Source organism: Pseudomonas sp. FP818 (assembly GCF_030687335.1).
GTDB classification, from domain to species: Bacteria; Pseudomonadota; Gammaproteobacteria; order Pseudomonadales; family Pseudomonadaceae; genus Aquipseudomonas; species Aquipseudomonas shahriarae.
The window spans coordinates 3,927,796-3,983,621 of the sequence record NZ_CP117427.1 but is presented as its reverse complement, the minus strand read 5'-3'; the positions used below and the strand labels follow the sequence as shown (position 1 = coordinate 3,983,621).

The following is a 55,826-nucleotide window of genomic DNA, read 5'->3' as shown; positions in this document are numbered from 1 at the left end:
CGGCAACGGCACGCAGGAGTGGAATCTTCCCCTCCTCGTTGCAGTAAACGCCCACGCCAAGGTTGACCTTGTCAGTACGGGTATCGGCGTTGAATGCTTCGTTGAGGCCCAGGATAGGATCGCGTGGTGCCATTTCGACAGCGGAGAACAGGCTCATTTTTGCGGCAGCTCTATGGGGGAATGGAGGGACGTGTCGCGCTCCAGCCGAATGCACTAGAGCGGTGCACAAACGGGGAGCTAGTATAGAGGCCAACACCGCTCGCGGCGACAGCCGAAATGGCTTTTCGGCCAAGTTTTTCGGTTTATTTATCGACCGTTAGTCTTATTGCAACATTGATGGCCGCAGGCATGCAGGACGATTGCCTTGAAACCCGTCACATTCGCCTCCACTTCTACAGCTATCATGGTTTTTTCCTACGGCTCGCTCTGATATTTAGCAGGCTGTGGTCTTTTTCGTCCCCGACGGGTTTACAGTCTGGGGTGACTTCAAGAGGTACGTTATGTCGGATTTCCAACTAGTCACCCGCTTTGAACCTGCTGGCGACCAGCCCGAGGCCATCCGCCTGATGGTCGAAGGCATCGAGGCTGGCCTGTCCCACCAGACCTTGCTTGGGGTGACCGGCTCCGGCAAGACCTTCAGCATTGCCAACGTGATCGCGCAGATCAACCGCCCGACCCTGGTGCTGGCACCGAACAAGACCCTCGCCGCGCAGTTGTACGGTGAATTCAAGGCGTTCTTCCCGAACAACGCGGTGGAGTACTTCGTCTCCTACTACGACTACTACCAGCCCGAAGCCTATGTGCCGTCCTCCGATACCTTTATCGAGAAGGATGCGTCGATCAACGACCATATCGAGCAGATGCGGCTGTCGGCGACCAAGGCGCTGCTGGAACGCAAGGACGCGATCATCGTCACCACCGTTTCTTGCATCTACGGCCTGGGCAGCCCGGAAACCTATTTGAAGATGGTGCTGCACGTCGATCGCGGCGACAAACTCGACCAGCGCGCCTTGCTGCGGCGCCTGGCGGATTTGCAATACACCCGCAACGATATGGACTTTGCCCGCGCGACCTTCCGCGTGCGTGGCGACGTGATCGACATCTACCCGGCAGAGTCGGACCTGGAAGCGATCCGGATCGAGCTGTTCGACGATGAAGTCGAGAGTTTGTCGGCCTTCGATCCATTGACTGGCGAAGTGATCCGCAAACTGCCGCGTTTCACGTTCTATCCAAAAAGCCACTATGTGACACCCCGTGAAACCCTTTTGGATGCCATGGAGGGGATCAAGGCCGAGCTGGCCGAGCGCCTCGAATACCTGCGCGCCAACAATAAGCTGGTGGAAGCCCAGCGCCTGGAGCAGCGCACGCGTTTTGACCTGGAGATGATCCTCGAGCTGGGCTACTGCAACGGCATCGAAAACTACTCGCGCTACCTGTCGGGGCGCGAATCCGGCGCGCCACCACCGACCCTCTACGACTACCTGCCGGCAGACGCTTTGCTGGTGATCGACGAATCCCACGTCAGCGTGCCGCAAGTCGGCGCCATGTATAAAGGCGACCGTTCGCGCAAGGAAACCCTGGTGGAGTATGGCTTCCGCCTGCCTTCGGCGCTGGACAACCGGCCGATGCGTTTTGACGAATGGGAAAGCATCAGCCCGCAGACCATCTTTGTGTCGGCCACGCCGGGCAACTACGAGGCCGAGCATGCTGGCCGGGTGATCGAGCAACTGGTGCGTCCCACCGGCCTGGTCGACCCGCAAATCGAGATACGCCCGGCCCTGACCCAGGTCGATGATTTGCTGTCGGAGATCACCAAGCGCGTGGCCCTGGAAGAGCGGGTGCTGGTTACCACGCTGACCAAGCGCATGTCCGAAGACCTTACCGATTACCTCGCCGACCACGGCGTGCGCGTGCGTTACCTGCACTCGGACATCGACACGGTGGAGCGCGTGGAGATCATCCGCGACCTGCGCCTGGGCACGTTCGATGTGCTGGTGGGCATCAACCTGCTGCGTGAAGGCCTGGACATGCCCGAGGTGTCGCTGGTGGCGATCCTGGACGCGGACAAGGAGGGTTTCCTGCGCTCCGAGCGCTCGCTGATCCAGACCATTGGCCGTGCGGCGCGTAACCTCAATGGCCGGGCGATTTTGTATGCCGACCGTATCACCGGCTCCATGGAGCGGGCCATCGGCGAAACCGAGCGCCGCCGCGACAAGCAAATTGCGTTCAACCTGGCCAATGGCATCACCCCCAAGGGCGTGTTCAAGGACGTGGCCGATATTATGGAAGGCGCCACCGTACCGGGCTCGCGCAGCAAGAAGCGCAAAGGCATGGCCAAGGCTGCCGAGGAAAACGCCAAGTACGAAAACGAACTGCGCTCGCCGAGCGAAATCACCAAGCGTATCCGCCAACTGGAAGAGAAGATGTACCAGCTGGCGCGGGACCTGGAGTTTGAAGCGGCGGCGCAGATGCGCGATGAGATTGGCAAGTTGCGCGAGCGGTTGCTGACGGTCTGAAGTTGCGTTGATGGGGCAGGCCTCATCGCAGGCAAGCCAGCTCCCACATGTGCAATGCATTTCAACATGTGGGAGCTGGCTTGCCTGCGATGGCGGCGCAGTGTCGGTTACGAAAGGCAATGGAATATAGCCAGCTAACGATCTGCCAAATAGCTATCTCGCGGTTGCAGCCCCAACCTTGGTTTATATGCCCTTTGTTGATCGGCCCACGCTGGAGCCGGGGGGCTTGGGGCTGTTACCATTCGCCCCTTGTTTTATTTTCAGCTTTATTGCCCATTCGAGACCCGCCATGACCACCGTCCGCACGCGCATCGCGCCATCGCCTACTGGGGATCCCCACGTCGGTACTGCCTACATCGCCTTGTTCAACTACTGCTTTGCCAAGCAGCACGGCGGTGAATTCATCCTGCGGATCGAAGACACGGACCAAGTGCGTTCGACCCGTGAGTCGGAACAGCAGATTTTCGATGCCCTGCGCTGGTTGGGCATCACCTGGGCTGAAGGCCCGGATGTCGGCGGTCCACATGGCCCGTATCGCCAGAGCGAGCGCAGCGACATCTATAAAAAGTACACCCAGCAACTGGTCGACATGGGCCATGCCTTCCCGTGCTTCTGCACCGCCGAAGAACTGGACCAGATGCGCGCCGAGCAACAGGCCCGTGGCGAAACCCCGCGCTACGATGGCCGCGCACTGCTGCTGTCGAAAGAAGAAGTGGCCCAGCGCCTGGCTGCCGGTGAACCTCACGTCATTCGTATGAAAGTGCCGAGCGAAGGCGTGTGCGTGGTGCCAGACATGTTGCGCGGCGATGTGGAGATCCCGTGGGACCGCATGGACATGCAAGTGCTGATGAAGACCGACGGCCTGCCGACGTACTTCCTGGCCAACGTGGTCGATGACCACCTGATGGGCATCACCCACGTACTGCGTGGCGAAGAGTGGCTGCCATCGGCGCCCAAGTTGATCCTGCTTTACGAATACTTCGGCTGGGAACAGCCGCAGCTGTGCTACATGCCGCTGCTGCGTAACCCGGACAAGAGCAAGCTGTCCAAGCGCAAGAACCCGACCTCGGTGACCTTCTACGAGCGCATGGGCTTCATGCCTGAAGCGATGCTCAACTATCTGGGCCGCATGGGCTGGTCGATGCCGGACGAGCGCGAGAAGTTCTCGCTGCAGGAAATGGTCGATAACTTCGACCTGTCCCGCGTCTCCCTGGGCGGGCCGATCTTCGATATCGAGAAGCTGTCGTGGCTCAACGGCCAATGGCTGCGTGACCTGCCGGTGGAAGAGTTCGCCAGCCGTGTGCAGCAGTGGGCGTTGAACCCCGAGTACATGATGAAGATCGCCCCGCTGGTGCAGGGCAGGGTGGAGACGTTCAGCCAGGTCGCCCCACTGGCCAGTTTCTTCTTTGCCGGGGGCGTGAACCCGGATGCCAAGCTGTTCGAGTCGAAGAAGCTCTCGGCCGACCAGGTTCGCCAGTTGATGCAGTTGATCCTGTGGAAACTTGAAAGCCTGCGCCAGTGGGAGAAGGACGCCATCACCGCAACCATCCAGGCGGTGGTCGAGTCCCTGGAGTTGAAACTGCGCGATGCCATGCCGCTGATGTTTGCCGCGATTACCGGGCAGGCCAGTTCGGTGTCGGTACTTGATGCGATGGAAATCCTCGGTCCTGACCTGACCCGCTTCCGTCTGCGCCAAGCCCTTGATTTGCTGGGCGGTGTGTCGAAGAAAGAAAACAAGGAATGGGAAAAGCTGCTGGGTGCTATCGCCTAGTTAAGCGCTGGTAAGGTCAAAACCCCGGCTTTCCGGGGTTTTGACGGTAAGTGATTGTTATCCCGGCAAAAAACTTTGAAAATTGTTGAAAATAAATTTGACAGCCTTTCAAAGCGCCATTAAGATTCGCCCCGTCCTCACCGATGAGGGGCTATAGCTCAGCTGGGAGAGCGCTTGCATGGCATGCAAGAGGTCAACGGTTCGATCCCGTTTAGCTCCACCAATTTACAGGTTCAAGGTCTGGCCACACCGTCCTTGAATTGATCAGGCCCAGCTTGATCAGGTTGTACAGAAGGTTTTGTCCCCTTCGTCTAGTGGCCTAGGACACCGCCCTTTCACGGCGGTAACAGGGGTTCGAGTCCCCTAGGGGACGCCAGTTTCAACAAGCAGCTCGCAAGGTCTGCTGCGCCGCGAGGCGAAAAATCCGGGGCTATAGCTCAGCTGGGAGAGCGCTTGCATGGCATGCAAGAGGTCAACGGTTCGATCCCGTTTAGCTCCACCAATTTACAGGTTCAAGGTCTGGCCACACCGTCCTTGAACTGATCAGTCTCAGCCTGATCATGTTGTATAGAAGGTTTGTGTCCCCTTCGTCTAGTGGCCTAGGACACCGCCCTTTCACGGCGGTAACAGGGGTTCGAGTCCCCTAGGGGACGCCACGATTACCCGCTCTGCGGGATTTATAAGGGTCATTCGATTATTGAATGGCCCTTTTGTTTGTCTGGCGTTTGGGTTTTCTCCCTCCCTCTACAAAAAATATCTTCTGACCAGCGGTCGAATTCAGCGCTTGCTAAAAAGTATTATGAAGATAATATTTTAACCGTAATATTCGGAGGCCGTCATGAGCGATAAAAAAGCGCAAACCCGTGAACGTATTCTGCAAGCCGCCAGCTCCGCGCTGATTCAGCGTGGCCCGGCCGAACCGAGTGTGGGTGAGGTCATGGGGGCCGCGGGCCTGACCGTTGGCGGCTTCTACGCCCACTTTGAAAGCAAGGACGCCTTGATGCTGGAGGCGTTCGAGCAACTGCTGGCGCGGCGCCGGGCGTCTATCGAAGATATGGACCCCAGCCTGACAGGCGAAGAGCGCCGCGCCCTGGTGGCGGCGTTCTACCTGTCGCGCAAGCACCGTGATTCTACCGCCCAGGCCTGCCCGATCCCGGCCACGGTGGGCGAGATGAGCCGCTTGCCGGATGAGTTTCGCGATGTGCTGAGCCAGCACGTCGAGCTGATGGCTGCGCAACTGGCTGCCAGCCCGGAAGACACCGACAAAGCCCTGGCCGACATGGCCTTGATGATTGGCGGCCTGGCATTGGCCCGGGCCCTGGGGCCGGGCGATTTGTCGGATCGTGTATTGCGCGCCTCCAAGTCGGCAGTGCGCTGAACAAGGCTTGTGAGCCTGGGGAGTGAAGGGATGAGCACCTTGAACTGGATTCGCCGTGTCAACGGCACCGTGGGCAGGCTGGCGCCGCAAACCATCGCCAACCAGATGCGTCGCGCCTTCATGACGCCTCGGGATCTGCCGCCCCGTGCGTGGGAATTGCCGCTGCTGGCGCAGGCCGAGCGCATCACCTTGCGTTTTGGCCTGTCGGCGCTGCGTTGGGGTCAGGGCCCGGCGGTGCTGATGATGCACGGCTGGGAAGGGCGCCCAACCCAGTTCGCCAGCTTGATCGACGCATTGGTGGGCGCCGGTTATTCGGTGATTGCCCTCGACGGCCCGGCCCATGGTCGCTCGCCAGGCCGTGAGGCCCACGTGGTGCTGTTTGCCCGGGCGATGCTGGAAGCGGCCGCTGAGTTACCGCCGCTGCACGCGGTGGTCGGTCACTCCATGGGTGGCGCCAGTGCGATGCTGGCCATCCAATTGGGCCTGCGCACCAATGCGTTGGTGAGCATTGCGGCCCCTTCCCGTTTGCTCGATGTATTGCGCGGCTTTGCCTCGGTGGTCGGCATGCCGGAGCGGGCGCGTGCAGCGTTTATCCAGGAGGTCGAGTACGCCCTGGGCATCCCGCTCAAACACCTGGATGTGGCCCACTATCAAATGAATATCCCAGGGCTGATCGTGCATGCCGAAGACGACACCTTCGTCCCGGTCAAGGCCTCACAGATGATCCACGAGGCCTGGTTCGACAGCCGCCTGTTGCGCCTGGAGCAAGGCGGGCATCAGAAGGTCCTGGCCGACCCGCGAGTGGTCGAAGGCGTGCTGGCGCTGCTGGCCGGCTGCCGTGAACCGGCGCGGCAAACCGCTTGAGCCAAGCGATGGGTTACACTGCTGCCCGCCGACATTAATCGACCGGGAGCTGGGCATGGGCTGGGACTTGGCAAAGCCGTTTATCATTGATCTGCAGGTGGCCGCTGAGGACATCGACGGCCTGGGGCATGCCAATAATGCCGTTTACGTCTCCTGGTTGGAGCGTTGCGCCTGGCGCCACTCCCAGCGTCTGGGCCTGGATCTTGCCGAGTACCGGCGCCTGGATCGGGCCATGGCGGTGGTGCGCCATGAAATCGACTATCTGGCAGCCGGCTACGAAGGCGATGAGTTGCAACTGGCGACCTGGATCGTCGATTGGGACCAGCGCCTGAAGATGACCCGGCGCTTCCAACTGATGCGCCCCAGTGATGGCGCCACCTTGTTGCGTGCGCAAACCACCTTTGTCTGTATCGAACTCTCCAGCGGCAAGCCCAAGCGCATGCCGGCGGAGTTTATCGAAGGCTATGGCGTGGCGATCCACATCTGACAAGGGGGTTAACGGTTGCTGTGGGAAACCCAGTAAACTGCGCCACGTTTTTCGTTGAGTGTTTTCCATGCAAATTGCCTTGGCGCCCATGGAGGGGTTGGTCGACAACATCCTGCGGGACGTGCTGACCCAGGTGGGCGGTATTGATTGGTGCGTGACCGAATTTATCCGGGTCAACGACCGCCTGCTGACCCCAGCCTATTTCCACAAGCTTGCTCCTGAACTGCTGCACGGTGCCAAAACCGCTGCGGGCGTGCCTTTGCGTGTGCAGTTGCTGGGCTCTGATCCCGTGTGCCTGGCGGAAAACGCCGCGCTGGCCTGTGAGTTGGGGTCTGAGGTGATCGACCTGAACTTTGGCTGCCCGGCCAAGACGGTCAACAAGTCCCGCGGCGGCGCGGTGCTGCTCAAGGAACCGGAACTGCTCAACCAGATCGTCGAGCACGTACGTCGTGCGGTGCCGGCGCATATCCCGGTGACCGCCAAGATGCGCCTGGGCTTCGACAGTCCGGACGGTGCGCTGGTGTGTGCCACTGCTCTGGCGGAAGGTGGTGCGGCACATATCGTGGTGCATGCGCGGACCAAGGCCGATGGCTACAAGCCGCCAGCCCATTGGGAGTGGATCCCGCGTGTGCAGGACGTGGTCAAGGTGCCGGTGTTCGCCAACGGTGATATCTGGAGTGTCGAAGACTGGCGACGCTGCCGCGAGATCAGCGGTGTCGAGGACATCATGCTCGGTCGCGGCCTGGTGGCGCGTCCCGACCTGGCCCGGCAAATCGCCGCCGCACGTGCCGGTGAAGACGTGGTGGAGATGAGTTGGGAGGAGATGCAGCCCATGCTTCGGGAGTTCTGGACGCAGTCTGTAGCGCAACTGACTGAGCGCCAGGCACCAGGTCGTCTGAAGCAGTGGCTGGCGATGCTGACGCGCAACTACCCGCAAGCTGTAGAGCTGTTTACCGCGCTGCGCCGGGAAACCGACCTTCAGCAGGTCAGCCGTTTGCTCGGAATGCCTCACCCCCAAGGGGTCTGAAAATTTTCTTACGGCCTCTCTTGAAATGTACTTGGCGGTCCTTATCTAGGGATTACACGATGCCGAATTCGGGTCGTGGAGATAAAGAACCTTGCTGATTATTTCAGGAGATTTGACCATGAGTACCGCATTTTCCCTGGCACCGCTGTTCCGCTCTTCCGTGGGTTTCGACCGTTTCAACGACCTGTTCGAAACCGCGCTGCGCAACGAGCCGGGCAGCAGCTACCCACCCTATAACGTCGAGAAACACGCTGAAGACCAATACCGCATCGTGATCGCGGCGGCCGGTTTCCAGGAAGACGATTTGGAGTTGCAGGTAGAGAAAGGCGTCTTGACCGTCAGTGGTGGCAAGCGTGACACCAAGGCCGAGAACGTCACCTATCTACATCAAGGCATTGCCCAGCGCGCCTTCAAGTTGTCGTTCCGCTTGGCGGACCATATTGAGATCAAGGCCGCAGACCTGAGCAATGGATTGTTGAGCATTGACCTGCTGCGAGTAGTGCCGGAAGAGGCAAAGGCCAAGCGCATCCCGATCAATGGGGGGCAGAAGCCGGCCCTGCAACACTGAGTCTATATTTTTAAGTTTTTCATCTCTTCAAGAAAGGGCGCCTCTGGCGCCCTTTTTTTGTTTAAGGCGCTAAGGGCGGGAGTAAGTGATTTAACCAGTAGCGCTACGGTTGTTGTTTAGTTGAAAAGTGCCGATTGGTTTTTTGTACTAGTGAGTGTGTGTAACTTGTTTTTAGTTTTGCCCAAGTTTGGAAGGTGTAAAGCGGATTGTGTTTTTTGGTTTTACTGTGCGTGACCACTGTATTTTTCGCGCGGGAAATATCACGGGCCGTCCTGTGAAAGATTGAGGAATCATGACGTTTTTTTTCATCGAGGCAGTTTATTAACGGGTATGACGTTGTTTTCCCCAGGAAAAGCGCTGGGAAGCTGATTTTCTGCAGAAGTCCATAGGTAAAAGTCTGAAGTTCTCTATTAGTGTCCTTATGTTTTCAGGGATTTCTGGAACCCGAACGCTTTTTGCTCCACGAAATCATGGACTTTGATTCGGTTGCTACCGTTTCAAGTCATCAGTAAATCGTGTTCGTTATGGGTATTTGAATGCCCTGGTGCTTTTCTGAAAAGAGGGATGACTAATGTCTTATCTATCTGTTAATAATCCTCCGAGCGTTAATGTCGGTAATCATCAGCTTGATCGGGCCGCGCCGGTAGCTGCTCAGGTTGGAAGTGTTGACGCAAGTAAGCCGCTGGGGGCTAAGCCGAGTGTTTTGCCAGATTATAACCGTACCGTTGCGAATGGGCGGGAAAGTACAGTCGTCAGTACCGACGCACTTTCAAAATTGCTTGATATGTTTGAACTTCTCTTTAAGGCGATGCGAGATGTGCTGTCTGGCAAAAAACACTCTCCTGACGTTTTGCCGACAATGGACAAGCCGACTGAAGTGAAATCCCAGCATGGGGATAACCCGGCCCTCCCAGGCAAGGAATTGAAAGCACCGATTGACGCGGGTAAGCCGGTAATTTCAGGCGAAGACTTAAAAAACCAGCTCGATAGGGACAAACCGGCCGAGAAGAAGCCGCAAGCCGAGAGCCAGCCGGCGGTTCCGGGCAAGGACACCAAAGTGCCGCTCGAGACGGACAAACCGGTCGAGAAGAAGCCGCAAGCCGAGAGCCAGCCGGCGGTTCCGGGCAAGGACACCAAAGTGCCGCTCGAGACGGACAAACCGGCCGAGAAGAAGCCGCAAGCCGAAAGCCAGCCGGCTGTTCCGGGCAAGGACGCCAAAGTGCTGGTCGAGGCGGACAAGCAGGCCGAGAGCAAGCCCTTAATCCCGGGCAAGCAACCCGCAGTGTCGCCGGATATCAAGGTCTTGCCCCGGGTTCCAGATACAGACTCCAAAGTGTCCTCCGACTCAGTGGTGCGGGTGAACGTTAATATCAACAACTGCCATTGCCCGGCGGACGCTCATTCGGCGATTGACGTTCGTACGAAGCCTGGTTCGGTACCTGCGTCGCTGGTACCCGTGATCACGACGAATGTGACACCCGAGTTGGAGCCCCAGCGGCCCGTGCCCATGATCAGCAGTCGCGTGAAACCCGGCGTGGTCCCCCAACCGGCGCCGCCAGTGGTCGATAGTCGCGTGAAGTCTGGCCCGGAACCCAGAGTGGTAGTACCCCAGACCGACGCCCGTGTAGAACCTGATGCCTTGCCACTGCCAACCCCAGCAGTACAGCCGGACAAGCCGCTGCCAGGGACTGACCTGACCTCCCCGGGCCCAGACTGCGGTCCAGATGAAATGGGTTGGGCTACGGCCTTCTCTCGTCGGCCCTAGTACCTCTTCAGAGCCTGTAAACCTTTAAATTCAACCAGTTGCTTCTCCGGTCAGTGACCGGCCGGAGGGGCACTTAATGGGGGTCAGAATCATGTCCGTGTTAAACGTTAACAGCGCTGTACACCTCATGTGTGATTGTTCGGGACGGCAGGGGGAGGCGTTTCATGGCGCCACCCAGAGGCCCTCGATACAGCGTTTGGGGGGCAGCACGGCTTCCCGTCAGCACTCGGTAAATAACCACTTCAAGCGGGCGACGGGTGAGGTGAAGAAGCCTGCGGCGGACTTGCAGGCCATTATTTCGATGTTCAGCGCTTTCTTGAGCCAGCTTTCAGCATTGCTGTCAGGCCGTAACGAACAAGACATCGTCAAGGTTGTTCCCGAGCCGGTCAGGCCGGAGGTTAAGCCAACACCGGTAGTGCCAGAACCGGAGACGGCACCTACACCTCTTCCTGACCTATCGAGTAAGCGCAATGGGGCCAAGTGTGACGATATCTGGGGCGGTTTCCGCCAAGGGCCCGATGGCAATTGCGTGACTGTTTCGGCGATCAAGGCAGCCATGCATAAGTTTGGGCAAAGCCCTACCGATGTTTATAAACGCGTCCGTAAAACCGCCCAGGGCTATGAGGTCACGATGCGTGATGGCTATTACTTGACCGTGAGCCACCAGGAGTTGAAGCAGGCGGCTGCAGGGGCACGGTTTTTTGGACGAGACAAAGGCGCACTCAAGGATGCTGAGTTTATGTTTGCTTGCAGTGTCAAGCGTGCGCATTTGGATAATAACGATGGCAGGGCTGCGAGAAGTTTTAGCGCGGCAATACGCAGTCTCAATAATGGCGAAGATGAAAATGGTCCCGGTGAAGGTTTTCAGCGGCTGGGCTTAATACATTATATGAAACGTGTCCCTGTAAGCGCCCTGGCCCGGGGGCAGGTAGGGATGGTCAATCGGGCCATGCATTCGGTTGCAGTGATTGATGGTCGGGAGGAGTTGTGGGGCCGAAAAGGCAGGGCGCCAACGTACGGGGATGCAGTGGCTTTAATCGGTTGAGTAAAGTTGTAGAGGGTCTGTTGAGTAAGCTTTAAAAATAAGAGTCGCTGTAGTTATCCTGCGCAGGTTTTTGTTGTTCATTTTTCTGGCTTTTCAATGTCTGGCATTTGTTGTTTTTTAACAATGCGTTTTTGTCGTGTCTTTAATATTGTTGTGGGTAGGGGGTGTCATGAATGTAAGTATGTTTAATCCGTTAATTGCTGATGGTTATAAGGCGGCTCTTGAGCCGGCCAATAGTTTTTCCTCAGGTGAGTTGTCGATAAAACATGGCAAGAAACCCGATGATATCTTGAATGCTTTTACCGCCACCCCGCGCGGTTTTGGTGAGTGCTTTGATAGCAGCACCCATGCGGCGGTTATTAAAATGATGATGATGACGTTTGGTCAAAGCCCACAAGATATGTTTGAAGAAGTAAAAGTGGCGGGGGATGGTTATGATATTACGATGAAAGATGAATTTAAGGTGCATATTTCCAAAGAGGAACTAAAACTGACGGCGAAGGCATCGCGATTTGCTGGCAATGACAGTTCGGCCATTGCCGATGCCAATGTTGTGCTGGCGGCGTTTGCCAAGCGTAAACAACAAACCGGGGAATATGGCAGTTTCGAGCAGGCCTTACGCAAGAGCCTTGAAGGCGAAACCACGCAGAACTGCCTGCGGGGCATGGGAATGATTGGTTTTGCCCAGTTTGTGCCCACTACGGATATGGCCACCAGCGGCGCGTTGGGTGTGGTGGAGACACATAATTTTGGCTCGGCCTTTGTCATGGATAACACCCAGCATAACTACGGACACAAGCAAAGAGTTGATCGAAGTTACGGGTATATGTTGTTCAATGACACGCAGGCGCCGGAGGCATCGCCCGCAAGTCTCGAGACAGGTGCGCTGAAGTTATCCCGTGCGCCCGTGGGTGTCCCCCCCGCTGATATCTGGAGTGGCTTTTATCAAGGGGTAGAAGGCAACTGTGTCACCGTATCAGCGATCAAGGCGGCGATGATGAGGTTTGGGCAACGCCCGCAAGACATCTTTAAAAAGGTCACGGTCACCGCTGAAGGCTATGAAGTGGTCATGAGAGATTCTTATAAGTTGACCCTGACCCATGATGAGCTGAGAAAGGCCCAGGCAGCCTCCAACTTGAAGGGCACCAATCCGTCATTGCTGGCCGATGCCAATTTCTTGTACGCCGCGAGTGCCAAGCGCGCGCAGTGGGAGAACAACGACGGCCGTGCTCGTCAGAGTTTTGAGATGGCCATGGAAACCCTGAACGACGGTGAGTATCCGGGAGCGGCGCTGCGCAGGCTTGGGCTGTCGGCCTATGTCCGTGAAAGCACGGTAAAAGAACTGATAAATGGGGCGATTGGCACCCTGGCCAACTCCCACCACTCGGTGGTGGTCGTTGGCGGGATGCTGGATATGTATGGGCAAAAGTGCAACCTGGTCCAATCGCAATGGCAGGACTACTTCCTGCGTGCGTTGAAGTTGGTGTAAGGCAAATGCAGGGCTGAGGGTATTTGGCACTCTCCCTGCGCTTACCTCAATAGCAGCGTAAATGCCTCCAGGGGCAATGGCCGGCTGTGCAAATAGCCTTGATACAAATGGCAGCCCAGGCCTTGCAGGAACGCCAGTTGCTCAGGGGTTTCCACACCTTCGGCAATCACTTCCAGGTTCAGGCTGCGCGCCATGGCCACGATCGCGCGGATGATCTCGGCGTCGTTGGGGTCGTGGGTGGCGTCGCGCACAAATGACTGATCGATTTTCAACGCATCGACCGGCAGGCGCTTGAGGTAGGTCAAGGATGAATAACCGGTGCCGAAATCGTCCATGGCAAAGCTGACCCCGAGCTTTTTCAGGCGGCGCATTTTGCTGATGGTGTCATCCAGATTTTGAATCACAATGCCTTCGGTGATTTCCAGTTTCAGCAAGCTGAACGGCAAGTGATGCTGCGTCAGGCTACGCTCCACCCGTTCGACAAAGTCGTTCTGGCGAAACTGCCGGGGGCTGATATTCACGCACAGGCTGAAGCCTTCCGGCTCCACCAGGCCTTCGGCGATCAGGCGGGCAAACGCGGCGCAGGCTTCGTCGAGGATCCAGGTGCCGACCTCAAGGATCAGTCCGCTGTCCTCCAGAACCTTGATGAACTCTGTGGGTGACTGTGCGCCCAGTTGCGGATGCTGCCAGCGCACCAGGGCCTCGGCGCCGACAATGCGATTGTCCCGGGCATCCACCTGGGGCTGGTAATGCACGCTGAACTCGCCCCGTGATAACGCCAGGCGCAGATCCGTCTCCATGCGCAGGCGCTCGCTGGCAGTGCGTTGCATGCTGTTATGGAACATCTGCGTGGTGTTGCGCCCCGAGTCCTTGGCCCGATACAGGGCGATATCCGCGCGCTTGAGCAGGTCCGCCGGCGTCGAGCCGTGATCGGGGATTAGCGCCACGCCGATACTGGGGGTGACCTGCAAGCGCTGACCATCGAGAAACATCGGCTCGGACAGCAACTCGCGCAGGGTGTTGGACAGCAATTGCACCTGTTTACTGACCTCAATTCGTGAACCCTCCAGGCCGCTGAGCAGCACCACGAATTCATCGCCGCCCAGGCGCGCCACCGTGTCCTCCATGCGCACGCTGGCTTCCAGGCGTGCGGTGACGATTTTCAGCACGGTGTCGCCCACCGGGTGGCCGAGGGAATCGTTGATGTGCTTGAAGTGATCCAGGTCCAGAAACAGCAGCGCGCCCCGCAGGTTGTGGCGTTTGAGCAAGGCGATCTGCTGGCTCAGGCGGTCCATCAGCAGGGCGCGGTTGGGCAGGTTGGTCAGGGGGTCGTGATAAGCCAGGTGACGGATCTGCGCCTGCGCACTTTTCAGCAGGCTCACATCCCGTGCGGTCAGCAGCAGGCACGGCGTTTCATTGAGGGTAATCGGCTCGACCGACACCTCCACCGCCAGCAACTCGCCGCGTTTGTTGTGCCAGAGCATGTCCATGTGATGGATGCGGCCTTTGACCTGTAATTCGGCCAATAGCGTGGTGCGCTGGTTTTCGTCGGCCCAGATACCGATCTGGTAGAGGGTCAGGCCGATCGCTTCCTCGGCGCGGTAGCCGGTCAGGCGGCAGAAACCGTCATTGACCTCCACGTAGCGCCCAGTGTCGCGCTCGGTAATGGACACGGCGTCGGGGCTGGAATGGAAGGCCTTGGCGAACTTTTCTTCGCTGGCCTTGAGCGCCGCTTCCGAGCGCTGTTGCTGGGTGATATCGCGCAGGGTGGTGACCACGCAGCGCTGGTGGCCGACCTTGATCAACCGGCTGGAAATCATGCAGGTCAGGCGCTGGCCATTTTTGTGATGGACGATGATGGCCACATTGTTTAGCGCCTGTTCGCGAATCACTTGCTCGATGCGCTGCAGGCGTTGGGTCGGCTCATCCCACAAGCCGATCTGCTCGGCGGTGTGGTTGATGACTTCGGCGGCGCTCCAGCCAAAGGTCTGGGTAAAGCTGGGGTTGATTTCAACGAATTCGCCGCTGGCCAGGGTGGTCACGCAAATCGGGTCGGGGCTGGCGAGGAACAGGCTGGCGAACTTTTCTTCGGAGGCGCTCAGGCGCTGTTCACGTTCGACCTGGTCGGTGATATCCAGCAAGGTGCCCGCCATGCGCAGCGGTGCGCCCTGGGCGTCGCGATACAGGCGGGCGCGGCTTTCCAGGTAGCGCGAGCTGCCGTCTCCCAGTTGCACGCGGTAGGTCAACTGGTAGTTGCCGGCCGGCCCTTCACGCAGGGTGCGATAGGCATCGCGCATGCTGGCGCGCTCTTCATCGGGCATGCCTTCAAAAAAAGCATCGAAGGACTCATGGAACGGGTGCGGATCCAGGCCGTGCAACTGTGCGGCCCGCGCCGAGCCATAAAGCATGCCGCTGGGGATATGCCAGTCCCAGGTGCCCAGTTGGGCCGAGTCCAGGGCCAGGTCCAGGCGCTCCTGACTGTCCTTGAGGGCCTGCTCGGCGTTCTTGCGCTCGGTGGTGTCGAGGAAGGTGCTGATGAGGTAGGCCTGGCCGTCGAGTTCGACCTTTTGCGCGCTGAGGGTACCGTCATGGATTTGCCCATTGCTGGCGCGAAATTGCACCTCCATGGTGATCGGTTCGCCTTTGCGCTGGGTCGCCCTGACCAACAGGGCCCGTTGCTCGGGGTGGACCCACAGCCCCAGGTCGAGGGTGGTGCGACCAATGGCATCGTTGACCGGCCAGCCGAACAGGCTTTCGAAATACTGGTTGGCCTCGCTGATCAGGCCGTCTTCCTGGCGGGTCAGCAGGACCATGTTCGGGCACAGGTGGAACAGCGTGGCGAAGCGTTTTTCCGAGTGGCCCAGGGCATGTTCGCGCTCGCGCTGCTGGGTGGTTTCACGGATCACCCCGATCATCCGGCGGCGCCCCGAAGCATCCGGCTGCAGGCTGCCGTTGATTTCCAGCCAGTGCAGGCTGCCGTCCGGCCACTGGATGCGGTGATGCATGGCTTGCTCGAAGGGCGCGCCGGCCAGGACCGCGTGAAACGCGCGGATCACGCGGCCGCGGTCTTCGGCGGCCAGCAAGTCGAGGTAGTCCAGGTCCTTGGGCAACGGCTGCCGGGGGTCGAAACCGAACAGCGCCTGGGTGCCGCGCGACCAACTGATCCGCCCGCTGTCGATATCCCAGCTCCAGGCACCGAGCCGTGCGGCATTGAGCGCCGCCAACAGCTGTGGGGCGTTGTCCCAGCTTTGTTCCGCCAGCTGGGGGTCCAGGGCGTGGATGCGGGGCAGCGGCGGCACGGGATCGACGGGGTTGGGCATTATCAAGGGGCCTTGGCTCGATGGGCATTCGGCGCGGGAACAGGGTCTACAGGCCGCACGGCCTCATGCCGGCGTCGCGGCCGGATCAACCTGTGCATCCAATAGGCTCATGAAAGCCCGCGCAGCGTTCGACAGCGTCCTTTCGGTGTGCACGATATAGCCTAGCTGGCGACTGAGCTGTATGCCCGGTAAAGCGATACTGGCCACTTGATCATCAAGCATGGTGCGCGGCAACACACTCCAGGCCAGGCCGATGGAGACCATCATCTTGATGGTTTCCAGGTAGTTAGTGCTCATGGCGATGTTCGGCGTCAGGCCCTGGGCCTCGAACAGGCGGTGCACGATATGGTGGGTAAAGGTGTTGCCGCCGGGGAATACCGCTGGGTGCCGGGCAATGTCGGTCAGGCTGATGGTGCCGTTACTGGCCAGGCTGTGTTCGGGCGCCACCACGAAATCCAGGGGGTCGTCCCACACCGGGGTGGCCCGCACCAGGCTGTGGGGCTCCGGGGCCAGGGTGATGACCGCCACTTCGGCGCGGCCGTGGAGGATTTCCTCGTAGGCCACTTCCGAGTCCAGGAACTGAATATCCAGGGCCACATTCGGGTATTCCCGGGTAAAAGTGCGCAATACCGGGGGCAGGCGGTGCAGGCCGATGTGATGGCTGGTCGCCAGAGTCAGGCGCCCGCTGACTTCGCCGGTCAGGTTGGTCAGGGCGCGGCGAGTGTCATCCAGCACATTGAGGATCTGATAGGCACGGGGCAGCAGGGCGCGTCCGGCCTCTGTCAGGCCGACCTCACGGCCCAGCCGATCGAACAAGCGCACCTTCAATTGCTGCTCAAGGCCGGCAATGCGCTTGCTGATCGCCGGTTGCGTCAGGTGCAGGCGCTCTCCGGCCCCGGAGAAGCTGCCGGTTTCGGCGATGGCAATAAAGGCATTGAGGTTGGCCAGGTCCATAGTGGTATTCCAGTCGGTTATCCAAAGCATAAAAAATATGAATTTGAGTTATTTAATGTAACGCCATAGCATCAGCCTCACAAGCCAAAGGGTTATTGAATCGTTCAACGCCCAGGGCATAGAAAGACGCTGATGAGGACCGACTGATGGCCGGCAAAACGCTTTACGACAAACTCTGGGATTCCCATGAAGTGAAACGGCGCGATGATGGGTCGTCGCTGATCTACATCGACCGTCACATCATCCACGAAGTGACCTCGCCCCAAGCGTTCGAAGGCCTGCGACTGGCCGGGCGCAAGCCTTGGCGCGTCGACTCGATCATCGCCACCCCGGACCACAACGTGCCAACCACCCCGGAGCGCAAGGGCGGCATCGAAGCCATTGCCGACCAGGTCTCGCGTTTGCAGGTCCAGACTCTCGACGACTATTGCGACGAGTACGGCATCACCGAATTCAAGATGAACGACGTGCGCCAGGGCATCGTCCACGTGATCGGCCCGGAGCAGGGCGCGACCTTGCCGGGCATGACCGTGGTCTGCGGCGACTCCCACACCTCGACCCACGGTGCATTCGGCGCCCTGGCCCACGGCATTGGCACCTCCGAGGTGGAACATGTGTTCGCGACCCAGTGCCTGGTCGCCAAAAAAATGAAGAACATGCTGGTGCGCGTCGAAGGCAAGTTGCCGTTCGGTGTGACCGCCAAGGACATCGTGCTGGCCGTGATCGGCAAGATCGGTACCGCTGGCGGTAATGGGCATGCCATCGAGTTTGCCGGCAGCGCGATTCGCGACCTGTCCATCGAAGGCCGCATGACCATCTGCAACATGTCCATCGAAGCCGGTGCCCGGGTGGGCATGGTCGCGGCGGATGAAAAAACCGTGGAATACGTCAAAGGCCGACCTTTCGCACCGGCTGGCGCCGAGTGGGAGGCTGCCGTCGAGGCCTGGAAAGACCTGGTGTCCGACGCCGACGCGGTGTTCGATACCGTGGTCGAGCTCGACGCGGCCCAGATCAAGCCACAGGTCAGCTGGGGCACCTCGCCGGAAATGGTCCTGGCCGTTGATCAGAACGTGCCGGACCCGGCCCAGGAAGCCGATCTGGTCAAGCGCGGCTCCATCGAGCGCGCCTTGAAGTACATGGGCTTGAAAGCCAACCAGGCGATCACCGACATCCAGTTGGACCGCGTGTTTATCGGTTCCTGCACCAACTCGCGGATCGAAGACTTGCGCGCCGCGGCGGTGATCGCCAAGGGCCGCAAAGTGGCCTCGACCATCAAGCAAGCCATTGTGGTGCCAGGTTCGGGCCTGGTGAAGGCCCAGGCTGAGGCCGAAGGGCTGGACAAGATCTTCCTCGAAGCCGGTTTTGAATGGCGTGAGCCGGGCTGCTCGATGTGCCTGGCGATGAACCCGGACCGTTTGGAGTCGGGGGAGCATTGCGCGTCCACCTCCAACCGTAACTTCGAAGGGCGTCAGGGCGCCGGTGGCCGTACCCACCTGGTCAGCCCGGCCATGGCCGCCGCCGCTGCCGTCAACGGTCGTTTCATCGACGTTCGCGAATTGATCTGAGGAATACCCGATGAGAGCTTTTACCCAACACACCGGTCTTGTCGCGCCGTTGGACCGTGCCAACGTGGACACCGACCAGATCATCCCCAAGCAGTTCTTGAAGTCGATCAAGCGCACCGGTTTCGGCCCGAACCTGTTCGATGAGTGGCGCTACCTGGACGTGGGCTACGCCTACCAGGACAACTCCAAGCGCCCGTTGAACAAGGATTTTGTGCTCAACGCCGAGCGCTATCAGGGCGCCAGCGTGTTGTTGGCCCGGGAAAACTTCGGTTGCGGCTCCAGCCGTGAACACGCGCCGTGGGCCCTGGAAGAATATGGCTTTCGCAGCATTATCGCGCCGAGCTACGCCGACATCTTCTTCAACAACAGCTTCAAGAACGGCTTGCTGCCGATCATCTTGAGCGATGCCGAAGTGGACGAGTTGTTCCAGCAAGTGGAAGCCAATGTCGGCTACCAGTTGACCGTCGACCTCGCCGCACAGACCGTGACCCGTCCGGATGGCAAGGTGTACCACTTTGAAGTGGATGCCTTCCGCAAACACTGCCTGATCAATGGCCTGGACGATATCGGCCTGACCTTGCAGGACGGCGAGGCGATTGCCGCGTTTGAAGCCAAGCACCGGGCCAGCCAGCCTTGGTTGTTTCGTGATGCGTAATTCTATGTAGGCTGGACTGGCCCCTTGGCGAGCAAGCCCGCTCCCACATTCGACCGAGTTCCTTCAGTTGAAATGCGCTCAAATGTGGGAGCGGGCTTGCTCGCGAAAGGGCCTGTATGAACACCACAAAAGCCAGGAACATCACCATGACCAGCACCGCCCACACCCAAGTCGTGCAAAAGCAATTCGGCGAACAGGCCTCGGCCTACCTGAGCAGTGCCGTGCACGCCCAGGGCACCGAGTTCGCACTGCTGCAGGCCGAACTGGCCGGGCAGGGCGCGGCACGCCTGCTGGACCTGGGCTGTGGCGCCGGTCACGTGAGTTTCCATGTAGCACCGCTGGTCAAGGAAGTGGTGGCCTACGACCTGTCCCAGCAGATGCTCGACGTGGTCGCCGCGGCGGCAGTGGAGCGCGGCCTGGACAACATCCGCACCCTGCATGGCACCGCCGAGCGCCTGCCATTCGCCGATGGCGAGTTCGACTTCGTGTTCAGCCGCTACTCGGCCCATCACTGGAGCGACCTCGGCCTGGCCCTGCGCGAAGTGCGCCGGGTGCTCAAGCCGGGCGGCGTGGCGGCGTTTGTCGATGTCTTGTCACCGGGCAGCCCGCTGTTGGACACTTACCTGCAAACCGTCGAAGTGCTGCGCGACACCAGCCATGTGCGCGATTATTGCGCCGGCGAGTGGATGCGCCAGCTCAACGAAGCCGGCCTGCATGTGCGCAACAGCAGTCGCCAGCGCCTGCGCCTGGAATACACCTCGTGGGTCGAACGCATGCGCACCCCGCCCGTATTGCGCGCAGCAATCCTGGCGTTGCAGCAGGCGATGGGCCAGGAAGTGCGCGATTACTATGAAATTCAAGCCGACGGCACCTTCAGCACCGACGTGCTGGTGGTGTTCGCTGAGCGCTGATTAATTTTTCCCGACCTGCCCACGGGCGGGTCGCTTGATGAAATGAGGAACTCATGAGCAAGCAGATTCTGATTCTCCCTGGCGACGGTATTGGCCCGGAAATCATGGCCGAAGCGGTCAAGGTCCTGGAATTGGCCAACAGCAAGTACAGCCTGGGCTTTGAATTGAGCCACGACGTGATCGGCGGCGCCGCCATCGACAAGCACGGCGTGCCCCTGGCCGATGAAACCCTCGACCGCGCCCGTGCTGCCGACGCCGTGCTGCTCGGCGCCGTGGGCGGGCCGAAATGGGACAAGATCGAACGCGACATCCGCCCAGAACGCGGCCTGCTGAAGATCCGTGCGCAACTGGGCCTGTTCGGTAACCTGCGCCCGGCGATCCTCTATCCGCAACTGGCCGACGCGTCGAGCCTCAAGCCGGAAGTGGTGGCAGGCCTGGATATCCTGATCGTGCGTGAGCTGACCGGTGGCATCTACTTCGGCTCGCCACGGGGCGTGCGTGAGCTGGAGAATGGCGAGCGCCAGGCCTACGACACCCTGCCGTACAGCGAGAGCGAAATCCGCCGCATCGCCCGTGTCGGTTTCGACATGGCCCGTGTGCGTGGCAAGAAGGTCTGCTCGGTGGACAAGGCCAACGTCCTGGCGTCCAGCCAACTGTGGCGCGAAATCGTCGAAGAAGTGGCCAAGGATTACCCGGACGTCGAGCTGAGCCACATGTATGTGGATAACGCCGCCATGCAACTGGTGCGTGCGCCCAAGCAGTTCGACGTGATCGTCACCGACAACCTGTTTGGCGACATCCTGTCTGACCAGGCTTCGATGCTCACCGGTTCCATCGGCATGCTGCCGTCGGCGTCCCTGGACACCAACAACAAGGGCATGTACGAGCCGTGCCACGGTTCGGCGCCGGACATCGCGGGCCAGGGCATTGCCAACCCGTTGGCGACCATTTTGTCGGTGTCGATGATGTTGCGCTACAGCTTCAACCTGAGCGCAGCGGCGGATGCCATCGAGCAGGCGGTGAGCCTGGTGCTGGACCAGGGCCTGCGTACCGGCGACATCTGGTCACAGGGTTGCACCAAGGTCGGGACGCAGGAAATGGGCGACGCAGTAGTCGCCGCGCTGCGGAATCTGTAATCTCTCTGGCCCGCTTGCAGTTGTTGCTGCAAGGCGGCCCACTTTTTAACAAGGTGTAGTTGCGATGAAACGTGTAGGTCTGATCGGTTGGCGCGGTATGGTCGGTTCCGTGCTCATGCAGCGGATGCTGGAAGAGCAGGATTTCGATCTTATTGAGCCGGTGTTTTTCACCACTTCGAATGTCGGTGGCCAAGGGCCGTCCGTGGGCAAGGATATCGCCCCGCTCAAGGACGCCTACAACATTGAAGAGCTGAAGACCCTCGACGTCATTCTGACCTGCCAGGGTGGCGACTACACCAGTGAAGTCTTCCCCAAGCTGCGCGAAGCCGGCTGGCAGGGCTACTGGATCGACGCCGCGTCCAGCCTGCGTATGCAGGACGACGCGGTGATCATCCTCGACCCGGTCAACCGCAAGGTCATCGACCAGCAGCTCGACGCCGGCACCAAGAACTATGTCGGCGGCAACTGCACCGTCAGCCTGATGCTGATGGGCCTGGGTGGCCTGTTCGAAGCCGGGCTGGTGGAGTGGATGAGCGCCATGACCTATCAGGCGGCCTCCGGTGCCGGCGCGCAGAACATGCGTGAGCTGATCAAGCAGATGGGCGCGACCCACGCGGCCGTCGCCGATCAACTGGCCGACCCGGCCAGCGCGATCCTCGACATCGACCGCCGTGTGGCCGAGGCCATGCGCAGCGACGCCTACCCGACCGAGAACTTCGGCGTGCCCTTGGCCGGCAGCCTGATCCCGTGGATCGACAAGGAACTGCCGAACGGCCAGAGCCGCGAAGAGTGGAAGGCCCAGGCCGAGACCAACAAGATCCTCGGGCGCTTCAAGAACCCGATCCCGGTGGACGGTATCTGTGTGCGGATCGGCGCCATGCGCTGCCACAGCCAGGCGCTGACCATCAAGCTCAACAAAGACGTGCCGATCGCCGACATCGAAGGGCTGATCAGCCAGCACAACCCGTGGGTCAAGCTGGTGCCGAACAGCCGCGAAATCAGCATGCAGGAGCTGAGCCCGACCAAGGTCACAGGCACCCTGAATGTACCGGTGGGCCGTCTGCGCAAGCTGAACATGGGCACCCAGTACCTGGGCGCCTTCACTGTAGGTGACCAGCTGCTGTGGGGCGCGGCCGAGCCGCTGCGCCGGATGTTGCGGATCCTGCTGGAGCGTTGATCGCTTTGTGGTGTTGAAGAAACCCGCGTTCTGGTGACAGGCGCGGGTTTTTTATGCCTGATCGTTCCCACGCTCCGCGTGGGAATGCCTCCCCTGACGCTCCGCGTCACAGCCTCAGGAATGGACGCGGAGCGTCCACGGCAGCGTTCCCACGCAGAGCATGGGAACGATCATTGCCTCACTCCCCACCACCCGGTAAAGTGCCGCTCCCCCCGCAATGCCCGAGGCAGCCTCCATGACCCAGACCTTTGATATCGCCGTGATCGGCGCCACCGGTACGGTTGGCGAAACCCTGGTGCAGATCCTCGAAGAGCTGGACTTCCCGGTAGGCACCTTGCACCTGCTGGCCAGTAGCGAGTCGGCCGGCGCGTCGGTGCCGTTTCGCGGCAAAAATGTGCGGGTGCGGGAAGTCGATGAATTTGATTTCAGCAAGGTGCAACTGGCTTTCTTCGCCGCAGGCCCGGCGGTCACCTTGAGTTTCGCCCCCCGCGCCACTGCGGCGGGTTGCTCGTTGATCGACCTGTCCGGCGCCTTGCCGGCCGAACAGGCGCCCCAGGTGGTGCCGGAAGCCAATGCCCAGATGCTGGACGGTTTGAAAAAGCCATTCCAGCTCGGTAGCCCAAGCCCTTGCGCCACCCATCTGGCAGTGGTCCTCGCGCCGCTGCGGGGGCTGTTGGATATCCAGCGCGTCAGCGTCACCGCTAACCTGGCGGTGTCCGCCCAGGGCCGTGAAGCCGTCAGCGAACTGGCCCGGCAAACCGCCGAGCTGCTGAATGTACGGCCCCTGGAACCCAAATTCTTTGACCGGCAGATGGCTTTCAACCTGTTGGCCCAGGTCGGCACGCCGGATGCGCAGGGCCACACTGCCCTGGAAAAGCGCCTGGTCCACGAACTGCGCGCCCTGCTTGAACTACCGTTACTGAAAATTTCCGCGACCTGCGTTCAAGCTCCGGTGTTTTTTGGCGATAGCCTGAGCGTGTCCCTGCAACTGGCGGGCGCTGTGGACCTGGGCGCAGTGAATCGCGCGTTGGAAGCGGCGCCGGGCATCGAACTGGTGGAAGAGGGCGATTACCCTACAGCCGTTGGGGATGCGGTCGGTCAGGACGTGGTCTACGTGGGGCGGGTGCGTGCCGGCATCGACGACCCGGCGGAACTAAACTTGTGGCTGACGTCAGATAACGTACGCAAAGGCGCGGCGCTTAACGCCGTGCAACTGGCACAGTTGTTGATAAAACACCTTGTGTAAAAGATACTTGGCGGCAATTTGTAGATTGATTCTAGCCAAGCGCTATGCTTGGCCCCATGCAGGAAAAGTTGCGCGTCGGTGAACTATCGGCTCGCCATGCCGAATGGCAGCGGTACCCAACCTTCTCGCCGGCCGAGGAGTGTTCAAACAAAGGATGAGGCTATGGTTCAAGTTCGCAAACTGGTGTTAGCAATAGCGGCCGCCTCGGCGCTGTCCTCCGGTATGGCGCAAGCGCTGCAACTTGGGGAGATGACCCTCAAGTCGAAGTTGAACCAGCCTCTGTCGGTGGAGATCGAGCTGCTCGACGTGGGCGGGCTGACAGCCTCCGATATCGTGCCCAGCCTCGCGTCTTCCCAGGCCTTTGTGGATGCGGGGGTCGATCGCCAGGCGTTCCTCGATGAGCTGACCTTTACCCCGGTGCTCAACCCCAGCGGTCGCAGTGTGGTTCGTGTCACCTCGAGCAAGCCATTGCCTGATTCCTATGTACGCTTCCTGTTGCAGGTGCAATGGCCGAATGGTCGGTTGATGCGTGACTACAGCGTCTTGCTGGACCCGGCCAAGTTCGAGCAAAAAGCCCCTGAGGCCAGCGCCCCGGCACCCCGTCTTGCCCCGCCTGCTGCTGCCAGTGTGACCAAGGCGGCGGAATACACCACGACTTCTCGCGACACCCTGTGGGAAATCGCCGCAAAAAATCGCAATGGCGGCTCGATCCAGCAGACCATGCTGGCGATCCAGGCGTTGAACCCGGGAGCCTTTGTCGACGGCAACATCAACCGTATGAAGACCGGCCAGGTATTGCGCATGCCGGACCCGGTACAAAGCACCAGTCTGCCGCAGCCCGAGGCGATCGCCGAAGTGACCGCGCAGAATGCGGCCTGGCGCCAGGGGCGCCGTGGCGCTAACAATCAGGCAGCGGGGCGCCAGCAACTGGATGCGACCAAACGTACCCAGGCCGGCGCAGCGCCGTCGCAGACGGCAGCGAAGGACAACCTGAGCCTGGTCTCGGCCGAAGCCGCCAAGGCGGGCGTCAAGGGCGCGGCGGGTGATAGCAAGGCTTTGAACAACAAGCTGGCGGTGACCCAGGAAAGCCTGGATTCGACCCGCCGCGAAAATGAAGAACTGAAAAGCCGCATGACTGACCTGCAAAGTCAGTTGGACAAGCTGCAGCGGCTGATTGAGTTGAAAAACAACCAACTGGCCAAGTTGCAGGCTGAAGGCGGCGCCCCGGCGCAGCCGGCTGTAATCCCTGCCGAACTGGCTGCGGCGCCGACCGCGCCTGCTGCCCCTGCTCCGGCTGCCGAAGCGCCGGTGGTCGCGCCAGTGGAAACCCCGGCTGAGCCCGCGCCAGTGGCCAGCACCGAAGGCAAGTTCAATGACCTGCTGACCAACCCTATCGTCCTCGGGGTGATCGGTGGTGCCGCCGGCCTCCTGGTGTTGTTGCTCCTGCTGCTATGGGCGCGCCATCGCAATGCGCGCCTGGAAGAGGAAAAACACCTGCGCATGGCGCGGGCGCTGGCCGAAGAGCCGGAATTTTCCTCGAATATTGAGCAGGACCTGTCTCTGGACAGTTTCGAGGGCCTTGAAGTCCCGGCGGCAAGCGTCAAGCTGGCTCCAGCTCCAGCTCCAGCTCCAGCTCCAGCTCCGGTTACCGTGGCGCCGGTGCCAGTGCCAGTGCCTGCCCCGGCGACCAGCATGGCGCCGCCAAGCAAACTGATCATCGAACCCGGTTCCTCCGATGCCCTGGCCCAGGCCCAGTCCCATCTGGACCGTGGTCACTTGAACCAGGCGGCGGCCGTGCTGGAAGAGGCGATCAAGCTGGAGCCCGCGCGCAGTGACCTGCGCCTCAAGCTCCTGGAAGTCTACGGCCAGCAGGGCGACAAGGACGGTTTCGTGACCCAGGAGCGCCAGTTGGTCGCCAATGGCGAGAACCACGCCCAGGTCGAGCTGTTGAAAAATCGCTACCCGGCCATGGCCGTGCTCGCGGCGGGCGTCAGTGCTGCGGTCGCCGCCGCCGCGCTTGATGCGCAGTACGTCAAGGATCTGCTCCAGGAAGAGCCGGCGCCTGCTCCCGCGCCTGAAACCGACGCTTTCGACAATGATTTCGACCTGAGCCTGGATGACCTGGAAGCCGCGTCGCCGGCAGTGGTCGCGCCGGAGCCCGAGGTCGATGACCTGAGCTTTGAGTCGGTGCTGCAGCAGCAAACCGAGGCCAAGGCCAGCCCTGACGATCTGTCCGACTTTGACCTCGACTTGCAGCTGGATGCGCCAGCCTCCCAGTCCGACGATGACTTCCTCTCGGGCCTGGAAGAAGAGATGAAGGACCTGCCGCCGGTCGAGCCGCCCACCCTGACGCCAGCTGCGCTGGATGACTTTGACCTGCCGGAAGACTTCGACCTGTCCCTGGCCGACGAGCCTGCATCATCGAGCAAGCCGGACGCATTCGCCTCGGAGCTTGACGACGTCAACGCCGAGCTGGAACGTCTGTCGCAGAGCCTGGAAAGCCCGTCGATCGAACCGAGCTTCACCGCTGAAGATGCGGCAAAGGGCGACGATGAGCCGGAATTCGACTTCCTGTCGGGTACCGACGAAGTCGCCACCAAACTCGACCTGGCCCAGGCCTACATCGACATGGGCGATGAGGGCGGTGCGCGTGACATCCTGGCCGAAGTCCTCACTGAGGGTGACGACGGCCAGCGTAGCGAAGCCAAGGAAATGCTCAGCCGCCTGGTGTGATTACCGGCAATTAACGCAGCGGCGGCCTTCGGGTCGCCGTTTTGCATTTAAATGGGGGAGTCGGGCTTGCCCGCGATAGAGGCGACTCGGTCCCTCAGTAAAAACGAGGCGCGGCTATCGCAGGCAAGCCAGCGCCCACAAAATGCCCCAGGCCCAGGCCTGGCACTTTATAATGGCCGCCTTTGCGCAACTATCAGGCTCTCAGCTCTTGGCAAATATAGATAACGCGGCCGCCGAAATGGCGGCCGCCGGCTTTTTCAGAATCGCCCTGGGCGTGGAATACAAAGGCTCGCGCTATCGCGGCTGGCAGCGCCAGGCCTCTGGCGTGCCGACCGTGCAGGAAACCCTGGAGAAGGCCCTGTCGAAGGTCGCCGACTCGCCGGTTTCATTGATGTGCGCCGGGCGCACCGACGCGGGCGTACATGCCTGCGGGCAAGTGGTGCATTTTGACACCCAGGCCGAGCGTTCGATGAAGGCGTGGGTCATGGGCGCCAATATCAATCTGCCCCACGATGTCAGTGTCAGCTGGGCCAAGGTTATGCCGGCGCACTTCCATGCGCGGTTCAAGGCGATTGCCCGGCGTTACCGCTATGTGATCTACAACGATCAGATCCGTCCGGCGCACTTGAACGAAGAAATCACCTGGAACCACCGTCCGCTGGACGCCGAGCGCATGGCTGAAGCGGCCCAGCATCTGGTGGGGATCCACGATTTCAGCGCCTTTCGCGCCGGCCAGTGCCAGGCCAAGTCGCCGATCAAGGAAGTCCACCACCTGCGGGTGACCCGTCACGGCAAGATGATTGTCCTGGATATCCGCGCCGGGGCGTTCCTGCACCATATGGTGCGCAATATCGCCGGGGTGCTGATGACCATCGGCACCGGCGAGCGCCCGGTGGAGTGGGCCAGGGAGGTGCTGGAGAGCCGGGTGCGGCGTACCGGCGGGGTCACGGCGCACCCGTTCGGCCTGTACCTGGTGGAGGTGGAGTACCGCGACGAGTTCGAGCTGCCGCAGCGTTTCATCGGGCCACACTTCCTCACTGGTTTCACTGAACTTGGCGGCTGACGCCCGGAAAAGCATTTGTTACCATCCGGGACTTTCCTGGACAGCCCCCTGAGGTTCCGACGATATGTCAGGCGTTCGCAGCAAGATTTGCGGGATTACCCGCATGGAAGACGCGCTGGCGGCAGTCGAGGCGGGGGCTGACGCCATTGGCTTTGTGTTTTATGCCAAGAGCCCGCGGGCGGTAACGGTGCAGCAGGCCCGGGCGATCATTGCCGGCTTGCCGCCGTTCGTGACCACTGTGGGGCTGTTCGTCAACGCCAGCGCCTGCGAGCTCAATGAAACCCTGGATGCGGTGCCCCTGGACCTGTTGCAGTTCCATGGCGACGAAACCCCGGAGGAGTGCGCCGGCTACCATCGCCCGTATATCAAGGCGCTGCGGGTCAAGGCCGGGGACGATATCGCCGCCAGTTGTGCCGCCTACGCCGGGGCCAGCGGGATTTTGCTCGATGCCTATGTCGAGGGCATTCCTGGCGGTACCGGCGAGGCCTTCGATTGGTCGCTGATCCCCCAGGGCTTGAGCAAGCCGATCATCCTGGCGGGTGGCTTGTGCGCTGACAATGTGGCGCAGGCCATTGCCCAGGTTCGCCCGTATGCCGTCGACGTCAGTGGCGGGGTGGAGCAGGCCAAGGGCATCAAGGACTCTGGCAAGATTCACGCATTCATGCAGGCAGTGCGCAGCAGCAGTGGCGCGATGTGACGGCTGGCAGTCTGCCGCCGTCAGTAACTACCACTGTGTAAAACAGGCCGGCGTTGCCCTCGGGCGGCGCCAATGAAGTGGCAACCACGCACTGGCGGGTTGTCTGGAAGGCTGAGGGCAGGTGCAGGAAATGGCTGGTCGAACGTCTGACCCCGTCCTGCAGTTGTTATCGCCACATCAATGAATTTAGCTCAAGGGCATACGCGGGGCTGTGTTCAAGCCACCGGTACTGGAGAAAGAAAGCATGAGCAACTGGTTAGTAGACAAACTGATCCCCTCGATCATGCGTTCCGAGGTGAAGAAAAGCTCGGTCCCTGAAGGTCTGTGGCACAAGTGCCCCTCCTGCGACGCGGTGTTGTACCGCCCGGAGCTGGAAAAGACCCTGGACGTTTGCCCCAAGTGCAATCACCACATGCGTATCGGCGCCCGCGCCCGTATCGACATTTTCCTCGACGCCGATGGCCGTGCCGAGCTGGGCGCTGACCTGGAACCGGTGGACCGCCTCAAGTTCCGCGACGGCAAGAAGTACAAGGACCGCCTGACCGCTGCGCAAAAGCAGACGGGCGAGAAAGATGCGCTGATCTCCGTCAGCGGCAAGCTACTGGGCATGCCGGTGGTGGTGTCGGCGTTTGAGTTCTCCTTCATGGGTGGCTCGATGGGCGCCATTGTCGGTGAGCGTTTTGTACGCGCCGCCAACTACGCCCTGGAAAACCGTTGCCCGATGATCTGCTTCGCCGCCTCCGGTGGTGCGCGGATGCAGGAAGCGCTGATCTCGCTGATGCAAATGGCCAAGACCTCTGCGGTACTGGCGCGTCTGCGTGAAGAAGGCATCCCGTTCATCTCGGTCCTGACCGACCCGGTCTACGGCGGCGTTTCCGCCAGCCTGGCGATGCTGGGCGACGTGATTGTCGGCGAGCCCAAGGCGCTGATCGGCTTTGCCGGCCCACGCGTGATCGAGCAGACCGTACGTGAAAAACTGCCGGAAGGCTTCCAGCGCAGCGAGTTCCTGCTGGAGCACGGCGCCATCGACATGATCATTGCCCGTTCCGAACTGCGTCCGCGCCTGGGCAACCTGCTGGCACAGATGATGGGTTTGCCGACCCCGGTGTACGTCGCGCCTAAGGTCGAGCCCATCGTTGTGCCGCCGGTGCCTGCAAACCTATGACCCAACGAACCCTGGGCGAATGGCTCGCCTACCTCGAGCAGTTGCATCCGTCAGCCATCGACATGGGGCTGGAGCGCTCGCAACAGGTAGCGGCCCGCCTTGGGTTGGGGCGGCCGGCGCCACGGGTGATCACGGTCACTGGCACCAACGGCAAGGGTTCTACCTGCGCTTTCGTCGCCGCGTTGCTGCAGGCCCAGGGCCTGAAGGTGGGCGTCTACAGCTCGCCGCACTTGCTGCGTTACAACGAGCGTGTGCAGCTCAATGGCGTCGAAGCCACTGACGAGCAGTTATGCGAAGCCTTTGCGGCGCTGGATGCTGGACGTGGCGAAACCTCCCTGACCTATTTCGAGATGGGCACCCTGGCCGCGTTCTGGCTGTTCGAGCGTGAACAACTGGATGCGGTGGTGCTGGAAGTCGGTCTGGGCGGTCGTCTGGATACCGTCAATGTGGTGGATGCCGACCTCGCGTTGGTGACCAGCATTGGTGTGGATCATGCTGACTACCTGGGCGATACCCGCGAATCCGTGGCCTATGAAAAGGCCGGGATCTTCCGCCAGGGCAAGCCGGCGCTGTGCGGTGATGTGGACCCGCCCCATACCTTGCTGGATAAGGTGCGCGAGCTGGATTGCCCGTTTTTCCTGCGGGGCCGGGACTTCGGCCTGGAAGTGGCAGGCGATCGCTGGTCGTGGCACGGTGTCGATGCGCGGGGCCAGGGGGTCGAGCTGCACGACCTGCCGCTGCTGAACCTGCCCATGGAAAACGCCGCGCTCGCCCTGCAGGCCTACCTGTTGCTGGATCTGCCGTGGAATGCCGGGCAGATTGCCGATACCTTGCAGCGTACGCAGGTGGTCGGGCGCCTGGATCGTCGCTCGTTCGAGTGGCAAGGCAAGCGCTTGAACCTGTTGCTGGATGTCGGGCATAACCCCCATGCTGCGCAGTACCTGGCGCGTCGTTTGTCGCTCCAGGCGCCGGCGGGTCGGCGTCTGGCGGTGTTCGGCCTGCTGGCGGACAAGGATCTGGACGGTGTGGTCGCGCCTTTGCTGGGCAGTGTGCAGTCCTGGGCCGTCGCCCCGCTGGATACGCCGCGCACCCGTACGGCGGATGATGTGCAGGCGGTGTTGCAGAACCTTGGCGCGACGGTGACGTCCCATGCAAGCGTAACCGCTGCATTGGAGGCTCAATGCGCGGTGGCAACGGCCGAGGACGAGATTCTGTTGTTCGGATCATTTTATTGTGTTGCCGAGGCGCTTGAGTGGTTGGCCCGGCGCTCCACGGAGGAAGCTGCACATGGCATTACTGGATAGCGCATACAAGCAGCGAATGGTCGGAGCCCTGGTGCTGGTGGCATTGGCGGTGATTTTCCTGCCGATGCTGTTTTCTCGCCAGGACGAGCAGCGCCAGGTTACGGTCGAAGCACCGGCGGCGCCCCAGGCGCCGGTGATGCCGCAGGTCCAGGTCGAGCCGGTAGTGGTGCCTGAGCCGCAGGCGCTGCCCGAGGAAGAACCGGTGCCGACCGATGCGGAAATTGCCGAACAGCAAGCACCTTCGGCGCCGATCCAGCCGAGTGTGCCGGTGGTAAAACCTGCCCCTGCTCCTGCGCCTGTGGTCGCCGCCAAGCCGGCTGCACCTGCTCCTGCGCCGAAACCGGTCGCACCGCAGCCCGCAGCCCCGGGCAAGCCTGATGTGGGGCAAAGCCGTATTGATCCGAATGGCCTGCCGATCAGTTGGTCGGTGCAACTCGCCAGCCTGTCCAATCGCGAAAGCGCCGAAGCCTTGCAGAAAACCCTGCGCAGCCAGGGTTATAACGCGTATATCCGAACTGCCAATGGCAAGAATCGGGTATTTGTCGGTCCGCTGATCGAGCGTGCCGAGGCTGACCGCCTGCGGGACTTGCTGGGTCGCCAGCAGAACCTGAAGGGCTTTGTGGTGCGCTTCCAGCCAGAGCGCGGCTGAAACATCCAAATGTGTATGCAGGCTTGTGTGGGAGCGGGCTTGCCCGCGATGACGGTGGACCAGTCGATAGTTTAGTTGACTGGCACGCCGCTATCGCGGGCAAGCCCGCTCCCACATTGGTTTTTGCCTAGCTTGAGGTGGTCATGGCTTGCCACAACCCATTGATTTGCAATGGACTGCCAAACACCGCTTACCGATAGCCCAGCGCTCTGCTAAAATGCGCCGCCTTATCCGTCTGTAGGCTGCACTGTGCCATTTACCTGGGTTGATTGGGCGATCGTAGCCATCATCGCCATCTCCGCATTGATCAGTCTAAGCCGCGGCTTCGTCAAAGAAGCATTGTCGCTGCTGACCTGGATCGTTGCAGGAGTCGTCGCCTGGATGTTCGGCGGATCCCTGGCCGTTTATCTGGCCGGTTATATCGAAACACCTTCGGCTCGCGTCATCGCGGGCTGCGCCATCATGTTCATCGCCACGCTGCTGGTGGGAGCAATGGTCAATTATCTTATCGGCGAATTGATACGTGTCACCGGCCTCTCCGGGACCGATCGATTTCTCGGCATGGCCTTCGGTGCCGCGCGTGGCGCGTTGCTGGTGGTCGTTGCGGTCGGGCTGTTGAGCCTGGGTCCGGTACAGCAGGATGCATGGTGGCAGGAGTCGAGTCTCGTGCCAAAATTTCTATTGGTTGCAGATTGGTCCAAGAACCTCATATTGGGGTGGAGCAGTCAGTGGCTGGCCAGCGGTATCAGCGTACCCGCTGATCTTCCGTTCAAGGAACATCTCTTGCCCGGCAACGCGCCGCAGTAAGTATTGTTCAGTCAAGATTCATTAAGTAGGGGTTGCGTCGCATGTGTGGCATCGTCGGTATCGTCGGTAAGTCGAACGTCAATCAGGCGCTGTATGACGCGCTAACCGTCCTCCAGCACCGCGGCCAGGACGCTGCCGGTATTGTGACCAGCCATGACGGCCGGTTATTCCTGCGCAAGGACAATGGCCTGGTACGTGATGTGTTCCATCAGCGTCACATGCAGCGCCTGGTCGGGCATATGGGCATTGGCCATGTGCGTTATCCGACTGCCGGTAGCTCGACTTCGGCCGAAGCTCAACCGTTTTACGTCAACTCGCCGTACGGCATTACCTTGGCGCACAACGGCAACCTGACCAACGTTGAGCAACTGGCCAAGGAGATTTACGAATCTGACCTGCGCCATGTCAACACCAACTCCGACTCGGAAGTGCTGCTCAACGTGTTCGCCCACGAACTGGCCCAGCGCGGCAAGTTGCAGCCGACCGAAGAAGATGTGTTCGCTGCCGTGACTGACGTGCATAACCGCTGCGTAGGCGGCTACGCGGTCGTGGCAATGATCACCGGCTACGGTATTGTCGGTTTCCGCGACCCGCACGGCATTCGTCCTATCGTGTTCGGCCAGCGTCACACCGACGAAGGCGTCGAGTACATGATCGCCTCCGAAAGCGTATCCCTGGATGTACTGGGCTTCACCCTGGTGCGCGACCTGGCGCCGGGCGAAGCGGTGTACATCACCGAAGACGGCAAGCTGCATACCCGTCAGTGCGCGATCAACCCGAAACTCACCCCATGCATCTTCGAACACGTCTACCTGGCGCGTCCGGATTCGATCATTGATGGTGTTTCGGTGTACAAGGCGCGTCTGCGCATGGGTGAGAAGCTCGCCGAGAAGATCCTGCGCGAACGCCCTGAGCATGACATCGACGTGGTGATCCCGATCCCGGACACCAGTCGCACCGCCGCGCTGGAGCTGGCTACCCGCCTGGGCGTCAAGTTCCGCGAAGGTTTCGTCAAGAACCGCTACATCGGCCGCACCTTCATCATGCCGGGCCAGGCGGCTCGCAAGAAGTCGGTACGCCAGAAGCTCAATGCCATCGAGCTGGAATTCCGCGGCAAGAACGTGATGCTGGTGGATGACTCCATTGTGCGTGGCACCACGTGCAAGCAGATCATCCAGATGGCTCGCGAAGCCGGGGCGAAGAACGTGTACTTCTGTTCTGCTGCGCCTGCCGTGCGGTACCCGAACGTGTACGGTATCGACATGCCGAGCGCCCACGAACTGATTGCGCACAATCGTTCGACCCAGGATGTAGCCGACCTGATCGGTGCCGATTGGCTGATTTACCAGGACCTTCCTGACCTGATCGAAGCGGTTGGCGGCGGCAAGATCAAGATCGAGCAGTTCGATTGCGCGGTCTTCGATGGCAAGTACGTGACAGGTGATGTCGACGAGGCGTACCTGAACAAGATTGAGCAGGCGCGTAACGACTCATCGAAGATCAAGACCCAGGCGGTCAGCGCGATCATCGATCTGTACAACAACTGAGTAACTACCGGCCCTGAGGGGCCGGTTTTGTATGTTAAATAAAGAATTTGAGTGAAGGAGTGGCAGCATGAGTCAGGAATGGGATGCCGGTCGGTTGGACAGCGACCTCGATGGTGTGGCTTTCGATACCCTGGCTGTGCGCGCCGGCCAGCACCGCACGCCGGAAGGTGAACACGGTGACCCGATGTTCTTCACCTCCAGCTACGTGTTCCGCACCGCGGCGGACGCGGCGGCGCGCTTTGCTGGCGAAGTGCCGGGTAACGTTTACTCCCGCTATACCAACCCGACGGTGCGCGCCTTCGAAGAGCGCATCGCGGCGCTGGAAGGGGCAGAGCAGGCGGTCGCCACAGCTACCGGCATGGCGGCGATCCTCGCCGTGGTGATGAGCCTGTGCAGCGCCGGTGATCACGTATTGGTGTCGCGCAGTGTGTTTGGTTCGACCATCAGCTTGTTCGAAAAGTACTTCAAGCGCTTTGGCATTGAAGTCGACTACGTGCCGCTGGCGGACCTTTCTGGCTGGAATGCGGCCATCAAGGCCAATACCAAATTGCTGTTTGTCGAGTCGCCGTCCAACCCGCTGGCAGAGCTGGTGGACATCGCCGCTCTCGCCGAAGTGGCGCATGCCAAGGGCGCGATGCTGGTAGTGGATAACTGCTTCTGCACGCCAGCCCTGCAGCAGCCACTGAAGCTCGGCGCAGATATCGTGGTGCATTCGGCCACCAAGTTCATCGACGGCCAGGGTCGTTGCATGGGCGGCGTGGTGGCCGGCCGCGGCGAGCAGATGAAGGAAGTGGTGGGCTTCTTGCGCACCGCTGGCCCGACCCTGAGCCCGTTCAATGCGTGGATTTTCCTCAAGGGCCTGGAAACCCTCAGCCTGCGGATGAAGGCCCATTGCGCCAACGCCCAGGCCCTGGCCGAGTGGCTGGAGCAGCAGGACGGCATCGAGAAAGTCCACTACGCCGGCTTGAAGAGCCACCCGCAACACGAGCTGGCCCAGCGTCAGCAGCGTGGCTTCGGGGCTGTGGTCAGTTTCGAGGTCAAGGGCGGCAAAGAGGGCGCATGGCGCTTTATCGACGCGACACGCCTGATCTCCATCACCGCCAACCTGGGTGATAGCAAAACCACCATTACCCATCCAAGTACCACTTCCCATGGTCGCCTGGCACCGCAGGAGCGTGAAGCCGCGGGTATCCGCGACAGCCTGATCCGTGTTGCCGTTGGCCTGGAAGACGTGACTGACTTGCAGGCCGACCTGGCTCGCGGGCTGGCTGCCTTGTGATCGAGTGGTCCCTGGAGGCGGCTGGCGTCAGTAATGGCCGGGTCGCGTTGGTGACGGGTGCGGCACGCGGTATCGGCCTGGGGATCGCGGCCTGGCTGGTCAGCGAAGGCTGGCAGGTGGTGTTGGCTGACCTGGACCGCGAGCGGGGTGCCAAGGTGTCCAGGGTGCTGGGTGACAACGCCTGGTTTATCACCATGGACGTGGCCGATGAGCAGCAGGTGGCCCTTGGGGTGGCCGAAGTGCTGGGTCAGTTCGGGCGCCTGGATGCCCTGGTGTGTAATGCCGCTGTGGCCGATCCGCGCAATATCACATTGGATAGCCTGGACCTGGCTTACTGGAATCGGGTGCTGGCGGTGAACCTCAGTGGGCCGATGCTGCTGGCCAAGCACTGTGCGCCCTATCTGCGTGCCCATGGTGGTTCGATCGTAAACCTCGCCTCGACCCGGGCGCGGCAGTCGGAAGCGGATACCGAGGCTTACGCGGCGAGCAAGGGCGGCCTGTTGGCCCTGACTCACGCGCTGGCTATCAGCCTGGGGCCGGAGGTGCGGGTCAACGCTGTCAGCCCGGGCTGGATCGACGCCCGTGATCCCGCGGCGCGCCGTGCAGAGCCGTTGAGTGACGCCGATCATGCGCAGCATCCTGCGGGCCGGGTAGGCACGGTTGAGGACGTGGCAGCCATGGTGGCGTGGCTGCTGTCGCGCAGCGCCGGGTTCGTCACTGGGCAAGAGTTCGTGGTGGACGGTGGGATGAGCAAGAAGATGATTTACAGCGAGTAGGGCGGGTCCTGCACTTGACGTTATTTTGTCTTTTTCAGAAAAACTTCAAGCAGGCTCTTGACTTAGGTCCGCCATCTGCGTAAATTTCGCGGCCTCAACGAAGCAAAGGGTGATTAGCTCAGCTGGGAGAGCATCTGCCTTACAAGCAGAGGGTCGGCGGTTCGATCCCGTCATCACCCACCACTTCTTGAGAGTTTTGCCTTCGGGCAAGACGCAACGTTAAAGGTTGCACCGACGCGCAGCGGTAGTTCAGTCGGTTAGAATACCGGCCTGTCACGCCGGGGGTCGCGGGTTCGAGTCCCGTCCGCTGCGCCATATTTTCCAGGTCCGATGTTTCGGATTTGAGATTGAACAGCCAAGGCTGCTCAGTCAGATGTTTGAAGGCGGTTGAAGGTGACACTTCAGCAGTCTGAGCGATACGCAGCGGTAGTTCAGTCGGTTAGAATACCGGCCTGTCACGCCGGGGGTCGCGGGTTCGAGTCCCGTCCGCTGCGCCATATCTGTTCCAGGGTCCACTGAACACCCTGAGAGCGCCAAGAAAAGCGTTATGCTTGATTGGATCGATAGCAAAGACCCTGGTCGAAAGACCGGGGTTTTTTGTGTCTGCGATTTGATGATTCGACCTGTAGGAGCCAGCACGCCGGCTCCTGCAGGGTGTTGATCAGAAACCCAGCTTGTCCCGCAGCCCGTAGTACCACGCGCCCAGTGCCGCAAATGGCGTGCGCAACAGTTGGCCGCCCGGGAACGGGTAGTGCGGCAGGTCGGCAAACGCATCAAAACGCTCTGCCTGGCCTCTGAGGGCTTCAGCCAGTACCTTGCCTGCCAGGTGGGTGTACGTCACGCCATGGCCGCTACAGCCTTGGGAGTAGTAGATGTTGTCGCCGATGCGACCGACCTGGGGCAGGCGCGAAAGGGTCAGTAGGAAGTTGCCGGTCCAGGCGTAGTCGATTTTTACATCCTTCAATTGCGGAAAAGCCTTGAGCATCTTCGGCCGGATGATCGCTTCGATGTTCGCTGGATCCCGTGCGCCATACACCACGCCACCGCCGAAGATCAGGCGCTTGTCGCTGGTCAGTCGGTAGTAGTCGAGCAGGTAGTTGCAATCTTCGACGCAGAAATCCTGGGGGAGCAGGCGGTTGGCCAGTTCATCGCCCAGTGGCGCCGTGGTAATCACTTGGGTGCCGCAAGGCATCGACTTGGCCGCCAACTCGGGCACCAGGTTGCCCAGGTAGGCGTTGCCGGCGACGATGATGAATTTAGCCTTCACCTTGCCTTGCGCCGTGTGGACGACAGGGTTGGCGCCACGTTCGATACGCACGGCGGCGGACTGTTCGTAGATGGTGCCGCCCAGGGACTCCACTGCCGCCGCTTCACCCAATGCCAGGTTGAGCGGATGGATATGCCCGCCACTCATGTCCAGCAGGCCGCCCACGTAGTTCTCGCAGGCCACCACCTCGCGGATGCGCCGCTCGTCGAGCAGCTCCAGCTGGGTATGGCCATAGCGTTCCCACAAGCGCTTCTGCGACTCCAGGTGGCCCATGTGCTTGCTATTGAGCGCGGCGAATACACCGCCGTCCTTCAAGTCGCACTGGATCTGGTACTTGGCAACCCGCTCACGGATGATCCTGCCGCCCTCGAACGCCATTTGTCCCAACAGTTGCGCCTGCTGGGGGCCGACGCTGCGTTCGATCACGTCGATATCACGGCTATAGCTGTTGACGATTTGGCCACCATTGCGTCCGGACGCACCGAAGCCCACCTTGGCGGCTTCCAGTACCGTTACGCGAAAGCCGTTCTCCAGCAGAAACAGCGCGCTCGACAACCCGGTATAGCCAGCGCCGATCACGCACACATCGGTTTCAACCTCACCTTGCAGCACTGGCCGCGGAGGAGCCGCATTGGCGGACGCGGCGTAATACGACTGGGGATAGGGGGTGTTCGCCATACTGGAACCTCTGTTTTATATTTTTTACGAGTGCGCCGATCCTACCTGAGTTGAAAATGCCCTGCCAGCCACTCGAAAAAGCAGCGCTGCTGATAAAAAATAAAAAATTCGCATATTCATAGGCTTAGCTGCAAAAAAGGTGTTGACACCCCTCGGGAATTCCGTAGAATGCCGCCTCACAGCAGGCACGTAGCTCAGTTGGTTAGAGCACCACCTTGACATGGTGGGGGTCGTTGGTTCGAGTCCAATCGCGCCTACCAAACAAAATCCGCTCTGCTGGGCGGTCTAGAAGGGCTCACCGAAAGGTGGGCCCTTTTTTGTTGCGATTTGCAAAGGCCTTACTCAAAACGCCAGTTCCGTACCCGTCTCCAGGTACTCTGATTTTCTTTTCGTCGCGCCTTGAGTGTCTTCCTTCGGGAGCCTCTATTGCTCGTACAGTATTTTCGGCGACTTCGGGCCCTCGGCCACCCCTCAACACAGCGCCCAATTCAAGGCCGCAGCCAACTCCAAGGTTTGGCAGCCCTGATCTAGCAGCTTTCCCCAAAAGGCCACGCCAGGATTTGAGCCCGTAAATCCTGACGTGACCCTGGTTGGCTTACATCCCCTCACAAACTTTATTGATTTGCAGCAACAATTTTTCTTGTTGGACACCCTCCGCCCCAAGCAGCAAAGATGCCCGCCAGTGACCCTCGACCTACTCGGTCAATAATAAAAATCCGCGTCGGGCTGCCCGTTATCGCTTATCAGCGATGCAGGCGTCGTAGCACGCAATCAAGGACTCAACGCCATGCAAACTGTTGTGAACCTTTGGCCGCTGATTGGCGTGCTCGTCATCGTGGTCGGCTTTGTGTTGCGCTTCAACCCATTACTGGTGGTGACGGCGGCGGCGATTGCCACCGGGTTTGCCGCGCATTTCCCCCTGGAAAAAATCCTCGCCACCATGGGCGACGGCTTCCTGCAGACTCGCGCCTTGCAATTGATCCTGCTGCTGCCCCTGGCCGTTATCGGCCTGCTGGAGCGCCATGGCTTGCGCCTGCACGCACAGAACTGGATTGCACGTTTCGAGCGGGCCACCGTCGGGCGTCTGTTGATCATTTATCTGTTTGTTCGCGAGTCCACGGCGGCGATGGGCCTGACCAGTCTTGGCGGGCACCCGCAGATGGTGCGCCCGTTGCTGGCGCCGATGGCGGAAGGGGCTGCCGAGAAGCGTTTCGGCAAGCTGCCGGACAAGGTGCGGCACAAGGTCCTGGCGATGTGTGCCGCCACGGACAACGTGGGGTTGTTTTTTGGTGAAGATATCTTCGTGGCCTTTGGTGCGATTGCCCTGATGCACACCTTCCTGCTGGGCTCTGGTATTGATGTCGAGCCGCTGCACATTGCGGTCTGGGGCATCCCCACGGCGATTTGTGCGTTCATTGTGCACGCCATCCGTTTACACCGGTTTGACCGAAGGCTGACGCGTGAGCTGACGGCCACTGCGCCCGTTAACGCTCAGGCGGAGGCCGCGCAATGATCATTTCCATTCAATACTTGTACTGGCTTGCCGGCGTTTTGTTGCTGATTACTGCAGGCATGATCCTGGCTGACCGCACCCACCCCAAGCGTTGGTCAACAGCGTTTTTCTGGTTACTGTTCGCCATTCCGTTCCTGGTGGGTGAGCACCTGCCGTCGGTGGTGGTGGGTGTTGGCGTGGTGCTGATGGCGCTGATCGCCGGGCTCGGCGGGGTAGGGCGTGGTACCCATGTCGAGTTGCATGACAAGGAGTCCCGCGCCAGTGCTGGTCGGCTGGGTCATAAACTGTTTATTCCGGCCCTGGCCATTCCGTTGACCACGGTGATCGGCTCGGTGCTGCTCAAGCACACCGAGATTGGCGGCGTGCCGCTGCTGGACCCGAAAAACACCACGTTCGTGTCCCTTGGTCTCGGCTGCCTGATTGCCCTGGGCTTGGCCTGCTGGCTGACCCGCGATACCCCGGTGCAGGCCCTGCGTGAATCGCGACGCCTGACCGAAGCCCTGGGCTGGGCCATGGTGCTGCCGCAGATGCTGGCAATGCTTGGTTTGTTGTTCAACGAAGCCGGCGTTGGCACGGCCGTGGCTCACGTCACCACCACCTACATCAACCTGGATTACAAGCTGGTCGCGGTGATGGTCTATGTGTTGGGCATGGCGCTGTTTACGGTGATCATGGGTAACGGCTTTGCCGCCTTCCCGGTGATGACCGGTGGTGTGGGCGTGCCGGTGCTGGTGGGGATCTATGGCGGCAACCCGGCGGTGATGGCGGCCATCGGCATGTTCTCCGGCTACTGCGGTACGCTGATGACCCCGATGGCGGCAAACTTCAATATTGTGCCTGCAGCGCTCCTGGAATTACCGGACAAAAACGCGGTGATCAAGGCGCAGATACCCACGGCATTGATGATGTTGCTGGTCAATATCGTCCTGCTTTATCTGTTGATGTGAGGTTGAGATGGAAACTGTGTTGCTGTTGGGGTTCGAGCCATTCGATCGAGGCCTGATCAACCCGTCCTGGGAGGCGGTGCGCCTGCTGGATGGGGTGCAATTGCAAGAAGGCGTGACCATCGTCGCCCGTCAATTGCCCTGTGCCTTCGCCACTGCCGGCAGCTGTTTGAACCAGTTGCTGGCCGAGCATCAGCCACAACTGGTGATTGCCACGGGGCTGGGGCCTGGGCGCAGTGATATTTCCATCGAGCGGGTTGCGATCAATCTGATTGATGCACGGATCCCGGACAACCTCGGTGCCCAGCCCGTGGATACGGCGGTGACCCCCGAGGGGCCTGCTGCCTACTTCAGCACCTTGCCGGTCAAGGCCATGGTCAGGGCGGTGCGCGAGGCCGGAATCGCAGCCTCGGTTTCGCAAACGGCGGGCACCTTTGTATGTAACCAGGTGTTCTACCGCTTGCAGCATGCCTTGTTTGGATCGGGTGTGCGCAGTGGGTTTATCCATGTTCCGTATCTGCCAGGGCAGGCGGCTGAGCCTCAGCCTTCGATGGCGTTGGCGACAACGGTTGAAGGGCTGAGGATTGCGGTCCTGGCGGCCTGGAATACGCCGCGTGATATTGCCGAGAGCGGCGGCCAGGTGTGCTGATGCGCTGATGCGTCATCGTTCGTTTACAAGCTCGGGGCCGATCCGTAGATTGCATCAGGGCCCGACAACGGGCGACGAGTGCAAGAGGAAGCCCTGCAGTGTCCGCCAAAGAATCGGCCGTATTTGATCGTCAGTACCGTGCATTCCTGTTTGATATGGACGGCACTCTCCTTAACTCCATCGCCGCCGCAGAGCGGGTCTGGGCCGCCTGGGCGCAGCGCCATGGCCTGGACGTCGAGGCGTTCTTGACCACCATCCATGGCGTGCGCGCCATCGACACCATCACTCGTCAGGCTTTGCCAGGGGTAGATGCGCAGGCCGAGGCGCGGGGTATTACCGAGGCAGAAATCGAGGACGTGGCGGGCGTGGTGGCGATCCCCGGAGCCGTGACGTTTCTACAGAGCTTGCCCACGCATTGCTGGGCGGTGGTCACGTCCGCGCCCAAGGCGCTGGCGCTGCGCCGTATGCAGGCGGCAGGGCTGGTGCCGCCGGCCGTCATGGTAACGGCTGAGGATGTAACCAATGGCAAGCCGGATCCGGCCGGTTACCTGCTGGGGGCCAAGCGTTTGGGGGTGCCAATAGGCGAGTGCCTGGTGTTTGAGGACGCGTCGGTGGGGATCCGTGCCGGGGAGGCGGCGGGCGCGGACGTCGTAGTGGTGACATCGACGCATTGGGAGCCGATGGCAACGGAACATCCGACGATTGCCAGTTATGACGGCGTGCGGGTGCAGTGTGATGCGGCCGGCCTGTTGCGTCTGCGGCCTTCTACACCGGCTTGAATGCCGCGCCGCGCCGGGTCAGCAGGATGTTCTCGGCGCCAATCCATTGGTAGCCCAGTGGATCCCTAATGTGTCCATGGATGACAGTACCCGTGATCAGTTTCAACAGGTAAAGCTCGCGCAGGCCGGCGAGGATTTCCTCGGGCTTGCCCAGCAGTTCGCTGGAAGATTTCGGCTTATCTATTGAAAGTTGTTCGATCAAGGACTGTAGGTTTTTAGCGTTATGTTCTATGTCCATATCGATAACGTTTTTTATGAAGTGTAAGGGTATGGGTGCTACCGGGGCGGATAGTTCCTCATATTTCAAGTAGAGGATCCAATCGGTGCGTCAGGAGGGGGATTTCTGACGAGCGTGACGAAACGCACGGCGGTTGAGTTTTCGCTGGATCGCAGACTGAATGGGCTTGAGGCAGAAGCAGAACAGATAACCACCGAGAAATAGCGCCAGGTCGGGCCATGTATCGGCATCCTGCGCGGTGGTGCTGCCTTCCATGTACAGCCTGAGGCCGTATCCGATTGTCACAAAACCCAGGGCAATCAGTAGGGCGATCATCCAGGATTTGCAGGTGTAGGGCTCTTTGCGGGATCGCCTCATCAACGCGCTCCGAAGGCACTGTAAGGTTTTGTTACGTTCCTGGAGGGGTTTGTCTGCGATACGGTCAGCAAGTTCCGTGGCTGAACCTGCATGCTGACAACCGGTGGCAGGGCCTGGCGCGAGCTGCGCTGATCACGGGATACCGTAGACAGGCCAAGGGGGCTTTCGCCAGCCGTTACAGGGGACGAGCGGGCTGGCTACTGGGGAGGCTTCAAGGTATTTCGCGTTTGTCCGGTGCAGTCAGGCCTGCCTGGATGCGCTGGTAAATCTCTTCGCGATGCACGGCAACATCCTTGGGAGCATTGATGCCGATTCTTACTTGCTGGCCGCTAACGCCCAGAATGGTGATCGTAATGTCATCACCGATATTTATGCTTTCACCGACTTTGCGGGTGAGTATCAGCATGGACTTCTCCTTGATTGCTTTGAAGGACGCATGTTTCTAACAGGGCGGATGTCGGTTATGTGTAGCTTACTGTGAAGCGCTTCCCTGTGGCTGCCTCTTTTAGGACGCATGGAGGCGGCATTAATTCCCATGGCGCCATCATACAGGTCTGGGAAACATCCTTCGCAATGTTTAAGCCAACGTTTATGACGGCCAGAATAGACAGTGAATGATAAAGTTGCCTCTTTGAACCTTAAAGGGGCAGGGCAGTGCGTAAAGTAGCGATGGCAATTGTGGTATTGGCGTTGGCCGGATGCGGTGAGGGGCCCAATCTCGACACCCCCCGAGACAAGGCTGAAGCCGCCAAGGCCCAGGCTCCTGCGGTTGCCGCTGTGCAGTGGGATATCCTGGTGCGCTCGCCCGACAATAAATTACAGGCGCTGACCGACCTGACCGCCTGGTTGCTGGAAAACGGCTTCACATTCTATCTGGCCAAGGAAGACGGCAAGGATCTGGTGCTGCTGGGGCCGTTCGCCAGCAAGGCCGAGGCTGAGGCTCGCCAGGTTCAGTTGCAGGAAAGACTGGTGAAAAAGAAGAAGACCGACGCCGAGTCGCTGGTGATCGAGCACAAGGCCCGCCCGTAATACGGTGGTTGGCGGGATCCGTGGATCCCGCTCATGTTTATCCGCAGGCTTTCAGGTTCACCGGGCCGACGAACTCATTACCACGCCCCATCACGCAGGCTACGGTTTGATTGCGCTGGCGCTCCCAGGGCTGCACGGGATAGGTACGGTTCCAGGCTTCATACAGTTGGCGGTCCTGTTTCGACAGGCGCAAGCCGTATTGTTTACTCATGTAGAAATAAGTACGGGCGATCATGCCGCGGATGGATGGCCTGGGCATGACTTTCTTGGCCTTGAAGTCCACCTGGGTCAGGCATGAACCATATTGCCCGCTCTGCACCGGCAACCAGCCAAAACTGAAGTTGTTGCGATCGCCATTGACCTCGCCGATGCTCGGTACCAGGTTGTGCAGGTCAGCTTCAGCGCGTTTGAAGACGGTGTCGGTGCGCGTGCAGTTCTTGCGTCCGCCGTCTTGCCAGCACTGGCGTTGATGGCCGATCTGCCAGGCCGGGACAATGTGCTCCCACTCGATGCGCGCCGCCCGGTTGGCGTTTTTACGCGGAACGTAGCCGCAGGCTTTCAGGTCGACCCGGTTACCCGTGTACTTGCAGCCGCAATAGAACTCAGTGGATTGCGGGGCGTAGAGTTTCCAGGCGATTTTCTTGGCTTCACTGAAGGTACGTGGGGCTTGGGCGTGGGCGGCAGTAGCAAAAAAAACACAGAACAGGGCGATAAAACGGACACTCATTGACTCAATCTTCCTTCGGTACGACCCAGAAAATCTGCACGCCGCCATCATCGCGATAAGCGAGGGTGACGTTGTCGTTTTCTGCGATTTCCTCCAGTAGTCGTGCCCACTCGTCCTCGGGTTCCTCCGGCAAACGGAAAATCAACGCGGCCTTGTTTTTTTGGGCGTTGGTGGAATTGATGATTTTTTGCACACGGATCGCCAGGCGTTGATAGGCGTCGGGCGGTGTCGGTGCTGCAGAGGAGGGCTTGGCCACGGAGGAGTCCTTAATTAGCTGTACGAACATACAGTATTTAACTGTGAGTAAATTCGCAACTGCTTAAAATTCAAGAAGTCCGTGTGACAACGGTTTACGCGGATTGGTGTACAGCGAGGATTTTTTGCAGGAGCCGACAACGACCTGTTGTCCCTGTCGGCGCCTACAAGGGTGTTAGCGGTGTGTCAGTAACTTAGTATTCCCAGAACATCCGCTGCAGTTCCTTGCTGTCCTGGGTCTTGGTCAGGGCGACCATGGCCAGGATGCGGGCTTTCTGCGGGTTCAGGTCATGGGCCACAACCCAGTCGTATTTGTCGTCAGGCTGCTCGGCATTGCGCAGAACGAAACCGCCGGCATTGACGTGGGAAGAACGAATGATTTGCACGCCTTCCTTACGCAGTTCCTGCAGGGCAGGTACTACCTTGGCCGGTACCGAGCCATTGCCGGTGCCGGCATGGATGATGGCTTTGGCGCCAGCCTGGGCCAGGGCTTTGTAGGCGGTGTCGCTGACGTTGCCATAACCGTAGGCAATTTCAACGTCGGGCAGGCTCTTGATGTTCTTGATATCGAACTCCGAGTTCATGGTGTGACGCTTGGCCGGCTGGCGGAACCAGTAGGATTTGCCCTCTACGACCATGCCCAGTGGGCCCCAGGCGCTTTTGAAGGCCTCGGTCTTGATGTTGATCATCTTGCTGACATCGCGACCCGACTGGATCTCGTCGTTCATGGTCACCAGGACGCCTTTGCCGCGTGCGTCTTTGCTACCGGCAACAGCCACAGCGTTGTACAGGTTGAGCATGCCGTCGGCCGACATGGCAGTGCCTGGACGCATGGAGCCCACGACCACGATTGGCTTGTCGGTTTTTTCCACCAGGTTGAGAAAGTAGGCGGTTTCTTCGAGGGTGTCGGTGCCGTGGGTGATCACGATGCCGTCCACGTCTTTGCTGTCGGCAAGTTCTGCGACACGACGACCCAGTTGCAGCAGGTTTTCGTTAGTGATGCTTTCGGAAGCAATTTGCATCACTTGCTCGCCGCGCACGTTGGCGATCTGGCTGAGCTCCGGAATGCCGGCGATCAGTTGTTCGATACCCACCTTGGCCGCCTGGTAGGTGGCGCTGTTGGCCGCGCTGGCGCCAGCGCCGGCAATGGTGCCGCCAGTGGCCAGCACGACTACGTTGGACAGTTTGGTCTTGGATTCAACTTCCTTGGCCTGGGCGGCCACGGGGAAGAGCAGCAGCAGGGCTAAAGCGCCCGGAACAAAGTTCTTGAGTGCAGATTTCATTATTTTTCTCTCTAGTTTTGATGAGTGCTTGTGCAGGTTCATCCAGAACACCCCGGGCTGCGCTGAGCGCCACAAGGTGCTGATTAAGAGCAGGATTTGTACCAGCGGGATTTTGTTTGGGGTTTGATTTTAACTTGTTGATTTAAATCATATTTTTTGATGCTGCGTGATCTCTTGGCTTCAGCTCGTGTCCGAATATCCGAACGCAGGAGGCTGTGGTGTTCGGTTGTCCGAAAATCACCCTGGGAAAATCAGCAGCATCCTTCTGAGGTGTGCCTGCCGATCTGTCGTTTTTAGAGAACGATCACCCAGCCCGGATGTTTAGCCAGGAGCTGGTCGAGCTGTAGGGCAGGAGGTAGAGCCAACGAAGAAAAAGCCCTTTTCTTTCGTTGACAAAATTCGGCAGCCTTCGCATAGTTTGTTTAGCGCAAACGTTTGCGAGGTGTTTCACGGCACTCGGTGAGTGAAGTGAATGTGCAGGCGTTGCTCACAATAATCATAAGATCGGAGTGAACCCATGAAGCTTCCATTCGCTGGACGTTTGCTTGCTGCCGCCGTGCTGGCTGCCGCATCCGCTGCCCTGCCTCTCTCCTCTGCATTCGCTGATGACACCGCCGCCAAACCCAAGGTCGGCCTGGTGATGAAATCCCTGGCCAATGAGTTTTTCGTCACCATGCAAGACGGTGCCAAGGACTATCAGAAAGCCCATGCCGCCGATTTCGACATGATCACCAACGGGATCAAGAACGAAACCGATACCTCGGCGCAGATTGATATCGTCAACCAGATGATCCTCGCCAAAGTCAACGCAATCGTCATCGCACCCGCCGACTCCAAGGCGTTGGTCAACGTGCTGAAGAAAGCCTCCGATGCCGGGATCAAGGTGGTCAACATTGATAACCGCCTGGACCCTGAAGTGTTGAAAAGCAAAAACCTCGAGGTTCCCTTTGTAGGCCCGGATAACCGCAAGGGTTCGCGTCTGGTCGGCGAGTACCTGGCCAAACAGCTGGCGAGTGGCGATAAAGTCGGCATTATCGAAGGCGTCCCGACCACCACCAATGCCCAGCAACGCACCGCCGGGTTCAAGGACGCCATGGGTGCGGCCGGTATGAAGATTGTGTCCGTGCAGTCCGGTAACTGGGAAATCGACCAGGGCAACAAGGTGGCGGCGGCCATGTTGAGCGAATACCCGGACCTCAAGGCGCTGCTGGCCGGTAACGACAACATGGCCCTGGGCGCCGTTTCAGCGGTGCGCGCAGCGGGCATGGCGGGCAAGGTCCAAGTGGTTGGCTACGACAACATCGCTGCGATCAAGCCGATGCTCAACGACGGTCGCGTCCTGGCCACCGCCGACCAGGCGGCTGCCCAGCAAGCCGTATTTGGTATCCAGAATGCGCTGAAGCTGGTCAAGGGCGAAAAAGTCGAGTCCGTGGACGGCGTGATCGAAACGCCGGTAGAGCTCGTCCTCAAGCAATAACCCCTGGCCGCGCACTACAGCGCCCGCTCACATGGAGCGGGCGCCTGGAGATTTTCTTATGTCATCTTCCGCACCGACCCCTGTCCTCTCGGTCAGTGGTATCGGTAAGACCTATGCCCAGCCTGTCCTGTCCGACATCACCCTGACGCTTAATCGCGGCGAGGTGCTGGCGTTGACGGGTGAGAATGGCGCGGGCAAAAGCACCTTGTCGAAGATCATCGGCGGTCTGGTCACGCCAACCACTGGCCAGATGCAGTTCAATGGTCAGGCATACACCCCCGCCAGCCGGACCCAGGCGGAAAAGCAGGGGATCCGCATGGTGATGCAGGAGCTCAACCTGCTGCCGACCCTGACCGTGGCCGAAAACCTGTTCCTCGATAACCTGCCCAACCGCGGTGGCTGGATCAGCCGCAAGCAGTTGCGCCAGGCCGCGATTGAGGCCATGGCACACGTGGGCCTGGATGCCATTGACCCGGACACCCTGGTCGGCAGCCTGGGCATTGGTCATCAGCAGATGGTCGAGATCGCCCGCAACCTGATCGGCGATTGCCATGTGCTGATCCTCGACGAACCGACGGCGATGCTCACCGCCCGTGAAGTCGAGATGCTGTTCGAGCAAATCACCCGCCTGCAGGCCCGGGGCGTGGCAATTATCTATATTTCCCATCGGCTGGAAGAGCTGGCACGGGTAGCTCAACGCATTGCAGTGCTGCGTGACGGCCAGTTGGTGTGTGTCGAACCGATGGCCAATTACAACAGCGAACAACTGGTCACGTTGATGGTCGGTCGTGAGCTGGGTGAGCACATCGACCTAGGTCCGCGCACCATCGGCGCGCCGGCCTTGACGGTCAAGGGCCTGACCCGAGCGGACAAGGTTCACGACGTGTCCTTTGAAGTGCGAGCCGGTGAAATCTACGGTATCTCGGGTTTGATCGGTGCCGGCCGTACGGAGTTGCTGCGTCTGATCTTTGGTGCCGACCTGGCCGACAGTGGCACGGTAGCCCTCGGCTCGCCGGCCCGGGTGGTGAGCATTCGTTCGCCGGTGGATGCTGTAGGCCATGGCATTGCCTTGATTACCGAGGATCGCAAGGGCGAGGGCCTGTTGTTGAGCCAGTCCATCAGCGCCAACACGGCCTTGGGCAATATGGCCAAGGTGTCCAGCGCCGGCCTGGTCAATGGGCGCGACGAAACGGCCCTGGCCAAGCGGCAGATTGACGCCATGCGTATCCGCAGCTCCAGCCCGGCGCAATTGGTGTCCGAGTTGTCGGGCGGCAATCAGCAGAAAGTGGTAATCGGCCGCTGGCTGGAGCGTGATTGCGCAGTGATGCTGTTTGATGAACCCACCCGTGGCATCGACGTGGGTGCCAAGTTTGATATCTATGCGCTGCTGGGTGACTTGACTCGCCAGGGCAAGGCGCTGGTGGTGGTGTCCAGCGACCTGCGGGAGCTGATGCTGATCTGTGACCGCATCGGTGTGCTGTCTGCCGGGCGCTTGATCGAGACCTTCGAGCGTGCCAGCTGGACCCAGGATGAATTGCTTGCTGCCGCATTTGCCGGCTATCAGAAACGTGATGCGTTGCTCAACGAAGCCGCGCCCAGGACAAACCCATGAAAACAGCAACTCCAACCGCCAAAGCCGGCGGTAATTTCTACGGCCTGGGCACCTATCTGGGTCTGGCTGGTGCATTGCTGGCGATGATTGCGCTGTTCTCGGCGCTGAGCAGCCACTTTTGGTCCTATGGCACCTTCAGCACCATTGCCAACCAGATTCCCGACCTGATGGTATTGGCGGTGGGCATGACGTTCATCCTGATCATCGGCGGCATTGACCTGTCGGTGGGCTCGGTATTGGCCCTGGCCGCGTCTGCGGTCAGCGTGGCGATCCTCGGCTGGGGCTGGAGCGTGATACCCGCAGCCTTGCTCGGCATGGGCTGCGCGGCACTGGCCGGCACCATCACCGGCTCGATCACCGTGGCCTGGCGGATTCCGTCGTTCATTGTGTCCCTGGGGGTGCTGGAAATGGCCCGTGGCGCGGCCTACCAGATGACCGGGTCGCGCACTGCCTATATCGGTGACTCCTTTGCCTGGCTGTCCAACCCGGTGGCCTTTGGTATCTCGCCGTCGTTCATCATTGCGTTGCTGGTGATTATCGTGGCCCACGCGGTACTGACGCGTACCGTGTTTGGTCGCTACCTGATCGGCATCGGCACCAATGAAGAGGCGGTGCGCCTGGCGGGGATCAATCCAAAACCCTACAAAATCCTGGTGTTCAGCCTGATGGGGCTGTTGGCCGGGGTGGCGGCGCTGTTCCAGATTTCGCGCCTGGAAGCGGCCGACCCGAACGCTGGCTCAGGCCTGGAGCTGCAGGTGATTGCCGCGGTGGTGATCGGCGGCACCAGCCTGATGGGCGGGCGTGGCTCGGTGATCAGTACATTCTTTGGGGTGCTGATTATTTCTGTATTGGCGGCCGGTCTGGCGCAGATCGGTGCGACCGAGCCGACCAAACGCATCATTACCGGCGCCGTTATCGTGATTGCCGTGGTGCTCGACACCTACCGCAGTCAACGCGCCAGTCGGCGGGGCTAAGCCATGGCAACCATCAAGGATGTGGCGGCGCTTGCGGGGATTTCCTACACCACAGTGTCCCATGTGGTGAACAGGACACGCCCGGTCAGCGAGCCCGTGCGACTCAAGGTCGAAGCCGCGATCAAACAGTTGGACTATGTGCCCAGCGCGGTCGCCCGTTCGCTGAAGGCCAAGACCACGGCGACCATCGGCCTGCTGGTGCCCAACAGCCTCAACCCGTATTTCGCGGAGCTGGCCAGGGGCATCGAGGATTACTGCGAGCGCAATGGCTACTGCGTGATCCTGTGCAATTCCGACGATAACGCCGAGAAACAGCGCAACTATTTACGGGTGTTGCTGGAGAAGCGTGTCGACGGCTTGATCGTCACCTCCGTCGGTGGTGATGACGATGGCCTGGCCGCTGGCTTGAAAGGCGTGCGCACGCCCATGGTCATTGTCGACCGGGGCCTGGAAGGCGTGGATGTGGATCTGGTGCGCATTGACCACGAGCAGGGCGCGTACCTGGCGACCCGGCATTTAGTGGCGCTCGGGCACCGGGATATCGCCTGTATCGGCGGGCCCGCCCATACCCGTGTGGCGCAGATGCGCCTGGCCGGCTACCAGCGTGCGTTGCAGGAGGCCGGGATCGCGGTGCCCGCCAGTCGCGTGCTGGAAAGCGATTTCACCAGCACCGGTGGCTATGGGGCGGCGGTGCAGTTGCTGGCAGACAACCCGCCCAGCGCGATATTTGCCGGCAACGACATGATCGGTTTCGGCGTATTGCGGGCGGCCGCCGAGCGCAACCTGCGGGTACCCGCCGAGCTGTCGGTGATTGGTTTTGATGACATTCAAATGAGCCGCTATGTGTACCCCGCGTTGACCACTGTGGGTCAGTCGATCCTGCAATTGGGGGAAACGGCGGCGGAGTTGTTACTGCGACGGATTGCGACACCGCAATTGCCGGTTGACCAGCGCATTGTCACGCCGAGCATTGTCTTGCGTGAGTCAACGGCGCCGTTGGCTGCTGTGTTTGCCTCAAACCGCTGAACGAATTGATGAGTATTGACGTATGCCAGCAACAGTAGTGGTAGTAGGCAGTTTGAACATGGACCTGGTGACCCGGGCCAGCCGGCTGCCTCGCGGCGGTGAGACCCTGGTTGGCCAGTCGTTTGCCACCGTTCCGGGCGGCAAGGGCGCCAATCAGGCGGTCGCTGCGGCGCGCCTGGGGGCTGAGGTTGCGATGATCGGCTGCATAGGCAGCGATGCCTACGGCGCTCAATTGCGCGATGCATTGCTGGTGGAAGGGATCGACTGTCAGGCCGTCAGTGAGGTGCCGGGTTCCAGTGGTGTCGCGCTGATTGTGGTGGATGACAGCAGTCAGAATGCGATTGTGATTGTGGCCGGCAGCAACGGCCAACTGACCCCCGCGTCGCTGTTGGCGTTCGACGCCGTGCTGCAGGCGGCCGAGGTGATTGTCTGCCAGCTCGAAGTGCCCATGGACACCGTGGGGTATGCCCTCAAGCGTGGCCGTGAGTTGGGCAAGACGGTGATCCTCAACCCGGCGCCCGCCAGCGGCCCGCTGCCGGCAGACTGGTACGCCTGCATTGACTACCTGATCCCCAACGAAAGTGAAGCATCGGCCTTGAGCGGGGTGCCGGTCGATTCCCTGGACTCCGCCAAGGTTGCGGCGACCCATCTGCTCAAAGCCGGGGCGGGCAAGGTCATCGTGACCCTGGGTTCGCAGGGGGCGCTGTTCGCCGACGGCCAAGGGTTCGAGCACCTGTTGGCGCCCAAAGTGCAGGCCGTGGATACCACGGCGGCAGGCGACACCTTTGTCGGTGGCTTTGCGGCAGCGCTGGCCAGCGGCCAGAGCGAGGCCGAGGCCATCCGGTTTGGCCAGGTCGCGGCGGCCCTGTCGATCACCCGCGCCGGAGCCCAACCCTCTATTCCTACGCTGCATGACGTCCAAGGCTTTGTTCGCCCATGAAAAAGACCCCATTGCTCAATATTGCCCTGTCGCGGCTGATCGCCTCCCTTGGTCATGGCGACATCCTGGTGATCGGCGATGCCGGCCTGCCAGTGCCGCCGGGTGTGGAGTTGATCGACCTGGCGCTGACCCAGGGTATTCCTGACTTCATCAGCACCTTGCGCGTGGTGCTCAGCGAGATGCAGGTGGAAAGCCACGTACTGGCCGAGGAACTCTTGCACAAGCAGCCACCGGCGCTGGCTGACCTCAATGCCCTGGACCAGGGCGAACTGGGCGAGCGTCGCTTGCTGAGTCATGACGCGTTCAAGCTGCTCAGCCACAAGGCGCGCGCGGTGGTGCGCACAGGCGAGTGCCAGCCCTACTGTAATATCGCGCTGGTGTCTGGCGTGACTTTCTAGCGTTTCCCACAATGACAAGGAGTGCGTCATGCAACGTAGAACCCCAACCCTGCGACACCTGTTTCGGAGTGTGCTGCTTTTGTCCGTGCTAACTGCTGCAAGCGCCCAGGCGGCGGAAAAAATCGACCTGATCATTGATACCGACCCGGGCGCTGACGATGTGGTCGCGCTGCTGTTTGCGATGGCGTCCCCGCAGGAGCTGAATATCCGGGCGTTGACCACCGTGGCCGGCAACGTGCGGCTGGACAAGACCTCGCGCAACGCACGGTTGGCCCGTGAGTGGGCAGGGCGTGAAGAGATTCCGGTGTATGCCGGCGCGCCACAGCCGCTGCTGCGCACGCCGATTTATGCCGAGAATATCCATGGCAAGGAAGGTATTTCCGGTGTCACCGTGCACGAGCCGAAAAAAGGCCTGGCCGAAGGCAATGCGGTCGACTACCTGATCAAGACCCTGAGCACCGCCAAGCCCCATAGCATCACCATTGCCATGCTAGGCCCACAAACCAACCTGGCCCTGGCGTTGACCCAGGCACCGGAAATCACCCAGGGCATCAAGGAAGTGGTGGTCATGGGCGGCGCGCACTTCAACGGCGGCAACATTACGCCGGTGGCCGAGTTCAACCTGTTTGCCGATCCGGTGGCTGCTGAAATCGTCCTCAAAAGTGGCGTCAAGCTGACTTACCTGCCGCTGGACGTGACCCACAAGATCCTCACCAGCGAAGCGCGCCTGAAGCAGATCGCCGACTTGAACAACAACGCCAGCAAGATAGTGGGCAGTATTCTCAACGAATACGTCAAAGGGGATATGGAGCACTACGGTATGACGGGTGGCCCGGTGCATGACGCCACCGTGATCGGCTATCTGCTCAAGCCCGAGCTGTTCACCGGACGCCAGGCCAACATGGTGGTCGATAGCCGCGAAGGCCCGACGTTCGGCCAGACCATCGTCGATTGGTACGATGGCCTCAAGCACGATAAAAACGTGTTTTGGGTGGAAAACGGCGACGCCCAGGGGTTTTTCGACTTGCTCACCGAGCGCCTTGCGCGCCTGAAGTAAGCTGCCTGCCGGTCGGCGCTCGTCGACCGGTAACTATTCGCGCAGAGGGTCTTCGACCCCCATATGGTCGGCCGGGTATTTCTCGAATATCTGGCCGATAAAGGCCTGCGCTGCCTGGGTGCCCAGCTCCTTGACCAGCAGGTCGATGCCGATGATCGCCAACTCTTCCGGGCTGCCCGGGCTGTAGGAGCTTTGCCCTTGGGGCCACTTGGCTTTGATGTCGGCATTGATGGTAACGATGGTCATCGGGTTCTCGCGGCTCGCAAAGGCTGGACAGGCCTGCAGAGTTAACCATTTTGCGCTGCGTTTGGCACTGCTACTTAGGCATGAGGGGGACGCTGTGCGACACTGGCCCCCTGTTTAATTACCAGGACACGCCACGTGCACATCGACTTGACCAACCCCAAGAGCCTCACATTGGAGGCTGTTCGCCAAATGATTGCCAGTGCCAGCGACGATCAGCACACCCAGCTACGGGTTACCAAGGCCGGTATCGCCTATATCTCTTCCTGTGTGGTGGGAGGGATGCAGATTGATGGGTTGTTGTTTCGCCTGGAGACCTGGGCAGCTGGGTCTGGCTATGTCGGCAAGGTGGCGGCCAGTGATGAGGTGTGGGTGATGCAGATTTTCAATGCGCTGAAGCAGAACTGGCCAAAGCCGCCGTTTGACTACATCGACATCTACTGAGATTTATTCATATCTGGTGACGATTGATTCATCAAGCCATGGCGTAGAGTCAGGCAGACTCGCCTACAGCCAATTGTGACAATTCTGAAACCAATTGGCCAAATCACGGTCGCACGATCTCTGTCCATTTTTCTCAAAGGAGGCTTCATGCCTTGGAAGCTCGCATCATTCGGTACCTTGTTGGCGGCAGCCGTCCTCGCGGGTTGCAGTACTTCGGGTACCTCCGAGCCGGCCAAAGACACGGCCGCGGCTGAGCCTGTTCACACGCGCTGTGAATCGCAGGCTGCGCAGTTCGCCATCGGCCAGAAGGCCTCGCCGCAATTGCTGGAGCAGGCCCGTACCCGTGCCGGTGCGCAGAATGCCCGTATTCTCAAGCCCAACGACATGATCACCCTCGAATACCGTTCCGATCGCCTGAACCTCAACACCGATGACAATCTAGTGATCACCCGCGTCAACTGCGGCTGATAACACAACACTTTTGTGTCACCCATAAAAAACCCCGTCACATGGACGGGGTTTTTTAGATCGGCGTAGAGATTACTCTGCGCGAACCTGTGCAGCTTGCATACCCTTTTGGCCTTTCTCAGCCACGAAGGAAACGGTTTGGCCTTCTTTCAGGCTTTTGAAACCGTCGCTTTCGATAGCTTTGAAGTGTACGAACAGGTCGTCACCGCCACCTTGAGGAGTGATGAAGCCGAAGCCTTTTTCATCGTTGAACCATTTAACGGTGCCGGTTTGGCGATTAGACATGGTGTATCTCCAAGAAACATATATTTTCAGTAGTACTGTGCTGCTCAGGCCAACTGGGCACACTGGGCTATCATAGTCGAAATGTCCGGCTTGGGAGCCCCCCCAAGGCACTGTTTGCCAATCAAACGCGTTTTCTTCAGTGCCCTGGATGGCTGTAAGCCCCGGTTTACGGGGCTTTAGCGAGAAATATCAGCTAGTAAAAAAAGCCGTAAAAGCAATGTAAATTGTGAGAAATAGCAGTTTTCAGTGGGTTTTCAGGCCGTTTTTTCGGTCTGATTTCTCGCCACGCTTACTTTTTCTTCACGACCTTGCAGGACGAAATAGCTGCGACGGCTTTGTTTTTCAGCTCCGCGCTAGCGTTCTGGTTGGTCATCAGTTCCTTGATTTCCGCAGTGCTCAATTCAGCGTTGATTTTATCCGCGCCACATTCGCAATGGGCTTTGGCGGTTTTGGCATCAACGTTCTGGCTGGCGGCGGCGCTGCAGTCCTGGACAAAGCTATCCCGGGCGCCTGCAGGCCAGTTGGACGGGGCGGCGGCTTGAGCGCCAATGGAGAACAGGGCCAGGGAAGCGGCAAGGGCGAAGATCGAGGTGCTGCGCATGGTTAGATGCTCCTTGAGTCGAGATGACGGACGGCGATTTTCAGTGTGTTTGAGGCCTGACGTACAGCCCAAGTTCACTTTTGCCTGTAAAAGCCTGGAGTTTGCCTTTGCGCGGCGGTGGGGCGGCGCTATGACCGTTCATCTGTGCTAGCATCAGCGACCTGGCTTTTTTCGTGCCGGGTTTTTTTGTTTAACTCCAGTCACTCTGGTTCGATTATCGGTTGGCCGAAAGGCTCCTGCCGCTGTAAGGCAGGCGTTCAGCAATGAACGGCCTGGTGTTGGATCTTGTACTGGCTCATCCCAACCCACGTGACCTTTGGTAGGGGTCACCACTAGGAGAGGAGGCGCCATGCCAACTATTACTCTTCCCGACGGCAGTCAACGTTCATTCGATCATCCGGTTTCCGTAGCCGAGGTCGCCGCATCCATTGGTGCAGGCCTGGCCAAGGCCACCGTGGCCGGCAAGGTCGACGGCAAGCTGGTTGACGCCAGCGACCTGATCACCAGCGACGTCAGCCTGCAAATCATCACGCCCAAGGATCAAGAGGGGCTGGAGATCATTCGCCACTCTTGCGCGCACCTGATTGGCCATGCGGTCAAACAGCTGTACCCCACCGCGAAGATGGTGATCGGCCCGGTCATCGACGAAGGCTTCTATTACGATATCGCCTACGAGCGTCCTTTTACG

Annotated in this window: 54 protein-coding genes and 8 tRNA genes (2 of these 62 only partly in view); 49 read left to right on the top strand and 13 right to left on the bottom strand. The window is 60.1% G+C overall.

Features of this window, described 5'->3' with window-relative positions; all coding sequences use genetic code 11:
* Positions 1 to 157 carry the beginning of an amino acid aminotransferase gene (locus PSH80_RS17950; RefSeq protein ID WP_120733627.1) on the bottom strand. 1,040 nt of this gene lie to the left of the window's left edge, so 157 of the gene's 1,197 nt are visible here — the first part of the coding sequence; its start codon is at positions 155 to 157; its stop codon lies off the left edge, out of view.
* 343 nt (positions 158 to 500) lie between these two features.
* Between PSH80_RS17950 and uvrB the strand changes: the two genes are divergently transcribed.
* The 14 genes from uvrB (at position 501) to PSH80_RS17880 (ending at position 12,910) form a co-directional block, all read left to right on the top strand.
* Positions 501 to 2,516, top strand: a complete 2,016-nt coding sequence (uvrB, locus tag PSH80_RS17945; protein ID WP_057960188.1) for an excinuclease ABC subunit UvrB — start codon at positions 501 to 503, stop codon at positions 2,514 to 2,516.
* A gap of 289 nt (positions 2,517 to 2,805) precedes the next feature.
* On the top strand, positions 2,806 to 4,287 hold the full coding sequence (gltX, locus tag PSH80_RS17940; protein WP_057960187.1) for a glutamate--tRNA ligase: 1,482 nt from the start codon (positions 2,806 to 2,808) through the stop codon (positions 4,285 to 4,287).
* A gap of 147 nt (positions 4,288 to 4,434) precedes the next feature.
* A tRNA-Ala gene (locus PSH80_RS17935) sits at positions 4,435 to 4,510 on the top strand.
* Positions 4,511 to 4,587: 77 nt separating this feature from the next.
* Positions 4,588 to 4,663, top strand: a tRNA-Glu gene (locus PSH80_RS17930).
* 50 nt (positions 4,664 to 4,713) lie between these two features.
* Positions 4,714 to 4,789: transfer RNA gene (locus PSH80_RS17925), tRNA-Ala, on the top strand.
* Positions 4,790 to 4,867: 78 nt separating this feature from the next.
* A tRNA-Glu gene (locus PSH80_RS17920) sits at positions 4,868 to 4,943 on the top strand.
* A gap of 182 nt (positions 4,944 to 5,125) precedes the next feature.
* Positions 5,126 to 5,665: a TetR/AcrR family transcriptional regulator gene (locus PSH80_RS17915; protein WP_305417775.1), complete on the top strand. Its 540-nt coding sequence runs from the start codon at positions 5,126 to 5,128 to the stop codon at positions 5,663 to 5,665.
* Positions 5,666 to 5,695: 30 nt separating this feature from the next.
* Entirely contained in the window at positions 5,696 to 6,529 is an 834-nt protein-coding gene (locus tag PSH80_RS17910; protein WP_115128640.1) for an alpha/beta hydrolase, read from the top strand.
* 55 nt (positions 6,530 to 6,584) lie between these two features.
* Positions 6,585 to 7,016 (top strand): thioesterase family protein, encoded by a 432-nt coding sequence (locus tag PSH80_RS17905; RefSeq protein ID WP_057438598.1) that lies wholly within the window; start codon positions 6,585 to 6,587, stop codon positions 7,014 to 7,016.
* Between the two features lie 67 nt (positions 7,017 to 7,083).
* The gene (locus PSH80_RS17900) at positions 7,084 to 8,043 is read left to right on the top strand and encodes a tRNA-dihydrouridine synthase (RefSeq protein WP_057438599.1); all 960 of its coding nucleotides are present in this window, start codon (positions 7,084 to 7,086) and stop codon (positions 8,041 to 8,043) included.
* 118 nt (positions 8,044 to 8,161) lie between these two features.
* Complete coding sequence (locus PSH80_RS17895; RefSeq protein ID WP_057438600.1) at positions 8,162 to 8,611, top strand: Hsp20 family protein; 450 nt, start codon at positions 8,162 to 8,164, stop codon at positions 8,609 to 8,611.
* A 571-nt stretch (positions 8,612 to 9,182) separates the two neighbouring features.
* Positions 9,183 to 10,376, top strand: a complete 1,194-nt coding sequence (locus PSH80_RS17890) for a hypothetical protein (RefSeq protein WP_305417771.1) — start codon at positions 9,183 to 9,185, stop codon at positions 10,374 to 10,376.
* 262 nt (positions 10,377 to 10,638) lie between these two features.
* Entirely contained in the window at positions 10,639 to 11,421 is a 783-nt protein-coding gene (locus PSH80_RS17885; protein WP_305417769.1) for a hypothetical protein, read from the top strand.
* Between the two features lie 169 nt (positions 11,422 to 11,590).
* Positions 11,591 to 12,910, top strand: a complete 1,320-nt coding sequence (locus tag PSH80_RS17880) for a hypothetical protein (RefSeq protein WP_128592918.1) — start codon at positions 11,591 to 11,593, stop codon at positions 12,908 to 12,910.
* A 41-nt stretch (positions 12,911 to 12,951) separates the two neighbouring features.
* On the opposite strand, the gene PSH80_RS17875 is transcribed toward PSH80_RS17880, so the two are convergent.
* A complete protein-coding gene (locus tag PSH80_RS17875; RefSeq protein ID WP_120733624.1) occupies positions 12,952 to 16,230 on the bottom strand; it encodes an EAL domain-containing protein in 3,279 nt (1,092 codons plus the stop codon).
* Between the two features lie 63 nt (positions 16,231 to 16,293).
* On the bottom strand, positions 16,294 to 17,184 hold the full coding sequence (locus tag PSH80_RS17870; RefSeq protein ID WP_057438603.1) for a LysR family transcriptional regulator: 891 nt from the start codon (positions 17,182 to 17,184) through the stop codon (positions 16,294 to 16,296).
* 146 nt (positions 17,185 to 17,330) lie between these two features.
* Here PSH80_RS17870 and leuC point away from each other — a divergent pair, with 146 nt between their 5' ends.
* The 19 genes from leuC (at position 17,331) to PSH80_RS17775 (ending at position 36,391) form a co-directional block, all read left to right on the top strand.
* On the top strand, positions 17,331 to 18,749 hold the full coding sequence (leuC, locus tag PSH80_RS17865; protein WP_057438604.1) for a 3-isopropylmalate dehydratase large subunit: 1,419 nt from the start codon (positions 17,331 to 17,333) through the stop codon (positions 18,747 to 18,749).
* 10 nt (positions 18,750 to 18,759) lie between these two features.
* Positions 18,760 to 19,404, top strand: coding sequence for a 3-isopropylmalate dehydratase small subunit (leuD, locus tag PSH80_RS17860; protein ID WP_057438605.1), 645 nt, complete (start codon positions 18,760 to 18,762; stop codon positions 19,402 to 19,404).
* 146 nt (positions 19,405 to 19,550) lie between these two features.
* The gene (locus PSH80_RS17855; protein ID WP_198792583.1) at positions 19,551 to 20,315 is read left to right on the top strand and encodes a class I SAM-dependent methyltransferase; all 765 of its coding nucleotides are present in this window, start codon (positions 19,551 to 19,553) and stop codon (positions 20,313 to 20,315) included.
* 53 nt (positions 20,316 to 20,368) lie between these two features.
* Positions 20,369 to 21,451 carry a 3-isopropylmalate dehydrogenase gene (leuB, locus tag PSH80_RS17850; RefSeq protein WP_057438607.1) on the top strand — a complete coding sequence of 361 codons (1,083 nt, stop codon included), beginning with the start codon at positions 20,369 to 20,371 and terminating at the stop codon, positions 21,449 to 21,451.
* A gap of 64 nt (positions 21,452 to 21,515) precedes the next feature.
* On the top strand, positions 21,516 to 22,628 hold the full coding sequence (gene asd, locus PSH80_RS17845) for an aspartate-semialdehyde dehydrogenase (RefSeq protein WP_057444111.1): 1,113 nt from the start codon (positions 21,516 to 21,518) through the stop codon (positions 22,626 to 22,628).
* Between the two features lie 235 nt (positions 22,629 to 22,863).
* A complete protein-coding gene (locus PSH80_RS17840; protein ID WP_057960178.1) occupies positions 22,864 to 23,874 on the top strand; it encodes an aspartate-semialdehyde dehydrogenase in 1,011 nt (336 codons plus the stop codon).
* A gap of 162 nt (positions 23,875 to 24,036) precedes the next feature.
* Positions 24,037 to 26,607, top strand: coding sequence for a FimV/HubP family polar landmark protein (locus tag PSH80_RS17835; protein WP_305417761.1), 2,571 nt, complete (start codon positions 24,037 to 24,039; stop codon positions 26,605 to 26,607).
* 238 nt (positions 26,608 to 26,845) lie between these two features.
* Positions 26,846 to 27,670: a tRNA pseudouridine(38-40) synthase TruA gene (gene truA / locus PSH80_RS17830; protein ID WP_057438609.1), complete on the top strand. Its 825-nt coding sequence runs from the start codon at positions 26,846 to 26,848 to the stop codon at positions 27,668 to 27,670.
* Between the two features lie 64 nt (positions 27,671 to 27,734).
* Positions 27,735 to 28,367 (top strand): phosphoribosylanthranilate isomerase, encoded by a 633-nt coding sequence (locus PSH80_RS17825; RefSeq protein WP_057438610.1) that lies wholly within the window; start codon positions 27,735 to 27,737, stop codon positions 28,365 to 28,367.
* A 244-nt stretch (positions 28,368 to 28,611) separates the two neighbouring features.
* Positions 28,612 to 29,532 (top strand): acetyl-CoA carboxylase, carboxyltransferase subunit beta, encoded by a 921-nt coding sequence (accD, locus tag PSH80_RS17820; RefSeq protein WP_038442050.1) that lies wholly within the window; start codon positions 28,612 to 28,614, stop codon positions 29,530 to 29,532.
* Entirely contained in the window at positions 29,529 to 30,836 is a 1,308-nt protein-coding gene (gene folC, locus PSH80_RS17815) for a bifunctional tetrahydrofolate synthase/dihydrofolate synthase (protein WP_057438611.1), read from the top strand. Before accD ends, folC begins: the two co-directional genes overlap by 4 nt.
* Positions 30,820 to 31,485, top strand: coding sequence for an SPOR domain-containing protein (locus PSH80_RS17810; RefSeq protein WP_057438612.1), 666 nt, complete (start codon positions 30,820 to 30,822; stop codon positions 31,483 to 31,485). Before folC ends, PSH80_RS17810 begins: the two co-directional genes overlap by 17 nt.
* A 249-nt stretch (positions 31,486 to 31,734) precedes the next feature.
* Entirely contained in the window at positions 31,735 to 32,292 is a 558-nt protein-coding gene (locus tag PSH80_RS17805; protein ID WP_057438613.1) for a CvpA family protein, read from the top strand.
* Positions 32,293 to 32,333: 41 nt separating this feature from the next.
* A complete protein-coding gene (gene purF, locus PSH80_RS17800; RefSeq protein ID WP_057438614.1) occupies positions 32,334 to 33,839 on the top strand; it encodes an amidophosphoribosyltransferase in 1,506 nt (501 codons plus the stop codon).
* A 67-nt stretch (positions 33,840 to 33,906) separates the two neighbouring features.
* Positions 33,907 to 35,118 carry an O-succinylhomoserine sulfhydrylase gene (locus PSH80_RS17795; protein WP_057438615.1) on the top strand — a complete coding sequence of 404 codons (1,212 nt, stop codon included), beginning with the start codon at positions 33,907 to 33,909 and terminating at the stop codon, positions 35,116 to 35,118.
* 11 nt (positions 35,119 to 35,129) lie between these two features.
* Positions 35,130 to 35,894: an SDR family oxidoreductase gene (locus tag PSH80_RS17790; protein WP_115129422.1), complete on the top strand. Its 765-nt coding sequence runs from the start codon at positions 35,130 to 35,132 to the stop codon at positions 35,892 to 35,894.
* Between the two features lie 107 nt (positions 35,895 to 36,001).
* Positions 36,002 to 36,077 (top strand) — tRNA-Val (locus PSH80_RS17785).
* Positions 36,078 to 36,132: 55 nt separating this feature from the next.
* Positions 36,133 to 36,209, top strand: a tRNA-Asp gene (locus PSH80_RS17780).
* 105 nt (positions 36,210 to 36,314) lie between these two features.
* A tRNA-Asp gene (locus PSH80_RS17775) sits at positions 36,315 to 36,391 on the top strand.
* Between the two features lie 164 nt (positions 36,392 to 36,555).
* On the opposite strand, the gene PSH80_RS17770 is transcribed toward PSH80_RS17775, so the two are convergent.
* A complete protein-coding gene (locus tag PSH80_RS17770; RefSeq protein ID WP_057438616.1) occupies positions 36,556 to 37,839 on the bottom strand; it encodes an FAD-binding oxidoreductase in 1,284 nt (427 codons plus the stop codon).
* Positions 37,840 to 38,022: 183 nt separating this feature from the next.
* On the opposite strand from PSH80_RS17770, the gene PSH80_RS17765 reads away from it, so the two are divergent.
* The 5 genes from PSH80_RS17765 (at position 38,023) to PSH80_RS17745 (ending at position 41,724) form a co-directional block, all read left to right on the top strand.
* Positions 38,023 to 38,099, top strand: a tRNA-Val gene (locus PSH80_RS17765).
* 527 nt (positions 38,100 to 38,626) lie between these two features.
* Positions 38,627 to 39,352 (top strand): DUF969 domain-containing protein, encoded by a 726-nt coding sequence (locus tag PSH80_RS17760; RefSeq protein ID WP_057960174.1) that lies wholly within the window; start codon positions 38,627 to 38,629, stop codon positions 39,350 to 39,352.
* Positions 39,349 to 40,299 (top strand): DUF979 domain-containing protein, encoded by a 951-nt coding sequence (locus tag PSH80_RS17755; protein WP_057438618.1) that lies wholly within the window; start codon positions 39,349 to 39,351, stop codon positions 40,297 to 40,299. The genes PSH80_RS17760 and PSH80_RS17755 overlap by 4 nt, the downstream gene beginning before the upstream one ends.
* A gap of 7 nt (positions 40,300 to 40,306) precedes the next feature.
* Positions 40,307 to 40,945 carry a pyroglutamyl-peptidase I gene (gene pcp, locus PSH80_RS17750; protein ID WP_057960173.1) on the top strand — a complete coding sequence of 213 codons (639 nt, stop codon included), beginning with the start codon at positions 40,307 to 40,309 and terminating at the stop codon, positions 40,943 to 40,945.
* A gap of 98 nt (positions 40,946 to 41,043) precedes the next feature.
* A complete protein-coding gene (locus PSH80_RS17745) occupies positions 41,044 to 41,724 on the top strand; it encodes an HAD-IA family hydrolase (RefSeq protein ID WP_057960172.1) in 681 nt (226 codons plus the stop codon).
* Here PSH80_RS17745 and PSH80_RS17740 read toward each other — a convergent pair.
* The 3 genes from PSH80_RS17740 to csrA all read right to left on the bottom strand — a co-directional run bounded on the left by PSH80_RS17740 (position 41,711) and on the right by csrA (position 42,725).
* The gene (locus tag PSH80_RS17740; protein ID WP_162947747.1) at positions 41,711 to 41,926 is read right to left on the bottom strand and encodes a hypothetical protein; all 216 of its coding nucleotides are present in this window, start codon (positions 41,924 to 41,926) and stop codon (positions 41,711 to 41,713) included. The genes PSH80_RS17745 and PSH80_RS17740 overlap by 14 nt on opposite strands.
* Positions 41,927 to 42,052: 126 nt before the next feature.
* Complete coding sequence (locus PSH80_RS17735) at positions 42,053 to 42,319, bottom strand: hypothetical protein (protein WP_057438621.1); 267 nt, start codon at positions 42,317 to 42,319, stop codon at positions 42,053 to 42,055.
* 211 nt (positions 42,320 to 42,530) lie between these two features.
* The gene (csrA, locus tag PSH80_RS17730) at positions 42,531 to 42,725 is read right to left on the bottom strand and encodes a carbon storage regulator CsrA (RefSeq protein WP_057960171.1); all 195 of its coding nucleotides are present in this window, start codon (positions 42,723 to 42,725) and stop codon (positions 42,531 to 42,533) included.
* A gap of 248 nt (positions 42,726 to 42,973) precedes the next feature.
* Here csrA and PSH80_RS17725 point away from each other — a divergent pair, with 248 nt between their 5' ends.
* Positions 42,974 to 43,348 carry a penicillin-binding protein activator LpoB gene (locus tag PSH80_RS17725; protein ID WP_081044283.1) on the top strand — a complete coding sequence of 125 codons (375 nt, stop codon included), beginning with the start codon at positions 42,974 to 42,976 and terminating at the stop codon, positions 43,346 to 43,348.
* 37 nt (positions 43,349 to 43,385) lie between these two features.
* Here the strand turns inward: PSH80_RS17725 and PSH80_RS17720 are convergent, their stop codons facing one another.
* From PSH80_RS17720 to PSH80_RS17710, 3 genes are all read right to left on the bottom strand, one after another.
* Positions 43,386 to 44,075: an endonuclease gene (locus tag PSH80_RS17720; protein ID WP_057438623.1), complete on the bottom strand. Its 690-nt coding sequence runs from the start codon at positions 44,073 to 44,075 to the stop codon at positions 43,386 to 43,388.
* A 4-nt stretch (positions 44,076 to 44,079) separates the two neighbouring features.
* Positions 44,080 to 44,331: a DUF1654 domain-containing protein gene (locus PSH80_RS17715; RefSeq protein WP_057438624.1), complete on the bottom strand. Its 252-nt coding sequence runs from the start codon at positions 44,329 to 44,331 to the stop codon at positions 44,080 to 44,082.
* Positions 44,332 to 44,524: 193 nt separating this feature from the next.
* Positions 44,525 to 45,613 (bottom strand): asparaginase, encoded by a 1,089-nt coding sequence (locus PSH80_RS17710; RefSeq protein WP_057438625.1) that lies wholly within the window; start codon positions 45,611 to 45,613, stop codon positions 44,525 to 44,527.
* 517 nt (positions 45,614 to 46,130) lie between these two features.
* Between PSH80_RS17710 and PSH80_RS17705 the strand changes: the two genes are divergently transcribed.
* The 7 genes from PSH80_RS17705 to PSH80_RS17675 are packed head-to-tail and all read left to right on the top strand — an operon-like array spanning position 46,131 to position 53,097.
* Positions 46,131 to 47,090, top strand: coding sequence for a sugar ABC transporter substrate-binding protein (locus PSH80_RS17705; RefSeq protein WP_057438626.1), 960 nt, complete (start codon positions 46,131 to 46,133; stop codon positions 47,088 to 47,090).
* 58 nt (positions 47,091 to 47,148) lie between these two features.
* Positions 47,149 to 48,702, top strand: coding sequence for a sugar ABC transporter ATP-binding protein (locus PSH80_RS17700; RefSeq protein ID WP_120733617.1), 1,554 nt, complete (start codon positions 47,149 to 47,151; stop codon positions 48,700 to 48,702).
* Positions 48,699 to 49,676, top strand: a complete 978-nt coding sequence (locus PSH80_RS17695) for an ABC transporter permease (RefSeq protein ID WP_057960168.1) — start codon at positions 48,699 to 48,701, stop codon at positions 49,674 to 49,676. The genes PSH80_RS17700 and PSH80_RS17695 overlap by 4 nt, the downstream gene beginning before the upstream one ends.
* A gap of 3 nt (positions 49,677 to 49,679) precedes the next feature.
* On the top strand, positions 49,680 to 50,702 hold the full coding sequence (locus tag PSH80_RS17690; protein WP_057960167.1) for a LacI family DNA-binding transcriptional regulator: 1,023 nt from the start codon (positions 49,680 to 49,682) through the stop codon (positions 50,700 to 50,702).
* A 22-nt stretch (positions 50,703 to 50,724) separates the two neighbouring features.
* On the top strand, positions 50,725 to 51,642 hold the full coding sequence (gene rbsK, locus PSH80_RS17685; RefSeq protein WP_305417745.1) for a ribokinase: 918 nt from the start codon (positions 50,725 to 50,727) through the stop codon (positions 51,640 to 51,642).
* A complete protein-coding gene (rbsD, locus tag PSH80_RS17680) occupies positions 51,639 to 52,040 on the top strand; it encodes a D-ribose pyranase (protein WP_057438630.1) in 402 nt (133 codons plus the stop codon). The genes rbsK and rbsD overlap by 4 nt, the downstream gene beginning before the upstream one ends.
* 28 nt (positions 52,041 to 52,068) lie before the next feature.
* Positions 52,069 to 53,097 carry a nucleoside hydrolase gene (locus tag PSH80_RS17675; protein ID WP_057438631.1) on the top strand — a complete coding sequence of 343 codons (1,029 nt, stop codon included), beginning with the start codon at positions 52,069 to 52,071 and terminating at the stop codon, positions 53,095 to 53,097.
* 33 nt (positions 53,098 to 53,130) lie between these two features.
* Here the strand turns inward: PSH80_RS17675 and PSH80_RS17670 are convergent, their stop codons facing one another.
* Positions 53,131 to 53,343 (bottom strand): hypothetical protein, encoded by a 213-nt coding sequence (locus PSH80_RS17670; protein ID WP_029294233.1) that lies wholly within the window; start codon positions 53,341 to 53,343, stop codon positions 53,131 to 53,133.
* Between the two features lie 135 nt (positions 53,344 to 53,478).
* Here PSH80_RS17670 and PSH80_RS17665 point away from each other — a divergent pair, with 135 nt between their 5' ends.
* Both PSH80_RS17665 and PSH80_RS17660 read left to right on the top strand, forming a co-directional pair.
* Positions 53,479 to 53,784 (top strand): hypothetical protein, encoded by a 306-nt coding sequence (locus PSH80_RS17665; RefSeq protein WP_057438632.1) that lies wholly within the window; start codon positions 53,479 to 53,481, stop codon positions 53,782 to 53,784.
* Positions 53,785 to 53,931: 147 nt separating this feature from the next.
* The gene (locus tag PSH80_RS17660; protein ID WP_057438633.1) at positions 53,932 to 54,252 is read left to right on the top strand and encodes an I78 family peptidase inhibitor; all 321 of its coding nucleotides are present in this window, start codon (positions 53,932 to 53,934) and stop codon (positions 54,250 to 54,252) included.
* A 72-nt stretch (positions 54,253 to 54,324) separates the two neighbouring features.
* On the opposite strand, the gene PSH80_RS17655 is transcribed toward PSH80_RS17660, so the two are convergent.
* Together PSH80_RS17655 and PSH80_RS17650 are read right to left on the bottom strand one after the other, a co-directional pair.
* Positions 54,325 to 54,537: a cold-shock protein gene (locus PSH80_RS17655; RefSeq protein WP_007905882.1), complete on the bottom strand. Its 213-nt coding sequence runs from the start codon at positions 54,535 to 54,537 to the stop codon at positions 54,325 to 54,327.
* 289 nt (positions 54,538 to 54,826) lie between these two features.
* The gene (locus PSH80_RS17650) at positions 54,827 to 55,138 is read right to left on the bottom strand and encodes a hypothetical protein (protein ID WP_029294244.1); all 312 of its coding nucleotides are present in this window, start codon (positions 55,136 to 55,138) and stop codon (positions 54,827 to 54,829) included.
* A gap of 349 nt (positions 55,139 to 55,487) precedes the next feature.
* On the opposite strand from PSH80_RS17650, the gene thrS reads away from it, so the two are divergent.
* Positions 55,488 to 55,826: the start of a threonine--tRNA ligase gene (gene thrS / locus PSH80_RS17645; RefSeq protein ID WP_057960165.1), read on the top strand. 1,584 nt of this gene lie beyond the right edge of the window; the window shows 339 of its 1,923 coding nt (coding positions 1-339); its start codon is at positions 55,488 to 55,490; its stop codon lies beyond the right edge, outside the window.

Bases quoted from the DNA above. Each gene is read 5' to 3' on its own strand.
- uvrB (WP_057960188.1), top strand. From the start codon at position 501: ATGTCGGATTTCCAACTAGTCACCCGCTTTGAACCTGCTGGCGACCAG.
- gltX (WP_057960187.1), top strand. From the start codon at position 2,806: ATGACCACCGTCCGCACGCGCATCGCGCCATCGCCTACTGGGGATCCC.
- PSH80_RS17915 (WP_305417775.1), top strand. From the start codon at position 5,126: ATGAGCGATAAAAAAGCGCAAACCCGTGAACGTATTCTGCAAGCCGCC.
- PSH80_RS17910 (WP_115128640.1), top strand. From the start codon at position 5,696: ATGAGCACCTTGAACTGGATTCGCCGTGTCAACGGCACCGTGGGCAGG.
- PSH80_RS17905 (WP_057438598.1), top strand. From the start codon at position 6,585: ATGGGCTGGGACTTGGCAAAGCCGTTTATCATTGATCTGCAGGTGGCC.
- PSH80_RS17900 (WP_057438599.1), top strand. From the start codon at position 7,084: ATGCAAATTGCCTTGGCGCCCATGGAGGGGTTGGTCGACAACATCCTG.
- PSH80_RS17895 (WP_057438600.1), top strand. From the start codon at position 8,162: ATGAGTACCGCATTTTCCCTGGCACCGCTGTTCCGCTCTTCCGTGGGT.
- PSH80_RS17890 (WP_305417771.1), top strand. From the start codon at position 9,183: ATGTCTTATCTATCTGTTAATAATCCTCCGAGCGTTAATGTCGGTAAT.
- PSH80_RS17880 (WP_128592918.1), top strand. From the start codon at position 11,591: ATGAATGTAAGTATGTTTAATCCGTTAATTGCTGATGGTTATAAGGCG.
- PSH80_RS17875 (WP_120733624.1), bottom strand. From the start codon at position 16,230: ATGCCCAACCCCGTCGATCCCGTGCCGCCGCTGCCCCGCATCCACGCC.
- PSH80_RS17870 (WP_057438603.1), bottom strand. From the start codon at position 17,184: ATGGACCTGGCCAACCTCAATGCCTTTATTGCCATCGCCGAAACCGGC.
- leuC (WP_057438604.1), top strand. From the start codon at position 17,331: ATGGCCGGCAAAACGCTTTACGACAAACTCTGGGATTCCCATGAAGTG.
- leuD (WP_057438605.1), top strand. From the start codon at position 18,760: ATGAGAGCTTTTACCCAACACACCGGTCTTGTCGCGCCGTTGGACCGT.
- PSH80_RS17855 (WP_198792583.1), top strand. From the start codon at position 19,551: ATGACCAGCACCGCCCACACCCAAGTCGTGCAAAAGCAATTCGGCGAA.
- leuB (WP_057438607.1), top strand. From the start codon at position 20,369: ATGAGCAAGCAGATTCTGATTCTCCCTGGCGACGGTATTGGCCCGGAA.
- asd (WP_057444111.1), top strand. From the start codon at position 21,516: ATGAAACGTGTAGGTCTGATCGGTTGGCGCGGTATGGTCGGTTCCGTG.
- PSH80_RS17840 (WP_057960178.1), top strand. From the start codon at position 22,864: ATGACCCAGACCTTTGATATCGCCGTGATCGGCGCCACCGGTACGGTT.
- PSH80_RS17835 (WP_305417761.1), top strand. From the start codon at position 24,037: ATGGTTCAAGTTCGCAAACTGGTGTTAGCAATAGCGGCCGCCTCGGCG.
- truA (WP_057438609.1), top strand. From the start codon at position 26,846: ATGGCGGCCGCCGGCTTTTTCAGAATCGCCCTGGGCGTGGAATACAAA.
- PSH80_RS17825 (WP_057438610.1), top strand. From the start codon at position 27,735: ATGTCAGGCGTTCGCAGCAAGATTTGCGGGATTACCCGCATGGAAGAC.
- accD (WP_038442050.1), top strand. From the start codon at position 28,612: ATGAGCAACTGGTTAGTAGACAAACTGATCCCCTCGATCATGCGTTCC.
- folC (WP_057438611.1), top strand. From the start codon at position 29,529: ATGACCCAACGAACCCTGGGCGAATGGCTCGCCTACCTCGAGCAGTTG.
- PSH80_RS17810 (WP_057438612.1), top strand. From the start codon at position 30,820: ATGGCATTACTGGATAGCGCATACAAGCAGCGAATGGTCGGAGCCCTG.
- purF (WP_057438614.1), top strand. From the start codon at position 32,334: ATGTGTGGCATCGTCGGTATCGTCGGTAAGTCGAACGTCAATCAGGCG.
- PSH80_RS17795 (WP_057438615.1), top strand. From the start codon at position 33,907: ATGAGTCAGGAATGGGATGCCGGTCGGTTGGACAGCGACCTCGATGGT.
- PSH80_RS17770 (WP_057438616.1), bottom strand. From the start codon at position 37,839: ATGGCGAACACCCCCTATCCCCAGTCGTATTACGCCGCGTCCGCCAAT.
- PSH80_RS17760 (WP_057960174.1), top strand. From the start codon at position 38,627: ATGCAAACTGTTGTGAACCTTTGGCCGCTGATTGGCGTGCTCGTCATC.
- PSH80_RS17755 (WP_057438618.1), top strand. From the start codon at position 39,349: ATGATCATTTCCATTCAATACTTGTACTGGCTTGCCGGCGTTTTGTTG.
- pcp (WP_057960173.1), top strand. From the start codon at position 40,307: ATGGAAACTGTGTTGCTGTTGGGGTTCGAGCCATTCGATCGAGGCCTG.
- PSH80_RS17735 (WP_057438621.1), bottom strand. From the start codon at position 42,319: ATGAGGCGATCCCGCAAAGAGCCCTACACCTGCAAATCCTGGATGATC.
- csrA (WP_057960171.1), bottom strand. From the start codon at position 42,725: ATGCTGATACTCACCCGCAAAGTCGGTGAAAGCATAAATATCGGTGAT.
- PSH80_RS17720 (WP_057438623.1), bottom strand. From the start codon at position 44,075: ATGAGTGTCCGTTTTATCGCCCTGTTCTGTGTTTTTTTTGCTACTGCC.
- PSH80_RS17710 (WP_057438625.1), bottom strand. From the start codon at position 45,613: ATGAAATCTGCACTCAAGAACTTTGTTCCGGGCGCTTTAGCCCTGCTG.
- PSH80_RS17705 (WP_057438626.1), top strand. From the start codon at position 46,131: ATGAAGCTTCCATTCGCTGGACGTTTGCTTGCTGCCGCCGTGCTGGCT.
- PSH80_RS17700 (WP_120733617.1), top strand. From the start codon at position 47,149: ATGTCATCTTCCGCACCGACCCCTGTCCTCTCGGTCAGTGGTATCGGT.
- PSH80_RS17695 (WP_057960168.1), top strand. From the start codon at position 48,699: ATGAAAACAGCAACTCCAACCGCCAAAGCCGGCGGTAATTTCTACGGC.
- PSH80_RS17690 (WP_057960167.1), top strand. From the start codon at position 49,680: ATGGCAACCATCAAGGATGTGGCGGCGCTTGCGGGGATTTCCTACACC.
- rbsK (WP_305417745.1), top strand. From the start codon at position 50,725: ATGCCAGCAACAGTAGTGGTAGTAGGCAGTTTGAACATGGACCTGGTG.
- rbsD (WP_057438630.1), top strand. From the start codon at position 51,639: ATGAAAAAGACCCCATTGCTCAATATTGCCCTGTCGCGGCTGATCGCC.
- PSH80_RS17675 (WP_057438631.1), top strand. From the start codon at position 52,069: ATGCAACGTAGAACCCCAACCCTGCGACACCTGTTTCGGAGTGTGCTG.
- PSH80_RS17670 (WP_029294233.1), bottom strand. From the start codon at position 53,343: ATGACCATCGTTACCATCAATGCCGACATCAAAGCCAAGTGGCCCCAA.
- PSH80_RS17660 (WP_057438633.1), top strand. From the start codon at position 53,932: ATGCCTTGGAAGCTCGCATCATTCGGTACCTTGTTGGCGGCAGCCGTC.
- PSH80_RS17655 (WP_007905882.1), bottom strand. From the start codon at position 54,537: ATGTCTAATCGCCAAACCGGCACCGTTAAATGGTTCAACGATGAAAAA.
- PSH80_RS17650 (WP_029294244.1), bottom strand. From the start codon at position 55,138: ATGCGCAGCACCTCGATCTTCGCCCTTGCCGCTTCCCTGGCCCTGTTC.